The following is a 57,671-nucleotide window of genomic DNA, read 5'->3' as shown; positions in this document are numbered from 1 at the left end:
TGGGACGAGGTTGGAGAGATCAACTCCAGTCGCGAAACGGACCTGTGGCGGCAGGTGCAGACGTACCTGGGATATCGCAGGGAGAGTCATCGTCGCCGCTTGGACTTCTACATCGATGGCGACGAGAACCATCCGTGGGTGCTGGCTGCCCGATCGGCATCCGACCTGCGGTTCTGGCTGGCGATCGACGTGTTCGGAGACGGGAAACGGTTCCTGGTCGCGCGCCGGCAGGCGAAGCTGGCCACGTTGGTGCGGCGGACACCGGAGGCCCATCCGGGGTTGCTGACGCGGCCAGTGTTCTTGGGGGTTCGCCTGACGGCAGGGGATGATGCCCTCTTCGACGACGTAAGCCGTACAGATGCCGACCCGTCCGCCGGCCATCGAACCAGGGCCTGACTACCCGGGCTTTGACGCGGGCACCACTCACATGGAGAACGCCCGTTCCGGCTCTCCAAATCGGCAGGCGAGCTTGGCTGAACGTCCTGTGACGACGGTCGGTCGAGCCCTGTCTCACCTGAGTGGGCGGCACCTAGAGTGGTGCGGTGCTGACCCTCGGCGTTGACCTTGCAGCGGCCGACAAGCGTACGGCGATGGCCGCGGTCGAATGGCTGCCCGGCCGCGCGGTCGTGCGGGACCTGGTCCTCGACGTCAGCGACGCCCGCATCGTCGAGGCCGGCGAGCACGTGGACAAGGTGGGGTTGGATTGTCCCCTCGGCTGGCCGGAGCCTTTCGTCGCGCTCGTGCAGGCCCACCGCCTCGGTCACGTCGCCGTCGCTGATGGCGATGGCGCCCAGTGGCGACGTGGCCTTGCGTATCGGCTGACGGACGCGGTGGTCCGCGAGGAGACTGGCATCATCCCGCTTAGTGTGTCTGCGGACCGCATCGCGCATGCCGCCTTCCGCTGCGCCGGGTTGTTGGCGATGCTCGCCATCGCCGGACACGACGTGGACCGTGGTGGCGGCGGGATAGTCGTGGAGGTGTATCCGGCGGCGGCCCTGTACCGCTGGGGATTGGCACATCGCGGTTACAAGGGCCGGGGTCAGCACGTGCAGCATGCTGATTTGGTTACTGCGCTTCGCGAGGCCGCGCCCTGGTTGGAGTTGGGTGCTTTTGAGGGGCTGTGTCGGCGCAGCCATGACGCGTTCGACTCGGTGATCGCGGCCTTGAACGCGCGCGCCGCGGCGATCGGCAAGGCAGTCCAGCCGAGTGACGAGCAGCGGACGGTCGCGCGTGTCGAGGGCTGGATCGCTCTGCCCACCGGTCCGCTCAGCGACTTGATCGATGGTGCAGAAGGATGAGCGGAGGGTATTGATGGCCTCGGGATTGAGCTGGCTGGACAGTTCCCGCGACGACCAGAACCGGATGCGTGAGCTGCTCAAGCTGTTCAGCGACGCGGAGAGCCGGGATGAGTTGGGTGTCGGCCAGGTCCGCGACGCGTTCAGTGACCTGCTGTTTTCCGGGACCTCGGTGCTGCAGACTCGGGCGCGGTACCTGCTGATCGTGCCGTGGTGTTATCAGGAGGCGCAGCGTCGTCGACTGCGCGGTGAGCGCCTCGCCGCGCAGGTTGACGGCAACGAGCGGAAGGTGATCGCTGCGCTGCTACGCGGGGACGACACCGAGGGTGTGATCGGCCGACGGGCCGGCGTCGGTGTGCGAACCCTGCCATCGACCATCTACGCGGCGGCGCTGCTGCGGTACGGCATCCGCACGGGTGACGACGACATCCCGGGCCGACGGGTGGCGTCCGGATCGTCCGAGGCCGATGAGCTGGCCGACCAGTCGAGCGGTGCCTGGCAGCCGACGCTGCCGGGAGCACCGGCGGACTTCCCGAATGAGGTCGACGGCGGACTGACTCTGTATCCGCAGGAGGCCCGCTGGCTGCGTGAGAGGCTTCTTGCCGCGGCGCCGGACACGCTGTTGGCGTACCTGCTCCAACCTGAGCATCGGCCGGTTACCGACGGCCAAGTGCCGTGGGAGCCGGCGGCGCTCGCCGCGCCCGAGCCGGTCGGTTCGCTGGTCCGGGACGCGCAGCGGTTCTCGCTGGCGATGCATGGCGCAGCGTTGCTGTACAACCTGCTCGTGGCCGAGCGGTACGAACAAGCCGGCCTGACCGAGCACGAGAATCCGACGGCCGTGTATCGCGACGCTCTGCGGGAGTGGAGTGATCGAGTGTCGGCCTTGCCCGGCCTCAAGGGCTGGGAGCGGTCGGGGATGTGGAGCCGGTTGATCCAGCAGAATTCGCGGATCGCCACGAACGCAGCGGCGCACCGGTTTATCGAGCGGTGGCTCGACGCGGTGACCAGCGGAGCCGCCGGTGATGCGGCCACCGACCCAGGCCTGCGGGCTCTCGTGGCCGAGCGGGAACGGTCGGTGAAGAAGGGCCAGTCGCGGCTGGTCAACGACAAGCTGCTCCGCACGTGGAGTGGCGCGTCGGGCAGCCGGCAACTGGTGTTCCGGTGGCCGCAGGTACGCCGGATCCTCGCCGACATCCACGACGGCTGCGCCGCCGACCTGCCGGAGGCTGCCGGTGCTCGCGCCTGACTCCCGTGCCCTGCTGCTGGACGCGCTGCGCCCACCAGCGGGCGCGCGGCTGTCACGAGCCGTGGCGTTGACGTTCACCCTGGACCTGGAGAGTCTGCTGGTCGCCCCGTTGGCGTTCGCCGCTGAGGGCCTGCGGGAGTCGACGGACCCGATCACGGTGATGGAGGGCGTGCGGCACTGCGCCGACCGCATCGACGTGTTCTGCCAAGCGGGGCAGATCACCGTGCCCCCGACGCAGTCCGCGCTGCTGGCGTTCGTCGAGCCCATGGTGCACCAGGTACGCCGGCCCAAGCCCGGGCACCTGTTCCACCCGAAGGTGTGGGCGCTGCGCTTCCACGACGAGACAACCGGCGAGACGTCCCTGCGGCTGCTGGTGCTCAGCCGGAACCTGACCAAGGATCGCAGCTGGGACGTGTGCCTGCGCCTGGACGGTGTTATCGGCGCGCGGCCGAAGGCGGACAACCGGCCACTGTCTGATCTTGTGCGGCATGCGGTGCGGCTGGCGGTCGCGCCAATACCGCCGGACCGGCAGGCGGCGATCGACGCGCTGGCCGAGGACCTGCGCCGGGCCCAGTGGGACCCCCCTGACGGAGCCCGGGAGATGAGCTTCCACGCGCTGGGCGTGCCCGGCGCTCGCCTGCCTCATTTCGAGGGCACGCGTCACCTCATCATCTCGCCGTTCTGCACTCCGGGCGGGCTGGACCGGTGCGCGCCGGGCGGTCAGTTGGCCCTGGTGAGCCGGCAGGAGACCCTCGACTGCCTACCTGAGGAGGCGGTGGCCGGGTCGGAGGCGTTCGTGGTCAGCGCCCTGGCCGGCCTGCCCGCCGAGGGGGCGCCGTCGGGCCAGGAAGTGCTGCACGGGCTGCACGCGAAGGTATACGTGGTGGAGAAGGGCCAACAGGCGCGGGTCCTGCTCGGCTCCGCGAACGCCACCGACGCGGCGTTCGGCGGGAACGTCGAACTGTTGGTGGAGCTGGTCGGCAGCCGCGCCCAGTGGGGCATCAACGCCGTCCTCGGTCCGGAAGCGGGCTTCCGCGGGATCCTTGAACCCTACGACCGCCACGATGCCACCGAGTCGGAGCCGGAAGCGACCGCGCTACTGGACCTGATCCGCGACATCGCGGCCATCCCACTGTCGGCCACCGTCACCACTGAAGCCGACAGCTACGGCTTCCGGCTCACCTCCCAGGAGGACCTGCCCGATCTGCCGGGGGTGCGGATCACCGCGCAGGTGCACACCCGGCGCGGTGAGGCGGTGCCGCTGGTGGCGGGGCAGCCGGTGGCTGCCGTGTTCACCAAGCTTGCGCTGGCCGACATCACCCCTTTCATCGTCATCACCGCCGAGGACACCACCGGCCGAGAGCAGACCGTCGTCCTGGCCACCCTGATCGGCGACCCCGCGCACCGGCTCGATCACGTCCTCGCCCAGCAGATCGACACCCCGGAGAAGTTCCTGCGGTTTCTGCTGCTGATCCTCGGCCTGGGCACCGAGGCTGCCGCCGCCCTAGGCGGCGACACCGGCGGATCGGGTGCCTGGCGCGCCGGCGAGACCGGGATCCTCGAGCTGCTGCTCAACGCTCTCGTCGACCGGCCGGAGCAGCTCGGCGACCTGGCCCGGTTGGTGACCCGCATCGAAGCCAGCGGTGACGGCGACCGGCTGCTGCCTGCGGGCTTTCCCGAGCTGTGGCGGGTCATCACGGCGGCACGCGAGACGATGACAGAGGCGGTGCGCGCGTGAACAGGTACGACGCCGGGCCGGTCATGGCCGGTTTGAAAGACTTTCAACGCGCCACCGTCGCGCATGTCGTCGACCGGTACTTCGGCACCGATCCGACCCGCCGGTTCCTCGTCGCCGACGAGACTGGGCTCGGCAAGAGCGTCGTCGCCCGAGGCGTCATCGCCCAGACCCTGCAGCGGCTGCAGGACGACGACAGCGTGGACCGGGTCGATGTCGTCTACGTCTGCTCCAACCAGGACGTCGCCCGGCAGAACATCGCCCGGCTCCGGGTCACCCCCGACGAAACCGTCACGCTGTCCAGCCGGCTCACCCTGCTCGCCAAGCACGCCGACCAGCTCAACGCCGCGACCACCACCGCGGGCAAGCCGATCAACCTGGTCGCGTTCACCCCGGGCACCTCGTTCGACCAGGGATGGCGCACCGGTACGGCCGAGGAGCGAGCACTGCTGTTCCTGATCCTCGAACAGGCGAGCTCGTGGAACGGTTGGCGGACCCGAGCCGCGCTGCGGGCACTACAGGCGACCATCGGCAAGCCCGAACGGTTCAAGTGGCACTGCGACCGGCTACGGGAGCAGCTCAAAGGGAAAGTAGACCGCACCATCACCCGCAGCTTCCTGCGCCGTGCCCGTCGACAAGGCCTGCTTGACGAGTTCGACGTGCTGCTCGACGACATCGGCCGCCGCCCCGCCCTACCCGACGCACTACGAGAGACGGCCCGCACACTCACCGGTGCCCTACGGACCACGCTGGCCACCGCCGGCGTCGAGGTCCTCGAACCCGACCTGATCATCCTCGACGAGTTCCAGCGATTCCGGGAGTTACTCGACCCCGACGGCGGTGCGGGCGCCGAACTCGCCCGGCACCTGTTCGAATACCGGACCGCCCGGGTGCTGTTGCTATCGGCCACTCCGTACAAGCCGTTCACCTTCGCCGAGGAGGCCACCACCGGCGAGGACCACTACCGCGACTTCCGGCAGGTGCTGAGGTTCCTCAGCGACGACGAGTCCTGGCACGCCGATGTGACGAAGGCATTCGAGGCGTACCGGGACGCGCTGGTGCGCGGCGAGCGCTGCGGTGACCTGCGCGAATGGCTGCGCGGCCTGCTGCTGCGGGTCATGTGTCGTACGGAACGGCCCACGCTGGTGCAGGACGGCATGCTGCGGGAGCACCTCACCGTGGCCGGTGACCTCGACGTGCGTGATGTCCGCAGCTATGTGGCGATGCGCAAGATCGCGGGTGTCGTCGGCGCTCCGATGACGGTGGAGTACTGGAAGTCCACCCCGTACTTCCTCAACTTCCTCGACGGCTACCAGCTCGGTGACAAGGTCCGTGCCGCGCTCGACGGCCAGCCGCACCCCGAGGTGTCCGCGCTGCTGGCCTCCACCCAGCTGCTCGATGCCGAGGCGATCAACCGACGGGAACCGGTCGATCTCGGCAACGCCCGGCTCCGGCAGCTCGCCGCCGACACTGTCGACCAGGGCTGGTGGCGACTGCTGTGGCTGCCCCCATCCATGCCCTACCACGCGCTCGGCGAGCCGTTCACCCCCGCAGCGCGGGACGGCATCACCAAGCGGCTGCTGTTCTCGTCCTGGAACGCCACACCCACCGCCGTGGCAGGGCTACTCAGCTACGAAGCCGAGCGCCGGCTCGATGCCGCCGGGGAAGGGCACCGGCATCTCGACTACCGACTGGAGCACGGGCGACCAGCGGCGATGAGTGTCCTGGCGCTGTTCTGGCCCCATCCCGGCCTGGCCGATCTTTGCGACCCGCTGACCCTAGCCCGGCAACGGCCGGACGAGACCGCACCGCTCGACGTGTTCGAACGCGAGGTGCGGGAGCGACTGCTTGCTCGCGCTTCGGGCGATGCGGAGGCCACCGAAGCGAGCCCGGCCGAGCCGTGGGAACTGGTCTTCCGGTGGCCCGGCGCCGGCCCCGGCCCGGACGACGCCGCTGCCGCCCTGGGCACCTCCGCCGAAGAGGAAGGAACGGCCACCGGCCTGGACCGGCACGTGGAGCGAGCCCGCGAGCTGGCCAGCGATGCCCGCTACCCGGCAACAGACCATCTCGACGGTCTGCTCGGCAGCGTCGCCGAGATCGGCCTGCACGGGCCCGGCAACATCGCCTGGCGGGCACTGTCCCGGCTGATCCACCCCGGCGATGCGGTCACACCCGCAGGGCACTGGCGCGCCGCGGCGGTCCTGGCGAACGGGCTGCGGTCCCTGTTCAACCGGCCTGAATCCGCGCAGCTGCTCGACAGCCTGTCGATGGGCCCGGTCTACTGGCGAGCGGTGCTGCGGTACTGCGCCGCCGGCGATCTGCAAGCCGTCCTCGACGAGCACCTGCACACCCTGCGCAGCGGTGCCGCCGACACCCGCCTCGACGACGAGGAACTCTGCCGGCTCGCCGACGAGGCGCGGCAGGCGATCGCCAGCCGACCGTCGACGTACGAAGCCTTCAACCCGCACCACCCCGACGAGCGGATCAAACTGCCCGGCCGGTTCGCGCTGCGCTACGGCGGCCGCGGCGAAGAACAATCCCAGGTCAACCGCAAGGAGGCCGTCCGTCGGGCCTTCAATAGCCCGTTCTGGCCGTTCGTTGTCGCCACCACCAGCGCCGGTCAGGAAGGCATCGACTTCCACCAGTGGTGCTCGGCCGTCGTGCACTGGAACACCCCCGCCAACCCCGTCGACTTCGAGCAGCGTGAGGGCCGGGTCCACCGGTTCGGCGGACACGCCGTACGCCGCAACGTCGCCGCCGCACACCGCGCCGAGGCCTTGCGCTCCCCCGAGCCGGACGTGTGGAAGGCCCTGTACGACGCGGCGCGAGCGGTATCTGGAGAGCTGGGCGACTTCGCGCCGTACTGGGTGTTCCCCGGGCCGGCGAAGATCGAGCGGCACGTCCTGCCGTACCCGCTCAGCCGCGATCAGGCGAAACTCGACCGGCTCAAGTCGGACCTGGTGATGTACCGGCTGGCGTTCGGCCAGCCCAGGCAGGAGGACCTGCTGAACCTGCTCCGACGACGGGAAACCGGCACAGCAGGCGTACCCGACATCCTGGATCTGCGACCGTCCCCTGAATGGAGGTGGCAGTGACAGATCAGCCGGCCTGGCAGCTCATCCTCACCGCAGCACGCCAGCTCACCAAAGACAAGATCGACTTCAGCCGAGCGGAGCTGATCGACGAGGTCCAACGGCTCCACCCGACGCGGCACCCACAGTCGCTCGGCCCGGTCATCCAGGGAATGACCCGAGATACCACCGGCGGCCCGCCCAGCCCATGCGGGACGCCGCTCATCCGGGTCGGGCGCGGCCGGTACACGCTCGCCGACAGCGGACCGTCCCACACCCCCGCACCTCAGCCAGTGATCCCCGCCCAGCGCCCGAGCGGACAATCAAGGCCGGCCGAGCCTGGCGAGATCCCGGCCGACATCGCGCTGATCGGCTGCGTCAAGACGAAACTCGACCACCCGGTGTCGGCCCGCGACCTGTACGTCTCGCCGCTGTTCATCCGCCGCCGCGCCTACGGCGAACGGCACGCCCGCCGCTACTACATCCTGAGCGCCGAGCACGGCTTGGTGCTGCCCGAAACGGTGCTCGCACCGTACGACACCGCCCTCGCCGACCAGAGCAAGGACTACCGGCGCGCCTGGGGCCAATGGGTTGCGGCCAAGCTGATGCGCGCAGAGAGCCAGGTGCGCGACCGCGTGGTCGAAATCCACGCCGGCGACGAGTACGCGCAAGCAATCGCGCCGCTGCTCACCCAGGCCGGAGCGACGGTTCGGCGACCGCTGGCCGGGCTACCGCTCGGCGAACAGCTCGCCTGGTACGACCGGCAGCCCCAACCACCGGCGTCAGAACAACCCGTAGCCCTCGCCAAGCAGTCCCGGGAGACCATCCGGCGGCTCGCACCCACCGGCATACCCGTTCCCGTTCAGCCAGGGGCGCGTGCCATCGTCGCTGCCCTGCTGAAGTACGGGCGGGAACATCAGGCCGAACGGGCCGGCACCTCACCCCGATTCACACCGCACCCCGAAGCCAACACGCTGATCCTGACCGACCCGTTCGCGTTCCTGCTGGCTGTCATCTTCGACCAGGGCATACCCGCCGAGCGGGCCTGGAAGGCACCGTACGACCTGCATCAGCGCCTCGGACACCTCGACGCAGCACGAATGGCGTCCGAACCAGAGCAGGTACGCGCTGCCGTCGCCCAGCCGCGAACACTGCATCGGTTCGTCAACAACATGCCCGGATGGCTGGTCGCCGCCGCCATCATCGTCGTGAACGAATACGGCGGCGACGCCGGCCGGATCTGGGCAGACAAACCCCGCGCGACCGACCTGGCCACCCGGCTGCGGAGGTTCCCCGGCATCGCACAGAAGAAGTCGGCGATGGCAGTAGAGATCCTGGCCCGCGACCTAGCGGTGCCGATCCGGGAACTGTCTGGGACGGACATCGCCTACGACGTACATGTACGGCGAGTATTCCTCCGTACGCGACTCGCCGAGCGCGACGACCTCGACCACATGGTGGAGGTAGCGCGATGGCTACACCCCGAGCGGCCCGGAGAGCTGGACTTCCCCGCCTGGCTGATCGGACGACGCTGGTGCGGACCAGGCACGCCCAACTGCGGCGCCTGCCCTCTGCGCTCCATCTGCCCAAAGGACATCGCCCAAGCGGCGGCGGTATGAGGAGACACCCCTGTCCGGTCTGCCCAATCGGCCAAGGCAGCCACCGAGCGGCAGGCGAGTCTTCGTGACCCACGTGCTCTCTCGACCAGCGGACTCTGCGCATGCACCCCTCAGGAAGCCCACCTGGACCAGCAGCTCCGACGCACTGCGGTCCGCACAGGATCCCCAGGTCGGCCCCACTCCCACACGTCCCAACCAGTCCAGGCAGTCCCGCAGATTAAGAGCCCCGTCGATGCCGTGCTCATCCGTCCCGCGCGGCGCTGGTAGTCCCGTATCCCCTACCAGCCCACTCCTGTGGGCCGCCGTGTACTACCGGATGCCCGTCGGTCCACGGCGCGCGAGCACCCGGCGAGCACCCGCATACCGCGTCTCGGACGACCGTAAGCCAGCTGAGCGGAACCGGTGCCTGGCCAGCCACGCTACTCGAAGCGGTGTCCTTGTGCGTCGCAAGTGTCAGTCGTACGGTGCAGGAGTCGGGACGCCGGTCTCTCCGTCTCCCTTGCTTGCCGCTTCCTCTCGCGGAGCCCACATCGCGGCGTGAACGCCGAGGGCTGAAGACCGCTTGCGGCTCTGCCCATCTGGTTTCTCAGGACCTTTATCTGCTTGGGATAGGCCGCCGATCTCGCGCGTTTCCTGCCAATCGGGTCCCACGCTGCCGCACCCGTGGTCAGCGCGATCCCATCGTGAGAGGACTACCACCATGATCACTCGGTCCCATGGCGTATCGCGGGATCCCGTCGGCGCGTTGCTGGCCGAGGTGTTTCCATACCAGCATGTTCTGCGCGCCGACATCGCGGCTGATCTTCGTTGCTGTCGTGTTCTGCTGATCGACCCGCCGGACAAGTCGTTCTTCGGCAATGTCGTGGAACTCGCCATCGGCTTGGCCTTGTGTGACCAGAGCCCGTACCTTGACCTGCTTCGCTGCCTCGACCATGCTCTCGCGAAGCGTGTGCTCACCATTGCGGCCTACCGACCCATTATTGACCCCGTCACGCCCTACGATGCCTGGCACCGTATCGACTCAGCACCACATCCGGCGCGCATCTTCACCGCTGCCAGTCGACTCGCTTACGTCCGCAACTTGGTCAATGATCTCGACCGTCGCCGTTTCGATGCCGGTGATGTGGCGCGTGATCTCTTGGAGAGGCATCCGCGGCTCCTCATCGGTCGCCCCACCGAGATCTACCACACGAGACGTGCTTTCCGCACCGTCTGGGACAGCTACTCCAGCGGCTTCCACAGCGCTCTCCGCTCCTACGGAACCGCCACTGGGCAGCTGTCCCTGCTCGACGGACACCGTCATGCCGACTTCCTCCTCGGCACCACCCTGCTGGAAGTGAAGAGTGGCCGGCTCGACGAAGATACCTACCTTGACGAGCTGATCCGTCAGATCCTGACGTACGCCCTGCTCGCCCGCCACGATGGTCACCACGTCACGCATGTCGCGGTCTACGCCGTTCGATATCAGCGGCTGCTGCGGTATCGCATCGATGAGCTGACCAATCAGCTCGCCGGCGCACCCATCGATCTGGCGTTCACCGGCGCTGACCTGGCCGCCCTCATTAGGGACCGGTCACGTCAAGAGCCAACTGCCTGACTGAGAGAAGCATTCCGGGTTCAGCGCAGTCCGCCGCTCGCGCCACTGGACTGACGAGAATCGCTGTGCCGCGGAGAGTCCGACTATGGACGAGACCCCGGCACCGCAGCCAGCCCTGGCTCAGCACACCGGATCCCAGATACAGCTAGAAGGTTGGTTATCGACCATCGGTTGATCCATGTCCTTGTGCGCGATCGGCACCTAGAGTGGTGCAGTGCTGACCCTCGGCGTCGACCTAGCAGCAGCCGACAAGCGTACGGCGATGGCCTTGGTCGAATGGGTGCCGGACGGCGCGGTCGTGCGGGACCTGGTCCTCGACGCCAGCGACGCCCGCATCGTCGCGGTCAGCGAGCGGTCGCCAACGGGGAGATCGTCGCCTTGAAGGGCGAGTGGGAGGCCTTCGTTCTCATGGCCGCAGAGCCCCATGCACACGTAGGCGCCGCCACGGCGTCTACTGCGCAGCACGTCGTTTGTCTACTACGTCTTCGATCTGTTGCGCTTGGACGGCAATCCGATGCTCGAGTTGCCCTACGCGCAACGTCGGGATGGGTCGGCGGTACGCCAATTGCGCAAGGCGTAGGTGAGTTTGAGTCATTCAGCCCGGAACGCGCTGGGTTCGCGTCGCGCGGCGTAGCGATCGAGCAGGATCGGCACTCCCGTGTGCACCCACCATGGAACGTGGACGGCGCCGGCAGACATGCCGTGGCCCGGGTCGAACTCGGGGACGTATATCGCTCCGGCGTGGTCGTGCCACGGTGCCGATTCGCGGCTGGTGAGATGTTCGCCGACAACTTGCTCGATGGTGTCCATGATGAGCGTCCGTAAGTCGCACCAATCGTCTGGCAGCGGTGTGTCTGCGAACCGCGCGCAAAGTTCTCGCCACAGGTAGAAGTCGCCGCGCAACGAGTACTGGATCGGCTCGCGCTCGAACAAGGAGCCGACGCTGTCTGTGTCTACGGGCGGCGGACACCGAACCCAGACGGCCGCGCGGGTTCGCTTGTGCATAGCTTCGTCGAGTGCGACGAGCCGCACCTCGTCGACGCCCGTCTCGGCGGCCGCGATGGTCTCGATCGCCGCCTCGATGGCATCGGCGTGTGGCCAGCCGCGGACGCCGGTGCTGATCAGCGGGAACGCGACACTGCGCGCGCCCAGTTCGTCGGCGACCTCCAGCGCGCGCCGGTAACACGACTCCAGCAGGGAGCGGTCGCGCTGCCCGGCGTGGTAATTGGGGCCGACGGTGTGGATCACCCACCGGGCGGGCAGGTCGCCTGCCGTGGTCCATCCGGCGTCGCCGGTGGCGAGGCCCTCAGGAAACCGGGCGATGCAGTCACGCAGAATCGCCGGGCCTCCGCCGCGATGGATCGCGCCATCCACACCACCACCTCCGCGCATCGCCTTGTTCGCCGCGTTGACAACGGCGTCCACATCCTGCGTCGTGATGTCCCCGAGAACGGCGGTGACGACTGGCATGGCATCAGTCTGCCCGGGGGCACCGACAGAGCCGGGACCGCCCCGGCACACGGCTCCACAGCTCCTGCCGCTTGCGTTGCAGTCGGACCGCTGACCACGTTCGTGGCGGCACGGCAGGGCGTTTGATCATCTAATGATCTTGAGCATTGGGTGGGGTCCCTGCTGACGTCGAACGATGCGGACGTGTGCCGGGGCAGCACGATCTACCGCCCACACTGATTGCCGAGCAAAGGGTCAACGTCGTTACACCGCGGCCCTCATCTCGCCGGTACGACGCGTACACCGGAGGCGATTACCGCTCGACTCGTTGAGCTGCGAGGCCGCTGGTGGCTGAGGACGTACGGCGAGTCTGCTCCCGCGAGGTCTGAGGGCTCTACTGCCCACAGGAGGTTCAGTCTCTCTTGGGGGACGTAGCCGTCCAGAGGCAACTATCTCGCGGACTCTTCACCATCTCGCGGAGATTGGATACCGTCGGCGCACGACAACAGAGGGGAAGAGGCAGTGGCGAGTCCCCGAGTTCTAACGATCACGTTCCAGCTGCGGGTACCGGAGGGGCTGCGCGCCAACATTCGCGGCAAGCGCCTGGACACCGCGGTCTCGCGGATCGTCGGCGCAGTGCAGGGCGTCGTGCCGGCGGTCTTCCCCTGGGCTGACCGGATCACCGTTCGGTCCAGCTGGGACTACCAGTGGTGGGAGGACCAGGAGGAAATCACGCTGCCGGCCACCGAGGACAACACCGTGACCATCCCGACCACCCCCGCGGAGGAAGCCGCGCTCACCGACGGCGTCGACGCTCAGGAATAGCGCCCGCTGCCGCGAGCCCGCGCCAATGCGGCTCGCGGCAGCGCCTTGCGCGTCGAACAACCTCGCCACGGCGGGTCGAAGGGACTGCAGCAGGCGGCCCGCACGCAGTCGCCGACCCCCCGTGGCCACGCTCTCATAATCATCTGCGTCGCCAGCGGGGCGGTCGCGCTGGAAGCGCCACCGCTGGAAAGCTTGTTCGACACCAGCGGGGCGGGCCGTCAAGTGGGCGAGCGGCGACAGGTCGTTTCCGCCACTGCACGACCGAGTGGGTAGGTCCGCGAAGGCCGAACTCTCGCCACATCAGCGCGCTGTGTTCCAGCATCAGGCAGCGGAATTGGCGAGTACCGACAAGCGGGAGTCGTGGCGTGACCGTTACGGCTCTTCGACGACCTGCCGCTTTCCGCGTTCAGTGTCCAGCCATGGGTGCCGGGCCGCCCCGCGCAGCTCGGTCAGCACGGTGCGCGCCTGCACGCCGATCACCAGGTCCGTGTAGCGGGCGGCGAACGTCGGCGTGTGGCTCTGAGCGGCGGCGCAGCGCAGCAGCACCATGTGCTTTACCCAACTCGCCCAGCGTCCGGGCGGCCAAATCGACGACGAAGTGCGGATCCGCGTTAGCGCCGGACTGGTCGACCAGCCACGCCGACACCTGGTTGGCGACTTCAGATCTGCACAAAGCGGGTCCGTTCCTGGAGCAGGGTTGCGGCGCCCTTGATGTCGGCGAGCCGGGTGGCGAGGGTCGCCATCGCCAGCCGTGGCGGCAACGCGGCGCTGAACTTGAGCCCCTCGACCGCCCTTTCGTTGACCTCGGGCAGGCAGATGCGCTGCTCGGCGTCTGCGGTCAGCTCTCGCCAGGCGGCCGGAGTGAGGTCCTCCCGCAGGCGGATCTGGCAGTCGTCGAACCGTTGGATTGGGTCGACCACCTCGCTGATGGTTGCCGTCAGGGTGGCGTTGGCGCGGAATCCGGCCCAGGTCCACCAGCGGAGGTCACCGTGTTCGTCCCGGCTGATGACATTGCCACCGGGGTGGACCAGGGACGATCGCTCGTCGCGCTCGGTGGCAAGCCGGTCGGTCGCGCGTTTGGTCAGCCGGACGGGTGGGTCGCTGCCCAGCAGCACATCCCGCATGGCTTGGGTCAGCTCGAAGCCAAGGCCTGCCCAGCCGCGGTTCGTCCAGCGGGCCTTGCCGCCGCCGTCTGCGGGTTCCACGTAGCAGCGCCGGCGGCGCCAGTCGACGTACACCACTCGCCAGCTCCGGCCGCCGAGGAGCACGCGGCGGTCACCATGCACCTCCTCGGTCAGCAGGCTCGGATCGATCCGGCCGAGGTCGGTGCGGCCGTACAGGACGGTGAATTCCGGTGGACTGGTGAAGACGGTCGTCATCTCCATGAAGTGCCGGTGGCCGAACCTCTTCTCCGCCTCGGGACCGATGAACAGCATGCTGCCGTCGACACTCAGGAAGCCGTGCTCCACCAGGAACCGCACCGTCGGCTCGGCGCTGCGGTCAAACGGGGACACCCCGTTCCACCACTGCTGCCACACGCGGTCGCCGACTCGGCCCTGTTGAAGGCAGAGCGCGAGGATCTGCTGGGCGACGATGTGGCGCGGCTCAGGGGGTGCTGTCACCGGCTCCACCCAGCCGCGCCCCCATAGCAGGAGCACCGCAGCGGCGACCACCAGTGAATCGCCGTCGCGGGCGAGCACGAGACAGTTGCGGACACTGCCGGATCGACGCCCGGTGCGGCCGAGCCGCTGAAGGAAGGACGCGACTGTCGACGGGGCGTCGATCTGGATGACGCGGTCCAGGTCGCCAACGTCGATGCCGAGTTCGAGGGTGCTGGTGGAGACGATGACGCAGTCGCGCGCCTCGGCGAACGCCTGCTCGGATCGGCGTCGCTCGTCGGCGGACAGGGAGGCATGCGACAGGAAGGTAGTGACCCCCCTGGCTCGTAGGAGTTGGCCCAGTTCCTCGACCGTCTGCCGGGACTCGCAAAAGACCAGGCGCTTCTCCCCCGCGTGCAGGGACGCGATGACGGTGGCGGCGTTGGGGAGCGAGCCAACGTAGTCCAGCTCGATGTCTCCTGGCGGTGTTCCGGCCGCAGCGTTCGAGTGGATGCCGGGCTCCTTCGGCGCGATGACCCGCGCCGGGCGGGCGCCGTTCCCGGAGCCCTGCAGCCAGCCCAGCAGGTCCTCCGGGTTGCCCACGGTGGCGGAGAGCCCGATTCGTTGCACCGGCGTGCCGATGACACGGGTCAGCCGCTCCAGGACGGCCAGCAGGTGCCAACCGCGGTCGTCGCCGGCGAACGCATGTACCTCGTCGATCACGACGGCGCGCAGGCCGGAGAAAAACGATCTATGTTCCACGTTGCGACTGACCAGCATGGATTCCAGCGACTCCGGGGTGGTCAGGAGGACGTCCGGCCGGCTGGCCAGGATCGCCCGGCGTCGAGGGGCGGTCACATCCCCGTGCCAAAGCGCCGCTCGCCGGCCCAGCCACTCGGTGTACCGCTCGAGTCGGGGCAGAAGATTATTCAGCAACGCCTTGAGCGGGCACAGGTACACCACGGAGGTGCCGGACCAGCCCTCGCTGGCCATCCGGGATAGCAGGGGGAAGACAGCCGCCTCGGTCTTGCCGCCGGCCGTGGGTGCGAGCAGTAGTGCGTCGTCGCCAGCGAGCAGCGGGGCGACGGCCGCCTGCTGCATCGGCCGCAGATCGGGCCAGCTGAGGGAGTTGACGATATGGTGGACGACGGCCGGGTGGAGTTGGTCGGCGGTCACGGCAGGTCCAGCGACACATCGTCGGCGCTGGCTGCGTTTCGCTCCACCTCGGTCAGCTCGGTGGTGGACAGGGTCAGCGCGTAGTCGGATCTGGGGTCGAAGTCGGGGAACTGGTCAACGCGGTCGAGCACGTCGCCGATCAGTTTCTTGAGGAACAACCGGGGCGCCACGCCGACCTTGCCGCCGAGTCGGCCGGTCAACGCAGCGGCAAGGTCGGCCACGTATGTGTCGTCGACGAGTCGGGCGATCCGGTCCGTTTCGGCGGCGTCGGCGGCGAAGATGTCCCGTACCCGCACGCCCAGCTCGCGCAGCGTTTCGGGGGTGAAGCCGGGCAACCGCAGCTGCACGGCGCGTGGGTTGTCGAAGCGAGCATCGGCGGTGAAGTCGGTGGCCAGCCGTTGCGCCAGCGGTGCTAGCCGCTGCACTCCCTGCGGACCTTCGAAGAAGGCGGGAGTTCCGGTGATCACCAGATACAGCCCGGGGAAACGGCCAGAGTCGACCTCGTCGATCAGCTGGCGCAACGCGTTCAGGGCCTTGTCGCGCACATCGGATCGGGCCCGCTGAAGGGTCTCCACCTCGTCCAGCACCACCAACAGCCCCGGGTGTCCGCTGTCGCGCAGCACGGTGAGCAGGCCCTGGAGGAAGCCGAACGCGCCGAAGTGGTCGAGCTCTCCGCGTATGCCAGCGGCCCGGCGGACAGCTGCCGCAACCTGTGGTTGGCCGCCCAGCCAGGCGACGAGCCCCTCGGCCGTCGCCGGCTCATCGCGGTGCAGCGCCGCGCGGTAGCCGCGCAGGGCGGCGGCAAAGGCGGGCGTGGTGCGGGAGACCTTGGCCAGCCGGCGCTCCAGCACGGCCTCGGCCGCATCGCCGGCTTCCTGGTCGAGCAGGAACAGCCAGGCGTCCAGCACCGCCCGCAGCGCCGAGGCGGGGAACTCGGAGGTTTGCAGCGATTCGCAGATCCGCCGGTAGACGGTTTCCAGCCGATGTAGCGGCGTTTCGGTCTCAGAGATCTGCACCTCGGCCACGGCCATACCCTCGCGCTTGGCCCGCTCGGCGAGCCAGCGGGCAAAGAAGGTCTTGCCGGAGCCGTACTCCCCCCGGACGGCCTTGAAACCGCCACCGCCAGCGGCCACCGCCGCCAGCTCGGCGTCCACGGCCGCCGTGAACCGGTCGAGCCCGACCGCGAGCACGTCCAGTCCATTTTGCGGCACCGTGCCGCGACGCAAGGCGTTGATCACCTCCTGGCGCCGCCGCGTGCTGAGTTGCATGGTCACAGCGTGACCCCGAACTGGTCCCGAAGGAGCGTGGTGTCGAGTACGACGGTGCTGCCGTCGGCGTCGCGGCTGAGTACCGGGTACTGCTCAACGTTGAGCAGCCGCTGAGCTTGGGACAGTGCCCCGGTGAGCTGGACCGTGGCTACGCCGAGCGCCGCCGCGGCGGACTCGGGGTCGAGCCGGTTCGTCGAGGTGGCGAGCAGGGCGGACAGCAGCCGGGCCACCTGGTCGTCCGTGATCGCTGCCCGGGCGGCGCGCTTACGCTGGTCGCGATAGGTGGGCGAGGCGAGGACGGCCGCGGCCACATTTGGCTGGCTCGGCTCGTCGAAAAGGGTCGGTGCCTGCGAGGTACGTGGGGCACGCGTGCCAGTCTTCGTCGGCGCAGCCGGAGCCGCGGCGGGCGTCGTGCCGCCGTTCACTGGGCCGCGCCACCAGGACGGGGATTGCGGTGGCGCGAGCCGCCATCCGTCCGGTGCCTCACCGGGGGCCAAGACGCTGATCGGCACCACGGCCTCGGCCGGGGCCGCGCCGCCGTGGTAACCGGCCTTCAGCGGCCCGTAGCGCAACCGTTCGGAGACCGCGAGGACGGCATGGCCGCCGTGCAGCAGCATTCGGCGGCCGCGTACCCGGGTCTCACCCTCGCCCGCTGGTTTGGCCGGGTCGAACGGCCGGGACCGGTTGCTGGATGCGCCCGTGGCCGCCCGAATGTGCCCCTGCCGCCGCTCGATGACGTGGCCGTGGTCGGAGGTGAGCACCACCAGCCGGCCCGCGGTGCGGGCGCGTTCCAGCAGCGGGCGCAGATGCTTGACGGTGTCCGCGGTCCACGCGGTGCCGCCAGGGTCGGACCGGTCTAGCGCGTCGTCGATCGTGTTGAGGACGCAGGCCACCAGGGCTGTGCCCGCAGTGTCGTCGATCGTGGCGGCCACGTCGTGGGCGAGGGCGTAACCGGCGGCGCTGGAGTCCAGGGACACCTTGTGGAACAGGCGCGCGGTCAGACCGTGCGCCTTCGCCAGCGCACCCAGGCCGGAGATCTCGGCCGCCTGCTCGCCCGTGGTGAGCGTTCCGCTGAACAGGCTCGTCCGGCACACAGTGGTGAGTGAGGGCAGCGGGGCGATGGCCGCGATACGCCGGTCCCGGTCACCGGGCAGGCACTCCAGCCAACTGTCGTAGCGGCGGATGACGTCGTCGATGACTTCAATGGCGACGGCTTGGCTCATTCCATCGGCCACCACCAGCAGGACCGGCCGCTGCCGCACCAGCGGCAGCACGACCGTGGGCAGGAGATCTTCCAGGTGGACCAGCCCGGCCGGGGCCGGGGCATCCTGCTCGACGTGTGTCGCCAGCGCACGACCGAACGCCTCGTCGTGGGCGTCCCGCCGCAACCGGGCCGCTTCGAGCACAGCGCGAAGCCCCTGCGCGAGCGTTTCGTCGTCCACCCCGGTCCACGCCTCGGCAGCGGCTCGGTCGGCCCAGGCGTCCTCGTCTCGCTGCCGAGCCGCCAACTCGCCGAGGTCGCCAGCGGTCGGTACCGGCCGGCTCAGCCAGCGCGCCAGGCGGACGCTGGCCATCGCTCGTGGCACCCGTACCTCGTCGCGATGCTGAGCAAGTGCGTGGCCCTCTACCTGGCTGCGGTCCTCCTCAACAGCGGGCAGCACGGCCGGGTCTACCAGGGGACCGTCCGGGCCACCGGCGGCTGCCCGGACCGCGGCCCGTTCGGCACAGCGCCGTAGCGATTCCCCGAGCACTGCGAGGCGGGCGGTGAGGCCACGCCGGATGATCGCCGACTCGCCGGCGAAGGAGCCAGCTTCGACCCGGTCGAGGAGGGTCTCCGCGCGCGCCAGCACCCGCGCGGCGGCGTCCGGCTCGGTCAAGATCACCTCCCGGGTCACCAGCTCCGCCTGCTCCGCCCACACCCCAAGGACGTGCTCTGAGAGCTGGCCGCCCACCTCCCGGCCGAGTAGGGCGCGCGGCCCGGAGCCGGCTGGCACCGCGAGTACCACCCGAGCCACCAGACCCATTGGGACCGTGTCGGCGGCACGGCCGTCCCGAAGAAGCGGCAGTACGACAGGGGCGCAGGTAGCGCACCGGTCGGCGGCCCAGGCGAGTAGCGCATCGACGAGCGCATCCCCGGCGATAACCCGCAGGTCGGCAACAGCGGTGGTGGCGTCGGCGCGGGTGCTCCAGCGCAGCACCACTGGTAGGTCAACCGGCTCGCCCACCTGTCCGAGGCCCAGCCGCAGCGCGGCCACGGCCCCGAAGGCGTGGTCGGCGGTGAGTAGACCGACCCGGGCCGGTGGCCAGCCCTCCGGTGGAGCCGCAGCCAACAGCCCGGTGGCGATCAGTTGGGCGGACGCGGCGGTGACCAGGCCGTGGTCGACACGGGTGGCCGCGAACTTGTCCTGCACGGCGGCCCACGGATCCGGCCGGCGCAGCCTCTGCCAGGCTAGGTGGGCGGTGATCCCGAGGCCTAGCTCGATCTCGTCCCGGTCGGTGAGCACGACCAGCCATCGGTCGGCGCCGCGGTCGAGCAGCGCCTCCCGCACCGCCAGCGCGGACTGGCAGCGCACGACGCGGACCGGTACACCGTTGTGGTCGAACTCGTCCGGGCCGACCCACTCCGGCTTGGCCTGCACGCCGAGCACGCCCCCGGCGTAGCGCTTGCGGGCGGCTTCGTCAAGCAGGGCGGTGATGACCGGCAGGGTCGCTGCGGCGAGGGTCACTCCTCGGCCCGCCATTCCACCGTGAACGGGCGCCCGGCCCGCTCGGCCGCGAATGCCTTCAGCTGTGTCACCGTCTCGTTCAGGTCCTCCTGGCTGGCCACGGTACGGGCTCCGCGGGCCGACCGCCGCTTGCCGTCGTCCCCACCGCCAGGGCGCGGCTTGTCGCCGCCGCTCGTCGCCCCTAGCGCCCACCGGAACGACTCGTCCTCGGCGCGCTTCAGCGCGACCAGCAGGGACTGCGCCAGCTCGTCCGTGGCAACCGCGTCGCGCAGCCGGTCGACGATGCCGAGTGCGGCGATGCCGCGCTCGCCCGTGTCACTGGCAGCGGCCTCCTGTATGGGTCGTAGCCGCTCCCACGGGAAGCTGGCAAGCCCCGAAACAAGAGTCTGCGCAGATGCCATCGACTTCGCGGTGGCTTGCGCCGTACCGGCAAGCTCGTGGCGGGCAAGGGCCTCCACCAGCGCCACCCGGTCTCGGGCTCCCGTCAGCGCGGCCACGAGTCCATGCGCCGACCTGGCCGTGGCCAGCCGGCCGGCCGTCGCACCGGCGTCGATTCCAAACCGCTGGTAGACCCGCTCTAGATCGGTGACGAGCTGCGCGGCAGCCGCCTTGGCGGCCGCCGCCCGCTCACTAACCGCCTGGGTCAGCTCGGTCACCGCCTGGCCGGTCAGGTACGGGTTGGCGACCGTGCCAAACAACACCCCCGCACGCGCCACGGCAGCTTCCCAGTCACCGGCAGCCGGCAGTGGCTCGGGACGTAGCTCCATGTCCGGCGCGAGCGACCCTGGCGCCGGGGCCGGCACCACCGGCGCGTTGTACCGGTACCAGGCGCGGGTGTGCAGCACCGCCCATGCACAGATGATCAAATCGGTGACCTCGGGACGCAGGCCCGCAGGCGGCGAGACCGCGTTGATCCAGTCGCGCAGCCGCCGGACTGCGACCGGGTCTGCGGGCGACATGCCGTCGCGGCCCATCGCAGTGGACAGCAGCATGTCCCAGCGGAACCGGTCGGAGCCGAAGAGGAAGTGTGTCTCACCCATGTGGCCGACACCGAGCGGGTTGGCGACCCGGCGTACCGCCTCACGCTTACCCGGCTCGATGAAGGCCCGGCCGTCGGGATCCTGCCCCGCGGCCTCAACGGCAGCCAGCACAGCGGCCAGGTCGGCCCGGGTCACCTCCCGCTCCTCCGGCTCGAACCGCGGATGCCCCGGGAAGGTCGCGGCGAACGACTGCTCTACAAGGTTGGCAAATGCGGCGGCCAGGTCATGTCCGACCGGGGCCGCCGGGTCGAACTCCCGGTGCAAGCTGAACAGCACCCGGTCGTGGCCATCCAGCCGCTCCAGCGTGCCGGGCGTGGCCGTGGCCGCCCCGTACGCCTCCTGAACCGCACGGCGCAGCCGCTGCCGCAGTGAGTCCCGCTGCGTCTCCAGGATGATCCCGGCCTGCACCCGGTCCGCCTCGGCGAGGTGGTCCGAGTGGGCGGTCCAACGCTCCCCCGAGCCGCCCAGCAGCCAGTCCAGGATGACCAGCCGGCCCAACTCGCGCCGCCGCTCGGTACTGAGGAAGTGCGGAACCCACACGACGGTACGGGTGGGCTTGGCCGCGGCCCTCAAAGTCTCAACCCGGTTCAGGTCCTCCAAAGAGCTGCGGCCGTCCTCGTCGAACGGGTAGTCGATGACGAACCGCCACGTGTCCGGGCCAGCCTCGAACGCCCCGTCGGTGAGCCAGTTCTGGTCCCGAACGTTGCCGAACACGACCTCGATCTCGCGCCGCGACCCCCGCCAGATCCGCGTCTGCCGGGAAACGCCGAACGCGTCGCCGTCGATGTCCTTCAGCTCCAGCTCATCCCAGATGAGCCGCTTAAGCGTCTCCCGCCGCCGGCCGTCGTTGTCCTCGCCCTTGGCCCGCTCGACGACGCTCTCATAGTCAACTTCGGCGATGCGCACCCGAACGACGGGGTTACGCGTGTCTCCCGTGATCTGGATCTCGGGCACGGCCGACTGCCAGCGGCGCAGCTTCGTCAGGGCTAGCTCACCCTCCCGTCCACGGAACGCCGGGGCGGTGATCGACCCGTGGTTGAGTGCGGCCAGCCGGGACGGTGTCAGCTCCTTCAGCGCCGGCACCTCCGGCGCGACAGCGGACAACACGAGCGTCTTAACCAGCCGATCGTCGGCCCAGAAGGGATGCTCACGGGGTAGGCCGGCAAGGTCGGTTGCCCCCAGCTTGTGCTCGCGCAGCAGCTCGGGGCGCAGCTTGTCTTGGTAGAGAGTACGGGCGTTCTTAAACCGGCCGGCCATCTCCGGAGTCAGCGCCTGATTGCCATCAACCACCAGCTCGAAGACGTCGCCGACTGGCACCACATCATCGATGGTCAGGTAGTCCCGCTGGTTCACCAGCAGCTGCTGCATCACCTTCAGCGCGGTGCGGTCACGCTGCATAGCCGAGGCGAGCGTACGCAACGTCGAGACCAGGGCCGGAGAGAACGGATAGGTACGCCGGAACGCCAGCTGGTCAGAGCCACGGTGACTGTCATCCGTGTTGAGTCCGTCCAGCAGCACATCCCACACCTCTGGCCGGCGGTCGAGCTGCTGGAACGCCTCGTCGAGGGTCGACCTCGCGGCATCGTCCTTCGGCTGCAGCAGCCGCTTCTCGGCCACATACGGCAGGTTGTCGTCACCGAGCACGATGGGCAGGAATCGCCCCTCCTGGTGCCGGAACGCCTTGTCCAACGCGTCCTGCTCGGCGCCGGCACCGCCGCCCATGTCAACGAAGTAGCGGCGCAGGTCAAGCTGCCGCGCCACAAAAGACGCGATCGGGATAGCTCGTTCGCCCAGTCCTGACTCAACCAGCTTGGTAATCTTCTGGGCTTCCCGGCCGAAAAACTCCCGGTCGCGCACGGCAAACGACAGCCACAACACCAGTTCATCGAGGAACATGACGATGGCGTCGTAGCCCAGCCCCTTGGCATGCCGGGACATCGCCGCCAGGCCCTCGTCCAGGGTGACAAACTCACCGGTCTGTGTGAACGAGGTGAAGTAGGTGCGGACCAGCGCCGAGACCAGCCTCTGCCGGGCCTCGCTGCCCGAAGCCGCCGCCCGCGCGGCGTCGTAGGACTCCGCCGTCCATGGCTCGTCCCCCTCCAGCACACCGGACCACTCGTCCGCCGCCGTCACGTGCTCGTTAAGCCCAGCGAGGAACGCATCGTCCCCGAGGCGCTTGCGCATCCGCTCACCATCGGCCAGCACCGCATCGCTGCGATGCACCGCCGGCAGGTCGCATCCCGGATGCAGCGCCAGGATCTGGGCCACGTACCCGCCGAGGATCGTCTCCTCGATGCTGCGCGCCTCCAAAAAGTGGAACGCCAGTCGCAGGACCTTCCTGTTTGCCAGCACCGAATCATGCCGCGCGACTGCGGGCTGCAGCTCCGGGATCGCCCTGGCGGCCGGCTCCCCGCCGAGCAACGCGTACAGGACAGCCATGAAATGGCTCTTGCCGGAACCGAACGAGCCGGAGAGGAACGCCGCCCGGCTCTGGTCGTCCTGGATCGCAGACGCGACCAGCCCGAGCGCGGAGTCGAATGCCTCGGCCAACGCGTCGGTGACCACGTACTCCTTGACGGTCCGAGCCAGCCGGCCCGCGCCGACTCCCTCGGTCAGCCGCAGCACGTAATCGTCGGCACCGGCAGTCTCCGGGATGCGAATAATGTCTCGCAGCAGGATGCTCATGCCGTCTTCGCCTTTCGTCCACGACCACGGTGGAGCGGGGCCGGGCGCCAGGCGGCCAGCTGCTCGCGCGTGCGCTCCACTTGTCGGCTACGCAGGTCGAGCTGCTCGTGGAAGAACTCCGCCGCCGATACCCCGCCATAGAACGCGTCCGCTTCAGTGTGCCACTGTTCCACCCAAGGCAGCAGCTCCGCGAGGCCGGCCACCAGCGGGATCAGCTTCTCGTCCGGCGCGCCCTCGGCCTCCCGCCACCTCAGCAACTGGTCAAGCGCGAACGCTTGCTGGGAGTGGTCCCAACCGGCCCAGCCGAGCACCGGGGTGGGATCGTTGTCCCGACCCGCGTCGGGATAGAGGATAAATCGCTCCTTTGGCACGTCGAGCTTGCCTCGATGCGCCCAGAACTCCTTGCGAGAAAAGTCGGCCGAGGCGTACTTCGGCGGCACTGGGTTTGGCGGGTCATCCGGGCCGCTGCCGAACTTTTCGCCATTGTCTTCTCGGCGCTGCAACGCCCAGGTGTGCTCCCACGCTTCCCGCTTGCGCAGGCCGCTCTCCGCGTACCGATAGGCGGCCAGGTAGGGCACCGCCTCCTCGGCCAACAACCGCTGCAGGCTCGCCGCCACCTGCACATCGGGGCGGCCCTCCCACAACGTCAGCACCGACACAAGCTCGGCGTCACGCGACACGTTGTCGGCGAGCTGAGCGATGCTGCGCGGGATGGGGGCACCAGCCCGGTCGAACCAGAAACGTCGGTCTTCGAGTCGGTCCAATAGCCACCGGCGCAGGGCACGCTCCTCCTGCTTCTCCCACGGATCGGCCGCCCATCGCCGCTTATTTTCCGGGCGCTCCAACAGCTTCAGGTATGGGTGTGACTCGATGAGACCGATCCGCCGATGCACAAGGTCGCGGTACGCCACCGGCCAGTTCTCGGGAGTCGTGGTGATCGGGGTGGAGCGATGTCGCTCGAACCAGGCCGTCTGCTCCTCACCCTTGCCTACGCGGCGAGCCAGCCCAATCTCAAAGGCCCGCTCGCCGAGCACCAGGCCGGGCAGGTCGTTACCAGGGTAGGTGAGATCCTCGTCGACAAGGCCGTAGAGCCAATAGACTCCCCAGTCGAGTTCCTCCTGATGCGCGACCATTTCAGCCCGCACGACTTCGGAATCGCGTCGCGCTTTGTCGAGCAAGTCGCGAGTTGGAGTTCGCGCATCCACCGTCGCCTCCGGCGTCAACTCCCTGAGCCGCCGGGCGAGCCGTTCAAGCGCCCGCCCTCTTTGGATAGGCAAGCTGGGAGGCAGCGGATACTCTTCCACGTTCGACCCATTGAACTGGTACGTCCTTTGCCAAGCTTGGTCAGCGGCGCCACCTTTTGGCTTAGTCCTATCGCGGAGCCAGCAACAGGCAGTTGAGGAGTTAAGAATCGCCACAAGACCTAGATGGTCGTCTTCCGACGCCCCCTCGGGCAGCTTTATGACGGGTGCAGTACGGTTGAATACCCTCCCACCAAAATCAAGCGCGAAATGGTTGTGGGTTGCCACCTCCGCAAATGTAATCGACATTGGTCGCAGGTAACGCGAGGCTACCCAGCGATACCAGTTCCACCATGGTTCTCCGGCTTTGGCCTTGGTGACCCCACCGAAGCCCGTTACTGAACCTAGTGTGGTCCTATATGGCCACTGCCGACGAAGCCATGGCTGCCCCGCGATGGGAACGAGTTCGGCCTTCTCGTCGTAAGGAGCGAGCGCCCAATCACCCTCCGTCACCGACCAGTCCCGGACTACGTCTCCGGTTATGGCCTGTCGAGCTAACTCATCTGGCACTTGATCCCTGCGCAGAGAGTGCCTTGGCGCAAGGAAGGCATCATCAGCACCCGGAAAGCTTGCGAAACCTACTTGGCCCGCGATCACATCTGCCAACCGCAGAGAACAAGCGCCCTCGATGGCACTCTGAAGCTCGATGGCACCGCCACCGGAAAGGGACCAGGGATGACTTGCGAGCAGCTTGCGGTCGAGGTCTGCGATGCTCACCCATTCGTTTTCGAACCCGCCTTCATCCAGATGCTCGGCAATTGAGGTCCAATATGGCCCCTTCCCCGCGTCGCCATATGAACGCGTTTCTCGAAGCCCTTTGCTCAAAACGGCCCGCACAACTCCCGTTACTGGGCGTCGATTTACGCCGATCAGAATAACCGTCGGAGTCCCATCCGTGTTGTGACCCGGAATCCACGCGCCCTCGGAGTCGATGACAAATCGTAGGTCCTTCGTCGGGATGAACTCCTCAATCAGCGGGCCACCGAACTCACGTTTCATGAAGGAGTTGCTGGTGATCTGGCCGACCCAGCCCGGCCGCTCTCCGGCCTTGGCAAGATCAAAGAACCGCTCCATGAACGGCACCGTCAACGCATACTTGCCTTTGCAGTACCGATATCGCCGGCGGTACTCCCTGTTCAGCGCCTTGTCCTTAACGGTGATGTACGGCGGGTTGCCGACCACCACGTCATATCGGCCGTTTCCCAGGATCTTTTGCAGAGCCGCCAGGTTCTCGGTCGGGTAGGCGTACGTGGCCGCGGTGCGGTCGGCGCTGTACTCCGCGCCGTACTCGATCTCAAGCTGGTCAAGGCCGTGCAGCAGCGAGTCGCCGACAGCCAGGTGGTAGTTGAACGCCGGCGCGTTCTCCAGCATTTCGTCGCCCGACGCCTGCATCGCGGCGATGGTGAGTCGGAAGCGGGCGATCGCCACCGCGAATGGATTCAGGTCCACGCCGTGGATGGCGTCGAGCGCCTTTTGCACACGGGCCCGCCGCTCCATCCCCGGAGCATTCCGCTCCCAGCGCTCACGCAGCCGGGCGAACGCCCCGAGCAGGAAGTGCCCGGACCCGCAGGTCGGATCGATCAACTTCAAACCGTCCAGCGGACGTTCGTTCAGGGCCGGCTCCAGGGTGCGGTCAAGGATGAACTTCTCGACGAACACTGGCGTCTGCTTGAGGGCATACTTCTCTTGCGCCTCAGCAGACAGGTTCTGGTACAGGTCGCCGAGGAAGCGGGTGTTCAGCGACTCGTCGGACAGGTCGCGCATCAGCTCGCCGTCCTCGTCGCGCTCCCGCCAGAAGGCCAGCAGGCGGGCTGCCGCGTCGCCGGACGGGGTGACCAGCCACAGGGCCGATATCTCGTCCACCAGTTCCCGGGTGGCCGGCATCCCCGCCAAGTACTTGATGGCATGCAGCAGCCACTCCCGGTCGGTGACGTCCGGGTTGGTCCGCGCCTCGTTGCGCAGGAACTCGGCCTGGGCAGTCAGCGCCTCCTGCCGGCGCTCCTTCGGTCCGGAGATCCACACCTGCTTGACGAGCTTGTTGTCCTCGGCGAACCGGATGAACACGGTGGTTAGGATCCAGGCGACGGCCGCCTGGGTGACACGATCATCGGACCACTCCTGCCAGGACGCCGCGGTGCGCCCGCATTGCAGGGCCTCCTGGTGTTGGTCACGCCATGCCCGATCCACCGTCGGCTGAATAGCGACCCGGCGGCGCAGGTCGTCCTCCACCGCCTTCAACTCGGCGCGTAGCTCGCCGGTCAGGCGCTCCTCAGCCGTCATGCCTTCTCCTTTTCCACCGTCGGTGCGCGCAGCCAATCGTCGTCGAGTCGCAGGAACTGCCCGCCATGGCCCAGCCGCAGCGGCATGCCGTCCAACGCCGCACCGGTCCCAGGGATCTCGGGCAGCAGCAGCCATACCGCCTGCCGGCGGCGCGTCGTCGGATCGGCCAACCGGGTTAGCACCTCGGCGTGCCCATACCGGGCCAGCGGCGCGGCGTCGGTGACCAGTACTGGTCGGGTGGCCTCGGCCACGTCGTCGGCGGCCTCGGCGATCGCGACCTCGACTTCGGGGATCACGCTACGGACCAGAGCCGCGAGGCCCTGTGCCGGCCGGCTGCCCGCCTCGGCAGCATCGGCCGCGCGTACCGCGTCCCAGGAGACGCCGCGGCGGCCGGCCTCTTCGCGCAGGGCGGCGAGCAGGATCGACGTCACGTTGACCACCCGCGCGTGGTGCCGCTCGGCCAGAGTTCGGGCGGCGGCATCGAGCCGCTGTGGGGCGACGCCGAGGGCCAGGAACGCGCGGCTGCGTACGCTGTCGACGAGCCTCGCGTCCTCCTCGGTGGCGGCGTTTCTGGCGGCGGTGGCGACTTCGATGGCCACCACCGATGCGCGGCTGGCCAGCGTGGTGTCGCTGCGGCGGGACGGCACGGCGTAGTGCTCGCCGTCCCAGCGCAGCGGCAGCCCAGCGTCGCTGACCACCCGGTCCAGCCGCGGTCTGGCGGGCAGCGCCGGCAGGTCGGGGAAGCGGGCGCGGACCCGATCGGCCAGGTCCTGCACTGTCAGCTGCTCCGAGGGGGCCAGTCCGCCGAGGGCGATCCGGACGGCGGCGGCTGGGTCGAGGCCGCGATCATGTAGCTCACCCCGGCGCGACGCGGCAGCCCGAGTGGACAGCCGCGCCGCAATCCGAACCAGCCGGACGTCGTCCGGTGCGGCCGATCCGGAGGGCCAAGCCGAACGCAACCGTGCCGCCGCCCGACCCACCGGCACGATGTCTTCGCCGGAGTCCACGGCCCGAGTGACTAGGTCGTTCGCGCGCCCGCCTAGCGCGTCGGCGATGTCGAGCAGAGCCGGCTCGGTGGCCACAAGATGCCCTCGGCCGCCCCCGCGCCGGCGTCGCACGATCGGCGGCGCATCACCGCCGCCCCGCTCCACGATCTCGGCGCGGTCGAGGGCCAGGCGCAGCAGCCCGGCGACAATCCGGACCGACCGCCGTTCCCCCGGCTCTGTTGCCAGTGCTGCGGCGACTTCATCGGCGAGTGCGAGGCCGCCGAGGCCTGCGAGGACTTCGTAGGCCCGGCCCAGGATTGCATCCAGCCGGCTCCGGGCGGCGGCGTCGGCGGCCCAGGTCTCCTGCAGGTCGGCCAGCACCCGCGACACCTGCGGCTGCCCGCCGAGGCCGAGAACGGGGGCGAGGTCGGTCACTGATGCGAACGCGTCGGTGGCGGACGCGTCGTCGTCCAGGCCCAGCAGCCGCCCCACGTACCGCTGACGGGTGGGGGTACGGGCCACCCGCAGCAGCAGGTCTGCTGCGCTGGATGGGTCGGCGATCGGGTCTGCGGCGGCTCGGTCCGGCATCGGCACGCGACCAGTGGTCGGGCCAAACCGCTCCCGCCACTGCTTGGCTCGGCTGCGGACCTCCCGGCGTGTGGGGTCGGCCACGCCACGCAGGCGCGACAACAGCCCGGGGTCGACGGCGGCGAGGTCGCCGACGGTGTTCAGCCGCAGTGGCTCCAGCGCCGACAGGGCCCGAGCCGACAGGCCGGACACCGCCAGCGGGGTCGAGGGCCGGGCCGCCGCCGCGACATCGTCGGCGTCCTTGGGAACTGTTGTGGCCGGGTGGGTGAAGACGGAACGCCACGCGCCCAGCATTTCCGTCGCGGTGTGAAAGCGTTCGCGGGCGTCCCGTCGCAGTGCGCGGCGAAAGAAGTCGACCAGCGCGCTGGCCACGCTCGGGTCGAACAGGCCGGGATCGATCGTGGCCTCGTCGGGGATCACGGCCGGGTTGGAGCGGCCGTCGCCATAGCGGGGTGCTTGGCCGGTGGCCATCTCGAAGAGGGTGACTGCGGCCCCGTACCGTTCGGCGGCTGAGTCCCAGGTGGGCCGGGCTGCCGTGCCGAGGAACGGGTCGAGGTACGGCGGGGTGCCGGCCTCGATTGCCGAGGCGCCGGCCCGCGACAGCGAAAAGTCGAACAGCACAAGGTGCTTGGCCCGGTCGCTTCGTTGCTCGCGTACCCCCAGGTTGGCCGGTTTGATGTCGCGGTGGTCGACGCCGGCCTTGTCGAGCGCCACCACCGCTTCCAGCACGTCGGTGCCGTAACGCTCCAGCAGGTCCAGCGACAGTCGAGGCCGCTCCCGCAGGACCCCCGCGAGCGTGGTTTCACCCGCGCTCTCTAGCAACAAGGCGGTGCGGTTGCCCACCCGCAGCGGCTCCGGCTCCACCAGGCGGATCAGCCGCGCATGGTTGACCTTCGCCAGCGCCGTCAGCACCTCGGCTTCGCCCTGCAGACGGGCCGCCGCGGTGTCGTCGAGCGCTACCTTGAGCACGCGGCGCTCGCCACCGGCCGCCCGGTCAGCCACCAGCATCCCGACTGCGGTCGAGCCCGAGCCCAGCCGGCCCACCAGCTCGAACCGCTGGCCAAGCAGCATGCCAGGGGCAGCCTCCAGCGGGTCTGTCACCACCCCGGCGGCGCTCGCCTGGGTTTCCCGGTCTACCTGATCGAGCTGGGCGAGGAATGCCTGCACATCGCTGAGCCGCTCTCCGACCACCGGCCGGGTTGCATTCAGCACGAGCTGCCGCAGGCTCGCAGGCACTTCGGGCACATCGGCCACTAGGTCCAGACCGCCGTCGCGGGTCAGCCGGTCCCGCAAGTCGAGGGCGCTACCGGCCGGCGGACGCCCGGCCACGATGTGATAAGCCATCGCGCCGAGGGCGAACACATCCAGCCGGACCCGGTCAGCGTCGCGGTTCCAGCGCCCCTCTGGGGCAAGGTAGGCGTGCGCCCGCTGCTGTTCGGGGTCCGCAGCCGCACGCCCCTCGAGTGCCGCGAATAGGCGGGTGGCCACTTCCCCCGAGACGGGGCTGCCGCCCGGGGTGCGGCTGGCCCCGGCTTTGTCGGCCCCGGCGACCTGCCAGTCACCCAGCCGTACCTCAATCTCGTCACCGCTGCGGTGCACCAGAACCGCAGCCGGAGTCAGGCCGCGGTGTACCACGTGGTGGCGGTGGGCGTAGGCCAGCGCCTCTGAGAGCTGTCGGATCATGAGCACCCGGTTGACCAGCGTCAGTGAGTCGCCGTGGTCGTCGAGCCACAGGTCCAGCCTGCGAAAATCGTCGTCACGGGGATAAACCAGCCCCACCCCCAGCTCGTCCTCGACCAGGTCACGCGGGCACAGCACCCAGTCGTGGTGCAGCCGACTGGTTAGCGCGTACTCGCGCTCGGCGAGCTGGTGGATGCCCCGCCGTTCGGCCTCGGAGGCACCCGGCCGGCTGACGAAAAAGCGCACTCTGGCCTGATCGCGGCGGGCCAGCCGATGCTCCACCGGCCAGTCCTGCCAGCCGTCCCCCTCGGCCAGAGGCGGGCCGACCAGCCGCCAAGAACCCACCTCCCGCTCCCGGCGCAGGGCGAAGCCGATCCGCTCGAACAGGGCCACCAGCAAATCGTCCTGGTCGATCAATCCGGCCCGCCCGCCGGGCAGCGGCGGCTCCAGCAGCCGCTGGGCGATGCTGGGCAGCCCACTACGCGCCTGCTGGTCATCCCGGCCGAACAGGTCGGTGGCCTCGCTGGGCGGCAGCGCGCACCGCCCGTCGGGTGCGTGCAGGAACACGCTGTGCTGGATGTAGGGGATGTGCCGGGAGTCCAAGTTCGGCTGCAGCTGGCGCAGCGCGTCGGTGATCACGCCTTTGAGTCGCTGGGCCTTGCGACGCGCGAGCAGCAGCGGCGAATCCTCGCTCCGCCCGCCGCGCTGCCAACGGTACGCATTGCCGGTGATCGTGCCTTGGTAGTGCTTCAGCTCGACGAGGTGCAGCCGGCGTTCTCCGAGCACTAGGGCGTCGACTTCGTACCATTTGCCGTCTCGGTCACGAAACTCGAAGTTCGTCCAGGCATGGAACGGGCTGCGGTCGGGTAGCAGCTCGCGCAGGTGCGCCAGCCCTTCCCGCTCGTGCAGGAACTCGGACGGGGTGACCTCGTGCCACAACCGGCTGTCCTCCCGCACGCCTATCCCCCATCGCACACGCTTCATCATCGACGCTGGCAGGCAGCGCTGACCCATCCTGCCAGAGGAGGCTGAGGTGCCACATCGCCGGCACAGGCATGGTTGACCATGAGGCCGCCCCATTGAAGCGGAAGTTTCATCAGCTACGACCGGTTTCACCTGAGACAGAGCAGGACGGCCTATTGCCGCAGTGCCCGACGTAACGTAGTCGGTCAATTAAACGACAGTTAGGCCGGACGTATAGCGCCACGTCGACGCGGAACGACCGACGCGGATGCTTCGGCGGCGGCGTGGGAGAGTTCGGGGAGAACGGCGCCGTAGAATTTGGCGGTGAAGTGTGGGCTGGAGTGGCGGAGCCGGTTGGAGATGACTTTCATCTGAACACCGGCGGCGAGGCCCATGGTGGCGGCACCGTGTCGAAGGTCGTGAAGCCGGATGGGTGGCAGCCCGGCTTGCCTGGCGAGGTGGTGGAAGTGGTCGGTGACGTCGGCAGGGTGGAGCCGCCCACCGGTACGCGTGGTGAACACGAGCCCGGTGGTGGTCCAGGCGGCACCGGCGGCGAGGCGTTCGCGGTGTTGCCGGGCGAGTTGAGCGCGTAGGACGGCGACGGTCTCGGTGTCGAGAGCAACCGCAGCCTCGCTGTCGGTGGTTTTGGGGGTGTCGATGGCGGTGGCCCAGCCGTGCTGGACGAGTTGCCAGCTGACGGTGAGGGTGGCGGCGTCGAGGTCGAGGTCGTCCCAGTGCAGGCCGCAAGCTTCGCCTCGGCGCAGGCCCGTGAAGGTGATGAGGTGGTAGAGGGCGTAGAGCCGGTCGCCGGCGTCGTGGGTGTGGTCGAGGAATCTGCCGGTGTGCTCGGGAGTCCAGATCATGACGGGGCTGGGGGTCTTGCCGGTGTCGCGCCAACTGCGGATGCGTTGGTCGGTCCAGATGGTGGGCTTGGGTGGTCGGGCTGTGGGTAGTTCGACCATGAGGGCGGGGTTGGTGTCGATGTAGCGGTGGCGGCGCATCGCGTCGTTGAGGGCCTTGCGCAGGGTGGCGTGGATGACGTGCAGGGTCCGGTTGCCGACGATCCGCTGGTTCTTGACCTGGTCGCGGCTGGCGGGGTCGCGGCTAGCGCGCAGGGTGGCGATGGTGGTGTTGCGTTCGGCGATGGCGTCGTACATGGCGTCGATGTGGCCGGGACGGAGCCGGTCGATGCGCAGGTGGCCGAGGTACGGGACCAGGTACAGCCGAATGTGCCCTTCGTAGGAGCGCAGGGTCCCTGCCTTGATGTTCTTGCGTCCGGCGAGCCAGTCGGTCAGGTAGGCCTGCATCGTGGGCAGTTCGGTGGGAGTGATGTCCAGGTGCAGCGCCCGCCGGACCTGATCCGGGTTGGGGACGGGCGCGCCGGTCTTGACGGCGGTTTCGATGAGGTCACCGGTCTTGACGGTGGTGTGCGGGTCGGTGGGGTCGGGGACGGCAAGCACGGCGCGGATGCGGTCGAGGACGGCGTCGGCGTCGGCCTGGGTGGCGTAGGGGCCGTGGCGCAGTGGGCGGCGGGTGCCGTCGGCGCGGGCGGGCATTTCGATCTGCCAGTGCCAGTGGCCGTGGGTGCGGGACCAGCCGCCGCCGGGCCGGCGAAGCTGGGGGCAGGAGCGTCCCAGTCGCCGGCCCGTGACGCTGTCGCGGCAGCCGCAGCGTTTGAAGGTGGATCCCTTCACTCATCGTCTCCTGGATGCTTCGTATGGTGCCGCCAGCGGTGTCGGGTGGAATCCGCTGGCGGCGGGGTCATCGCATCCACGCTCACCTTCGCGTCGGCTTCAAGTCGCCCGCCGCCGCCGGCTGCGGCGGGGTCGGGTTGGAGGAGGTGGAGCAGCGCGGCGACCGGCACGATGATGCGGCTGCCGGCCCGGATCAGCGGTATAGGGAACTGGTTGGTGGCGGCGAGCCGGTACGCCTGGGATCGGCTGATCCCGAGCACCGAGGCGGTGGTGGCGAGGGTGGTGGTCACGCCGAGGGCACGGATGCGGTCGATCGTCCACACCTGCCCGACGCTGGGCGCGGTGGTTCTGTCGGTCGTCGTGCGGGTTGTCTGGTCAGCGGGGTTCGTTGGGCTGTTCATGATCAGGCTTCTCCTGGTTATGAGATGGGATGGCTGTGCGGTAGGGGCGGGGTAGCCCTGTCGGGGTCGACCGGCGCAGGGGTGGCTGCTCCGCCACCATCGCGCCGCTCCGGTGCCAGAGGCGGTGACGTCGGGTTGGTCGGCATGACCGGGCTCACGATCAGTCCGGGTGGTGCCGACGACTCGACCTTGAGGGTCTTGAGGAGTTCGGATATTCGGGTGTTGGACACGGTGTGACCGGCTGTGCGGAGGGCTTCGGCGAGCGCTGCCCGGGTGAGTGCCTGGCCGTCTGCGGAGAGCCGGTCCCGGACCTTTCGCGCCGCTGGCAGCAGCTCGGTCACCGCGCGGGACGGTCCCCGGTCCGTTCGCTGCCGCCGTTCCCGTCCGCCCCCGTGACGACGAGCATCCGATGAGCGGACGGTCCGGTTGCTGGACCGCTCCCCCGCCGTGACGGCGGACCGCACGTTCTCGTCAGGTCCGCTGTCCGGACGGGTCGATCCGGCCTCATCCGGTCGGCTGTCCACAACCGCCAGGGCAGGGGCGGGCGTGGCGGTGCTGGTCCGGCCGAGGGCGATCTTGACCATGACGAGGAAACCGAGCGCGGGTACGGCGGCGGTGATCCAGCCGATGACCGAGGGTTCGGCCTCGACGACCTGCGCCGCTAGAGACAGGGTGACCGCACACGCCAGCACGGTGGCCGGGAACACGGTGGAGGTGTGAGCGCGTTTGCGGCGGCGTAGTTCCAGGCCGGAGGCGATGGACATCAGCTCCAGGACGATCGCGTCGGCCCAGGCCAGCCAGCCGGGTTGGCCGTGCGCGGCGGCTACGTTGTGCACGTGGGTGAAGCTGGCCGCTCCGGCTGCGCCGCCAATGGCCAGCATGATGACGACCTGGACGACGCCCTCGACGCGGCTACCCCGCAGCCCCGCGTTCGGGTCAATGGCCGGTGCCGTCGTGGCCCATCACCTCCTCGACCCAGACCGGAATAATGACCCGTCCGCCTGTCACAAGAGGCCGGATCGGATGGCGGACCGACCCGGCGTCAGGCAACCATCGAGACGGGGACCGCACGCTCACCGCGGACCGCCCGCCGCAGACGCGGGACCGGGATGCGGTCCCGCGGCTGTGGGAGCGGACGTTTGGTGCTTTCACAGATCTGTCAGCATCGGCCGAACTGCTCACGACAGATCCGTGACAGACGCCGGCCGTTGCTGTCCGATCCGCAGTGGAGGTACTGTCCGCCGCCGTCGTGCCGTCGCCAATCACGCGGCCTCACCCGCCCGGCTGGAGACGTCAACGACGTAACCGGCCAGATCAGCCAGCCGCAGCCGCTGCCCTTCCCCGCCGGCCACGGCCCACACCGCCTCCGCTGGGCCCAGGCCGGCCGTCACGGCGTGGTCACGGGCCCCGGTAGCAATCGGCACCGGCAGCGGCACGTCGGCCAGCACGCGGCGTAGGTTGCGCTCCCGGGCGGCCGAGTGCAGCCAGAACAGCACCGGCCACATCCGCCCGAGCGTCCCGAACAGCTCCTGATAGCCGTCCACCTTGCCGGCCAGGATCGACAACTGCTCGGCGCCGGTGTCGTACTCGACGAAGAACGGCACCTCGACACCGTTCTCGACCCACCGCCCGTAGCCGTCTGGGCGCACCCGCGGCTGATACGCCCGCACCAGCCCCGGATCCTGCCGGCTGGTGAACGTTCCGGCGCGCTGGCATGCCGCCTCCGGCAACCACTCCACCAAGCCGGTGCCCGGATGGGTCCGGGAGTGCCCGGCCAGGTCGGTGAAGAAGCCATTCACCCCAAGGCGGTGGCCGAGGCTGCGGGTCGAGGTCCAGCGTCGCCGCTCCACCCGGGCGTGGTCGCGCCGGGGTGGGCGTTCGTCCCGGCTGGCCGCGACGACCTCAGCGCCGAGCTGATCTATCACGTAGTGGTACGGGTACGAGCCGCCGTCGGCGCGCTGTGGCCGGAACCGGGCCACCAGCCGCAATCGGTACAGGGTCCGCAGCCGCCGCTGACAGAAATCGAGGGACGGGAACAGGGCGGTCGCAATCTGGAACGACGTCAACACGCCGTGGTCGTACAACCAGCCCAGCAGCACACGGTCACGGCCGGTCAGCTGGGACTGGACCCGAAGGACCGGATCATCCACCGGCTACCACCTCCTCTCCGGGTAGCGGATGCCAGCCCCAGGGGGAGAGACCCGAGACCAGGCAGGGTCTGTCGCAGGACAAGCCGACGGCGCTGACAGACGGACTGACCTGCGGTGTGAGAGGAAACAGGGGGTCCGTTCGGGGGTCCGGCTGAAGACTGACGTCAACGCTGACGCCAAGCCCGACCCCCGAACGGGGACCAAGCCGGAACTCGTCACTGCCAATGCCTACGGCAGTAGGTAAAGGTGTCGGCGGAAGCACGAGAACTCCTTGATTGAGGGTGTGAATTGTGGTGTTGCTGGCGTCGTCGGGTCTCCGGGCCGCCGGAGCGAAAAGGATCCGGTGAGATGCACCCGGCACCGCCCCTGCCGTGGTCGCCGTCGGAGGCGCACGCCTGCCGGCACGGAGCAGCAGCGAGACGAATGGCCTTGGGAAGGCGGTGCGGGCGTCTGCTTCTCGCCGAGCGCGGAGGTAGCCGTTGGCGGGGTGAGGGCTAGCCTCTGGGGTCATGTCCGACCCTGCGTCGCGTCCATTGCTGTTCCTTGACGTGGACGGCACCCTCATCCCGTTCGGCACACCCAGGGCGGCTCAGCCGGGCAGGCCGCATGGCCACACCCAGGGAGCGGTCCTACCGGCCGACGCCCATCCCCTGCTGCACAAGGTCGATCCAGAGCACGGCCGCCGGCTGAAGGCCCTGCCATGTGATCTGGTGTGGGCGACGACCTGGACGAGCGACGCGAACGACGTGCTCGCGCCCCTGCTCGGGCTACCGACCCTGCCGGTCGTGGACTGGCCCGACTCTGACGAGGTTGGCGTCCTGCACTGGAAGACCCGTGGGCTGGTCGAGTGGGCGCACGGACGCCCCTTCGTCTGGGTCGACGACGAGATCTCTCACGCCGATCAGCAGTGGGTATTGACTCATCACCACGCCCCGGCCCTGCTGCATCGGGTCGACCCACGTCGCGGGCTGACCGAGCACGACTTCACAGTCATCGAGAGCTGGCTCAGCCGGGCGCGGTAGGGCGAGCTCCATACCGTCGCAGTCGACGGGCTGTCTGGCCACTCGAAACTGATGTTGGCGAACGGTGCGCCGCAACGGCGACACCGGTAGCCGGCTGAGCTGCTCTACGGGGACAGAACGTCCGGGAGCAGGTCGTCGTCGCGTCCGGTCTGGGGTAGCCCAGCGACGGCAGCGATGGTCTTGACGGCCTCGTTCAGTCCGGTGGTCTCGGGTAGGACGAGTTCGTCGGGCCAGTCCAGGACGTCATGGGCGGCGTACCAGCCGCTCATGCCCGCTGTCCTGCTGGGCGATCGACTTGGCGCAAGCCTGCGCGACTGCGCTGCTCATCAGGCGGAGGGATCTCGGGTCGGGCAGGTAGCAGTAGGTGCAGTCGAGGTTGCAGAAGATCGTCGGCTGCACGACCAGGGTGTGGAAGCTGCCGGCGACCGCCGGCTGGCCGGTAGCGTTGATGAGGCCGATGCCGTTCACGAGGAGGCCTCTTCGAAGCTGGCGGCCGTGGTGGTACTGGCGCGCTAGGCGTGGGTGCGGCGGGCGGGCCAGCCGAGGAACCGGTCGAACATGTCGGCGGCGCTGCCCGTGACGCTCGGGTTGAGCCGATGCAGGTCGTCGATCGCATCGTGCAGGCAGCCGGCCAGGTAGAGGAACAGGCTCACCGGCTCTTCCCGGTACTCGGCGAGGAGCGCGAGCTTCGCCGCGCCGCAGGGCCATGGCTGCCCGCACCGGCGGCACAGCCACAGCGGGCGCATCGGCAGATGTTCCACCTCGGCTGGCGCGAGCCGGTTCGCCGCGAGACGGCGCTGCTGCCCGGTCACCGGCGACCGCCCTCGCGGGCCTGCTGCTCGAACAGCCGACGCCACACGAAGGTGAGCAGCGGAGGATCAGCGCGCCGCACCTGCCCCTGCGAGGACGTCCACCTGGGCTCGGGGCGCCGGGACTGGCTGGCCATCGCATTACGCGAGACGTACACCGTCATGCGTCCACCCCCACCAAGAACGATGAGCGGCGGGCTCGCCGGGGGAATGGCGAGCCCGCCGCCGCATCACGGCGGCTGGGAGCAGGCCGCCGATCACCCACCCACGCAGCCCTCATGGCGGTACGCAGGCGGGGAGAACACCGAGACAGTTCGTTCCAGGACGGGCCGAGCCAGCGGCCCAAGCCGTGGAGTGGCGCGCCGTCCATCGATCCCTCCATCTGCAGCTCCCTGTTAGTCATCCGGACACCGGCATCGACACACGCCGGTGACCTAGGGTGAACTGAACGTAGGGGCGGTCCGTACGGAGGACCGGGAAAATCCGTACCGGGTCCGGCGGGCTCCAACGGGCAGGGTGATGGTGTGCGAGGGATGACGGACGACATGACCATCGGCCAGCGCGTCGCCTTCTACCGGCGTCGACGAGGCCTCTCCCAGGAGGTGCTGGCCGGTCTGGTCGGCAAGACCCAGGAGTGGTTACGCAAGGTCGAAACGAACCGCGCCGACCTCGACCGGCTGTCGGTCATACGCGCGATCGCCAAAGCCCTCGACGTGTCCCTCGGCGACCTGATCGGTGCGCCGAGCCTGTTCGAGTGGTCGGACGACTCAGGGCGCGAGACCATCCCGGCCTTGCGGGCCGCGCTTCACGACTATCGTCACCTCGCGCCGACGCTGGCCAGCACGGGGGACGTCGAGGCCCCCGCCCTGCGCGAGATCGAGAACGACGTCGCCGAGATCTGGACCGCCTACCAGCATTCGCGATACGGCACCCTCGCCCGCCGGCTGCCCTACCTCATCCACGACTGCCTCACCGCCACCGAGGCGTACGACGGTGACGATGGCCAGCGAGCGCACGCGATGACCGCCTACGCCCACCAGCTCGCCGCGTTGTTCCTCACCAAGCTCGGCGAAGGTGACCTCGCGTGGACCGCCGCCAGCCGTGGACTGGCCGCCGCCAACGCCAGCCACGATCACGTCGTCATCGGTTCGCTCAGCCGCTCCGCCGCGCACTCGCTGGCGTCCATCGGCGAATATGCGCAGGCTCGTGGCCTCGCCGCCACGGCGGCGCAGTTCCTGGAACCACGGCTCGCCAACCCCACTCCGCAGCTGCTGTCGGTCTACGGCAGCCTGCACCTCGTCTGCGCGCTGGCCGCCGCCCGAGACGACGACCGCGCTTCCGCCGACACCCACATCGCCGAGGCCGATGCCGCCGCACAGCGGCTCGGCGCCGATGGCAACCACGTCTGGACCGCCTTCGGGCCGACCAACGTGTCGATCCACAAGACGACCGTGGCGATGGAACTCGGCGACGTGCAGCGCGCCATCGCCATCGGCGCCACACTCGACACCAGCACCGTGCCCGTCGAGCGGCAGGTTCGGCACGCCATCGAAACCGCCCGGGCCCTTGCCCGGTGGAACCGCATCGACGACGCGCTCACGGCACTCCTGGAGGCCGAGGTCATCGGCCCTGACCAGGTGCGCTACCACCAGCTCTCCCGCGACCTCGTCCGCGACATCCTCACCCGCCCCCGGCCACCCCGACTGGCCGTCGAACTCAGCGACCGGATGGGCGTCCGGTCGGGAGGACCGCGCTGGTAGCTGGGCTCAAATCAGCCGGCTCGTATAGCCAGCCGCGACCAGTCGCCCGAACGCCCTCCGCACCTCGTCCGGAATCTCCTGCGGGATCGCGAACCCGCGCTCCGCGTACACCTCGATCCGCTGCGTGTCGCCTACCAGCATGTCCACCACCCGCCGCGGGTCGCCGATGCTGCTCACGTAGTCGTCCAGTTCGAGCGGGTTCGACGCGCACACCACATCGACCTCCGGCCACATCAGCTTGCAGGTGGCGTAGGCCCGACGCTGTTGGTAGGGCCGCGACATGATCAGCACCGACTTCACCGGGATCCGGTGTTCGGTCAGGAGCTGACGCGAGTACTCCAGGTTCTGGGCGGTGTTCGTGGCACGCGGCTCCACGAGAATCGCTTCCGCGGGTACGCCCTGCTCGATGGCGTATCCGCGGTAGTGCACTGCTTCTCCACGCGGGAACCGCTCAACGGTCGTCGGGGCGTTCGCGCCGGTGAACACGATCCTTGGGAACAGTCCCTCGTGAAACAAGCGCGTCGCGATGACGGCCACGCCGAGATCGTGACTGCCCAACCCGATCCCCACGTCGCACGGGCGCAACTCGTGGCGCATGTCGTGGTAGCGCCACAGCGTCTCCACATCGGCCCGGATCGCGTCAGGGATCGCCTCGGCAGGTGCCGCTGCATGCCGGTTCATCAGCACCTACCAAGTCCGGTCCGCGCTGGTTCCCTCATGCCGCCAGCGTAGGGCTAGCAGGGCAGCACGACGCCGCTGACTCCAGCACCACGCCACTGACCTCGTCAGACCAGAGGGCTGGCGGCGGCCAAGGCATCGTTACGGGGTGCGGTCAGGATCCGACCTCGACGAGGCAACGCCTACCACTCTCGCCCGGCACCTGCCACACCTGCTCGTCCGGCCAGTGGCGAGCCAACAACTGCCGCCTGGTCGTGGCGACAGCGTTCCGCAGCGGCCCACGAAGCAGGTCGGCCTGCAGTCGTTCCTCCCGCTCGACGTCCTGCGCGATCAGCAGAACCGCCCCGACCGGCACCAGCCGATCCGCACGCCGGTAGCCGCCCAACAGTCCACCCAGCCCTGACGCCGGCCGCTCGTACTCGGCGACAACGTCTCCGGTCGGGCCACGATCGACGTGTACCAGGAACCGCAGGCACCGCCCGTCCTGCAGCCATACGCCGTAGCCATCGGCCCGCAGCTGCGCCAGGTCGTGCTGGCGCAACCACGTCGAGGTCTCCATCGTCGCCAACCACTGGAACAACTCGCACCGCCCCGGGTTGCGCCGCGACACCTCGACCAACGGCAGAAACAGCAGAGCATCCGCCACACCGGAGGACCGCTGACCCAACCGCAACGGAACCGGCCGCCCCGACGCCGTCAGGGCGCGCCGGAGCACCTCGGTCCCCTCGGCCGTGACCCCGTACCACCAGGTATGGGTCCGGTCCTCCGCCGAGCGCTCGCGGCGCACCAGTCCCGACTCGTGCAGCCACACCAGGTCTCGGTGAGCGGTCAGCCGCGACACCGCGCAGACAAGCGCCACGTCCAGCGTCGACGCGGACCCATGCTGTGCCAGGTACGACAGGATCCGCCGCCGCCGTGGAGACAACCGCCGCGCGGCAACCTGGTCACCCATCCCCCGATGATCCCAGCGAGCCCCGGCGGTCCGACATCCTGTTTCCCACAGCGGTAACAGAGAGTGGCCGATGCTCCGACCGGAAGATCGGAAACCGGGACCGCCCTGAGCGGAGGCAACGGCTGCCATGGGCCATTGGGCGAGGCGTCGGCGGGCTGTGCGAGCACCCACATACCCAAACCGTGGTTCTGGGGCCAATTCTGGAGATCACTGTTCAATGAATCAGCCGAAGAGCGGAGGACAAAAGAAGCGAAGCGGTCAAATCGGGCCACCAAAAGTTGGTATCTACAGAGTTCACCGCAGTGCGGTACCGATCGCCAGAAACACCTGACACGCGCCTTCCCGGCTCAACGATGAAGCGCCACACGCTGAGACAGTGGTTACTGAAAGTGACGAATCGAGGCGAGCCCTCCACGCCGGCATTCGGCTGGGCAGCTGCCCCTCGCCCCGGCGGGCTAGCGCCAGACCCTCTAGATGCAAGACAGCCCGTGTAGCTGAATGTGTCGAGGTAGCTGCATTAAGCAATGTGGGTGGTTCCGTTGGAACAGCTTCCGTTGTTGGAACCGAGCACCGACAAAGGTCCGAGACCGAAGCGGCGCGAGAGCTGGAAGCCGATCGTGGACACCATCCACCGAGCGGCACATCGCCAGTCAGCAGTCGCGTCGAACCTCCTCGATCCACTCGTCGAAGACGCCATGTGCCGGCTCAACAGACAGACCCGCGACCACCCGAGCGCACGATCGATCGCGTTAATTCGCGTGGCCGACATCTCGGCTCGGGGGCCGATGCGGCCGGGCGGATCGACTGGACCGTCGCGTCGACTCCACGATCAGCCGCGCCCATCAACACGCGTACGGTGCCCGTCGTAACGGCGACCGGCAGAAAGAACCACCCGGCGGGCTCCTTGCCGAGCCTGCCGATCACGCGCTCGGCCGTCCGCGGGGCGGGTGGACCACCAAGACTCATCTTGTATGTAAACGGGGCCGCAAGGTCCTGGCCACCGTCGTTACGGCCGGGCACTGCGGTGACAGCCCGCAGACCATTAGCATCATGCCTGCAGAGGCCCTCGCGGCGGATCACCAAACCACTACTGCGTTACACGCGGGTTCCGATCGAAACTGCTCCGGAGGCGCCGCTCAGCTCATGGCTGCATCAGTGAAGGAAAGACCAGATCGCGCAAGGATTGCATGGTCGACGCGCCTCGTTCGTACTGCTCGATGTGCACATCGATCGAACCCATCGTGGCTGCGATTTCCCGCTGCACTACAGCTGGTGGCAGCGGAATGACCAGTTCTCGCAATGTGGCCGCGCTGATGTGCGGGATGGCGGTGGAGTAGCGCGATTTGGACGTGATCCACCTGTGCACTTCGGGACTGTTCAGGTAATGCACGAGGTACTCGGGAACAACTTCGCCACCGGGTCGCAGGCGCATGCAGCTGGGTCCCAAAAGCCATCCGCCTTCGGCCTCCCGCACGAGTCCGTGTCGGCCGAGCGTTCCTGATCGCGCGCAGACGATGTCACCTGGCCGGAGCATGTATTTTGCGAGTTTCGCGGAGGTCTCGGGCTTGACCGTGTCAAGCTCCTCGTGGCTAACGTGGCCGCGTTTGATGTTGCGGGGCAGCACGAGCGGTGTCCAACCCTGCACAGCCAGGCCGCGCTCGCGATCCACTGTGCCTGGCCCTGCGTGAACGTCGCAGATTTCGCCGAGAGACACTTCGCGCCGACTCCTGGTGGTCGAGCCGTGTAGTGCCTCGAGACGGGTATCGAAATCGCGGCGAGTCCGCTTTGCCCGCTCGTCCAACCCGTCGAGCTCCCGTTGCAACGACTCAAGCCTCGCTGACGGCGTGTCTGCCTGCAAGCTACTGGAATGGATCTCTTCGCGCACGTACCGCCGTGGTTGGAGATCGTAATCGTTCTGCCGGATCTCCTCGATGCCCACTGGTCGAGCGAGAGCGGCTGAATGGTCGAAGTTTCCCGAACGGCCGAAATCGTGCCAGTCGCGATACTCCTTAACGATCTTCGCCACCTCGTCGTCACAGAGAACCCGTTGAGCACGCTCGTTCGTCGCGCCCATGCTCGTGGCGTCGACGAAGAGGATCTCCGAAGGTGCGGGCGCGCCAGGCTTCGGTCGCCTAATAAGCCAGAGGGACACCGGGATTCCGGTGGCTGCGAAAAGCCCTGGGGGGAATGCGATGATCCCCTCGACCACTCCTGCTTCAATCATCTTGCGCCGGATTTCCGCGTTCACTCCACCGGTGAACAGTGTTCCATTCGGCATGAGAACCCCGGCGCGTCCGCCCGGCCTCAACTGGTGCACTGCGAGCTGAAGCCATGCGAAGTTCGCGGCGCGCTTGGTCGGCGCGCCAAACCGCCACGCGTCCTGTTCAATGTCGTCAGGAAGCGTGACATTGAAGGGTGGATTGGACAGAACGACATCGAACTGTTCAGCGGCGAATGCCCCGCGCATGATTTCGGGGCCGCCCATCCGCAGCTTCGCCTCACGGCCGTGCATTGACAGGTGGAGCAGCGTCATCCGGAGCGAGCGTCCGTTCATCGCCTGGCCGGATAGCGCCTCCACACCACGCTGTGCCGCTGCCACGAGCAGTTCGCCAGACCCGCACGACGGGTCGTAGACGGTGTTCGTGCTTCCTGGATCGAGGACCTCAAGCATGCACCTCACCACCGAGGGCGGTGTGAAGTGACCGCCGTGCCGGCCGAGATCGCGATTGACCTTTTCCAGCAAGGCGTCGAACATCGAGGCTGACCCCACGCTGTCGGAGTCGATCTGGTCGAAGAGCCGGATCGCTTCCATCAACTGCTGCTCGCCGGAGAGATTCGAGGCGACGGCGGGGAACAGCGGCACCTCGTGCTCCCACGAGGGCACATCCCGCAGCATCCAGTTAACGGCTCCCCAAGAGCGCTGTTCCGTTACCGCCCGCCAAAGCTCTGGATCGGTTGTCCGGAGGTAAAGCATGGCCATGATGAGGTCGACGGCAGACACGAGCTCGAGGTCGCCGCGTAGCAGATCCATGATCCGCCATAGTTTGTTCGTCCAGTCGGAACGGACCTCTGCCGGGACGTGCGACGGCTCCGCCTGAAGGCGCGGTGCGGGTGCACCACCATTGCGGATGAACCTGTCGCCGTATGTCGTGCCCGGCGCCTCGTCAGCCTGCAGGCCGTTGCGGGCGATCTTGCGCTGACTGAGCCAACGTGCGACCTCGTCGGAAGCGAACAGCTCCTGCCCGGACACCACGGTGGGTCGGGGGAAGTCGGTGTGACGCTTGTGCCAGTTACTGGCCGCACTGACGCCGACCTCCGCCAGCTTCGCGATGTCGGTGAGTGTCAGCTTCCGGCCGCCTTCGGTCATGAACGGATCCTCACCGGTCAACGGACCGCAGCGCGTGCGGGACTTGGTCGACCAACCGCACGGACGCGGCCAGGTCGGACGACATGTGGCCGAACAGCCGATAAATTTTTGCGTGATCAGCCTTCAAGTCACGCCGATGGATCGGCTCGTGGTGCATCACGCGGTTGCGCAGCCGCAGCACTTCCTTGAGCTCGGCATGCAAGGCGTCGCGGCGCCCGCGGTAGTGCGGGAACGCTCGGTACAGAGCGGGCACCCACAACGTGCGGTCGTAGGTCTGACTGACTAGTGACACCCAGAAGCCGAAGGTCAGCTTCGCCACCAGGTCGTCCGCGTTCTGCGGCGAACGACGCCCAAACAGTTTTTCCCGCGCCTGCTTTACCAGTTGCTGCCCATGCTCGTTAATCGGCGCCACCGACCACCAGTCCACACATCCGAACCGCGCACTCAGCTCGCGGTGCAGCGCGTTGCGCAGGGTGATCTCAACGAAGTGCAGCAGTGGATAGAACGCTGCGGATACGCCGATGCTCCACGTGTACAGGCGCCACCCTGTGGCAATGTCGCCGCCGCACTCCTCAAGGTATGGGGCGAACCTCGCATCGGAGAGCGCCTCGCTGATCCAATCGTCGTTATCGCCGGTGGAAGTCATCTTGAGCCCCCTCGGATCGCGACACCACGGCAGCATGATGCTGTGGTACAGTGCCTGGGTACGCCCCAGGTTCGCCTCTGCTTCGGCATGCCGCCTGGGGCATCGTCTTTGGCGCGCCCGATCCGGGACCGCCGAGTCTTCTTCCGACCACGTTCACCGGAACGGTATCCCGACGATCAGTCTGGGGTCAAGTACTCCGGCGTACTAGAATTTGTGAACTCGTCCTGTACCTGGTGGTACACAGCTTGGCGAGTCTCAAGCTACGAATGTCCCCGTAGACGTTTTGCAGGTCGCTGTCGCGACTTGGTCCAACTCTGGGTGCCGCGCGCACAGCTACTATGCCGTTCGCTGACGTCCTTGCCGCTGAACGGGACAACCCACCACCGTCCGCGCGTTAACCGGCCTCATGCTCGTCGGCGGAAAGCGCATCAACGGCAACTTGGTTCGTACGGGCCGGCGGATCAGGCCGGCCTGCAACTCCCGCTCACGCTCGCTGCGGTCGGCAAGGAACAGCACGGCCGCCGCCACCGACGGATCGGCGTTGCCGGCATCCACCCATAACGGGAGTCCGGCCCGTGTGCTCGCTTGTCGTTCCATGACCAGCCACAGACCAACGCAGATCTCGGGCAAGACGAGGCATCGGGCTGCCGGCAGTCGATCACGTCCGCAGTCCCGGGTCGGCTTCCACCATCCCGAGGGGCCCCGGGCAGTCCAACCGCTCCCGAGCACCCCATGAGCACCCAGCCACCGCCAGAGAAGCAGAGAAGGCCCCTGACCGGCGTGAAACGCCAGGCCAGGGGCCTTTCCGAGGGTGCGCCGCCAGGGACTCGAACCCCGAACCCGCGGATTAAGAGTCCGCTGCTCTGCCAGTTGAGCTAGCGGCGCTCGTTCGGCAACGGAGAAAACATTAGCACCCCCGGAAGTCGGGCTCCAATCCGGTTACCGGGCTCCCCCCTTCGGTCGAGCTTTGCGGGCAAAAACCACCAAACCGGCCAGCTCGCTCAACTCGGGGGCGTGGGTTGCGGCGGTGATGCGGCACGATGTCCGCCAGGTACGCGAGAACAGAGGTGGGGATGACACGGTTCACGCGAGCCGGGGCGGTGGTGGGCGCTCTGACTCTGGCGGCGTCGCTGGCACTGACCGGGTGCGGCGACAAGCAGAAGGAGCCGACATTCGTCGGCGGGACGCCGGCGGCAGACGCGGGCGCCGCACCGGGCTCGTCCGCGCCCTCGACAGCGGCCACGCCGAGCGCGCCGAGCGGGCCGACGCTCGCGCTGAGCCCAGCCGACGGCGCGAACAACCGGCCGGTGAGCACGGAGATCAGCGCCAAACTCCCGGACGGCGGCAAGGTTTCCGCGGTCACCCTGACCGCGGCCGGCGGGGGCGCGGTGGAGGGCAAGCTGCGCAGCGACGGTTCCGCCTGGGTGCCGTCCGCCCCGCTGAAGTTCGGCACCCGATACACCGCAACGGTGACGGCGAGCGCGGCCGACGGCACGAGCAGCCAGGGCACCAGCAACTTCACCACGATGGCCAAGCCGAAGTCGACGATCGGGTCCGGCCTGTACCTCTTCGACGACAAGAGCTACGGCGTCGCCATGCCGGTGGTCACCGAGTTCCACCCGGGCATCCCGAAGAAGGACCGGGCGGCGGTGCAGAAGCGGATGTTCGTCCGTACCGACCCGCCGCAGCCGGGGGCCTGGCACTGGGTCGACAACGGTACGCAGGCGTACTACCGGGCACCCGAGTACTGGAAGCCCGGCACGACCATCTCGGTGCGGATCGCGCTGGCCGGGGTGCCACTGAGCAACGGCAAGTACGGCGACATGGACCGCAAGGCCACCGCCAAGATCGGTCGGTCGTTGGTGATGAAGGTCGACAACGCCAACAAGAAGATGACGGTGTACGAGGACGGGGCGCTGGTGCGCACCATTCCGGTGAGCCTGGGCAAGAAGAGCACACCGTCGTCCAGCGGCACGATGGTCGTGATGGAGAAGAAGGAAGCCACGGTCTTCGACACCCGCGACGACCCGGACCCGGCCAACCGCTACGTCACCGACATCCAGTACGCCCAGCGGATCACCTGGGGTGGCGAGTACATCCACGCCGCACCCTGGTCGGAGCACGTGCAGGGGCGCCAGAACGTCTCGCACGGCTGCGTGAACGTGTCGACGGCCAACGCCCGGTGGCTGTTCGAGAAGACGCGGATCGGTGACCCGATCACGGTTAAGGGCACCGAGCGCAAGATCAGCGCCGGCAACGGCTGGACGGCGTGGAGTGTGAGCTGGTCGGAGTTCATCAAGGGCAGCGCGCTGCCCGTGCCCAGTGGCGGTGCCGGCCCGGCGCTCTGAGCCCTGTCGGCCCTCTCGCGCCGGCCCTGCCGATGGCCGGGCCGGCGCGTATCCTTGCACTCCGGCGAGGCGACGATGCCGCGGCGACCCCAGCGCCCCCGCACGGAGACGAGCCACACTCACGAAACGCCGGATAGTAGCAAGAATCCGGCAGGAAAATCGGCGTGTTTCGGTTCACCCTCGGCAACCGGGGCCGGCTCTGGCGCGTCAGTAGGAGACGATGGGGCAGCGACCACGACTGTGAGGGAATCATGCGAGCTAGCCAGGATCAGCTGATCAGGCGCCGTGGGCGACGTCGCGTGTTCGCGGCGGGTTTCCTCGCCGTGGCGCTGGCCTTCACCGCCGCCTGCACCGACGGCGACGGCGGCAAGCCGTCCTCGTGGCACGGCGGCAGCGAGAGCCCGGCACCGAAGGCCGCGGCCACGATCAGCGAGCCGGCGGCCGACGCCAAGGACGTGCCGGCCTCGACCGGCATCACCTTCACCGCGAAGGACGCCGTGAAGACCGCCGTCGAGCTCAAGGACGCGGCCGGCAAGGCGGTCGAGGGCGCGCTCGCCGCGGATGGCAAGACGTGGCTGCCGACCGGCACGCTGGAGTACGGCACGAGCTACACGGCGACCGTGACCGCCACCGGCGACGATGATCGTCCGGCCACCGCGACCAGCACCTTCACCACCATGGCCAAGCCGGACAACCAGGTCCGGGTGAGCAGCTTCCTCGGCGACAACCAGGTGGTCGGGGTCGGCATGCCGCTGATCGTGAAGTTCAGCCGGGACATCCCGGAGGACTACCGCGACGACGTGCAGCGCCGGATGACGGTGACCTCGACGCCGGCCCAGGAGGGCATCTGGCACTGGGTCAGCCCCACCGAGATCCGCTACCGGCCGAAGGTGTTCTGGAAGACCGGGAGCAAGGTCTCCTACCGGGTGCGGGCCGGCGGCCTGCCGATGGGTGAGGGTTGGTACGGCAGTGCCGACCTCTCCGTGGACATCAAGATCGGCCCTTCGGTGATCATGACGGTGGACAACAAGACCAAGCGGATGACGGTGACCCGCAACGGCGCGGTGATCAAGACCATCCCGGTCAGCCTGGGCAAGAAGAGCACCCCGTCGTCCAGCGGCACCATGGTCGTGATCGAGAAGCTGCGCAAGACGGTCTTCGACACGTTCGAGGAGCTGGGCCCGGAGGAGGGCTACCGCACCAAGATTGACTTCGCGCAGCGTCTCACCTGGGGCGGCGAGTTCATCCACGCGGCACCCTGGTCCGAGGGCCAGCAGGGCAGCGTGAACGTCTCGCACGGTTGCGTGAACGTGTCGATGGCCAACGGCAACTGGCTGTTCAACAACACGCAGGTCGGCGATCCGATCACGGTCAAGGGCACCGAAACCAAGCTGAAGAACGGCAACGGCTGGACCGACTGGAACATGAGCTGGGACGAGTACGTCAAGGGCAGCGCCCTCCCGTACGAGCCGCCCGCCGATCCGGACACCGCCCCGACCCCGGACGGCGCCGGCACCCCGTCCCCCACGCCGACCGCCTGAGCCCCACGAGGAAGCCCTCTCCGATGGAGGGGGCTTCCTCGTTGAGCCCCTTAAAACGACTCAGGCCCCCTCCGAAGAGGGGGCCTGAGCAGCACAACCAACTGGGTGACTGATGGGAATTGAACCCACGACAACCGGGACCACAACCCGGTGCTCTGCCAACTGAGCTACAGCCACCATGCCGCCGTCGCCCGGTCGATCGCCCCGGGCGGGGTGCGGACCAATAATAGCCACACCGCCGCGCACCACGTCTAGCGGGTTCCCTGCGCGCCCCGAAGACGGCCGCCCACCCTCAGAGGTCGGCGGCGATCGCCTTGGCGGTCTCCACGTCCGGGCCGGGCAGCGGGACGAAGACGGTGCGCCGGTAGTACTCCAACTCCCGGATGCTCTCCCGGATGTCGGCGAGGGCGCGGTGCGCGAGGCCCTTCTGCGGCTGGCCGAAGTACACCCGGGGGTACCAGCGACGGCAGAGTTCCTTGATCGACGAGACGTCGATCATGCGGTAGTGCAGGTGCGCGTCGAGGCGCGGCATGTCCCGGGCGATGAAGCCCCGGTCGGTGGCGATCGAGTTGCCGCACAGTGGCGCCGTCCGCGGGTCCTTGACGAAGGTGCGGACGTACTCCAGGACCAGGTCCTCCGCCTCGGCGAGGGTGACCGGCGAACGACGGACCTCGTCGGTGAGGCCGGACTTGGCGTGCATCGTCCGCACGACCTCCGGCATCCCCTCCAGCGCCGTCTCGTCGGCGTGGATCACCACGTCGACCCCGTCACCCAGCACGTTGAGGTCTGGATCGGTGACCAGTGCCGCAACCTCGATCAGTTTGTCCCTGCCGAGGTCCAACCCGGTCATCTCACAGTCGATCCAGACGAGGAGATCAGCCACCGGGACAGCCTACGCGCAGCCCATGGGACGTGGCTGCGCGCTCTCGGCGGGCCAGCCCGCTAGGGTTTCGGGGTGCCAGCAGAACCCGTCGCACCGCCCGCCGTCACCGACGACGATCCCGGCGGCCGTACGGTCCGTCGCCTGGTCGCGGTGGTGGCCGTCATCGCCGTGCTGCCGGCGCTCTACCTGCGGGGTCTGAACCACAAGTTCCTCGACCTCAAGATCTACATGTCGGCGGTGGACTGGTGGCGCGCGGGCCACCCGCTCTACGACTACGTCCAGCCCGACCGGGTGCAGGGCGAGTTGTACTTCACCTACCCGCCGTTCAGCGCGCTGCTGCTGTGGCCGTTCGGCCTGTTGCGGCTCGGTGCCACCGTGACGATCTTCACGGTGCTCACCGTGCTGGCCGTGGTGCTGACCACCCGCTGGCTGGTGCTGCCGGTCATCGCCCGCCACGACCTGCCGCGGACGTTCACCCTGACCCTCGCCGTCCTGCTGGTGCTGGCCGTGGAGAGCACCCGCGAGACGATCACCTTCGGGCAGATCAACATGCTGCTGGTGGTGCTGATCCTGGCCGACCTCCTGTTCGCCGTACCGCAGGCGCGGCGCTGGGCCGGGATCGGCGTGGGGCTGGCGACGGCGCTCAAGCTCTTCCCCGGCATCTTCATCGTGTACCTGCTGGCCACCAGGCGGTGGCGGGCCGCCGCGGTGGCGAGCGCGACCGCGGCGGCGGCGACCCTACTCGCGGCGGCGATCGCCCCGAGCGACTCGTGGCGGTTCTGGACGCACGAGCTGTGGACCACCGACCGGGTCGGGCGCACCGACATCGTCGGCAACCAGTCGCTGTTCGGCCTGCTCAGCCGGTTCACCGCACCGGAGAAGCCGGACCGGCTGCTCTGGCTGCTGGTGGTCGCCGCGGTGGCCGGCTACGGGCTGTGGCGGGCCGCCCGCGCGGCGCGGGCCGGTGACCTGCTGACGGGCCTGACGTTGACCGGGCTGGTCGGTTCCCTGGCCAGCCCGATCACCTGGACCCACCACATCTACTGGTTCGTGCCGGCGGTGGTGCTGCTCGCCGACGCGGCGTTGAGCGCCGACCGCCCGGACGAGGTACGCCGGCGTCGGTGGCTGGCCGGGCTGGCGCTGGGCATCACCCCCGTGATCGTCTACGGCGTGGTGACCTTCCAGGACTGGGGCTCGGCAGCGGTCCGCACCAGGGACCCGGTGGACTTCGTGGTGCAGAACACGTACGTGCTGATCAGCCTGCTGCTGCTGGCGACGCTGCCGGTGCGGTCGGGCCGTCGCCGGCCCGTCGAGCATCCGCACCCTGCGGAAAAATCGCGCCAAATGGACGGATCTCCCCAATAGCCGCCACTAGCGCTAATCTGGTCTCATACCTCAAGCGTCGCTCGGGTAGCACCGATCCCCCGGTGAGGGTGGCCCTCCGCGTCGGCAGCGCGGAGGGCCACCCGCCGTTTCGTCGACCGCCACCGGCCGGGCCGCCCCACCGGTCGGCGGCCAGGCGAGACTCAGCGTCGCCGCCGGTGGTCGAGGTGCTTGGACCGGCTCCTCCCGGTCGTCGAGGGTGGCCGACCGGGCCGCGCCGGTCGGCGACCGACGCCGCTCCCCCGCACCCGAGCCGACCATGGTGAGCTGCCGTACGGCCGGAAACGGCGAGGTTGCCCGGGCGTCCTCGGGCCCCAGGCCACTCAGCGAGGTGACCCCGAGCCGACCGGCGAGCATCGGCACCTGATCCGGCTCGACCACGAAGATCACCTCGCGCGGCCGTAGCGGTCGCAGCAGGAGCAGCAGAGCGCACACCACCAGCAGGACGCCGGCGGCCAGCAGACTCCCGGTGGCCGGGCCGGTCCACCCCGCCCGCAACTCGGCCCGCAGCTCCAGGGACAGGTCGGCGCGGCCGTCGGGGCGCATCAGCACCAGGCTCATGGGCTCACCAGCGAGGTCGTCCGCACTCCACTGGAGCGAACCGATGCCCTCGCGTACCCAGGACGGCCGACCCGGCGAGTCGACCGGCACCACGGCGGGCGGATCGAGCGGGCCGCCCGCAACGGCACCGGCCGGGTCCAGCCGGACCGGCAGCGGGCCCTGGGCCAGCGCCACCCGGCGGACCACGCCGTGCGGCACCGACTCCAGCCAGGTCCGCACCTCGGCGGCGGGCGCGAGCCCCACGAAGGCCGGGCCATCCGAGGTGCGGGCGTCCAGACGCAGTCGGGTCTGCCCGGTACGCGCGAACGGCACCTCCTGGCGCAGCAGGTGGTCGAGGTCGGTGACCACCACCGCGTGACCGGGCGTGCGGACCGTCTCGAAGCGGGCGGCGAAGGCCCCATCGGGTTCGACGTGTCGGGTCACCAACCACAACGCGCCACCGGCGATCAGCGCCGGAATCCCCACGACCAACAGCAGCACACCGACGATCGCCCGCACGACACGCATTCGCGACGTCTCCCTCCGTAGCCAGATACTCGGCCGACCTTACCGACGTAGGCGCCGTGATCAGGGGATATCCACGGCACGGCCAGGTCCGACTGCGGAAGGCGCGCTGGCCCGCCGGATGCTCTCCGGCGGGCCAGCGGGCGGGACGGGTCAGGACTTGACGACCGGCTCCCGACGGGTCCGGGAGAACGCCAGACCGCCCAGCACCAGACCAGCCAGACCGGCGACGAGACCGGCCACACCGAGGCCGACCGCGAGCCCGTTGCCCTCGTCGTCATCGTCGTCGTCGGGCGACGCCACGACTGCGGCGCTCGGCGTGGCCGCACTCGCCGGAGCACCGGCGGCGGTCAGGGCGAGCACCGGTGCCGGGTGCTCCGGCTCCTCGCCGCCCGCCGCCGGCGGGTCGATCCAGCGCGAGATCTCGCCGTCCGAGTACGTCTGCAGGACCTTGAAGACCATCGAGTCGACCTTCGGCAGCGGCCCCATCGAGACTCCGAACTCCTGGAACTGGCCGGGCTTCACGGCCGCGTCGCCGGTGGCCGTCCAAGTGATCTTGGAAATCGCCTCGGTGAGCTGGCTGCCGTGCACCTCGATCGGCGGGTCCACCTTGCGCTTCTCGGTCGCCACCGTCCAGCCGGGCACCGGCATGGTCGACACCGAGCCGACCGGGGCGTTCTCCGGAAGCGTCACCTCCAGCTTGGTGGTCGAGGCGCTGTCGCTCTCGTTGGGCACCCGGAACGCCACCCGGGCGTACCCGCCCTGGGCCGCTTCCTTCGGGTTGACCGTGACGTGCGCGGACGCCGGCCCGGCGAAGCCGAGCACAGCGGTGGCGGCGGCGGTGAACGCCAGGGCGGCAGCGGCGCCTGCGGTACGCCGGAATCGGATCATGGGTTTTGCGAACCTCTCTAACGAATGGGCACGGTGGCGGTCACCGTGTCCTGGTCGATGTCTGTCGTTCGAGCGGTGATCTTGATTTGCCAGTCGCCGGCGGCCGGCAGGCTGATGTCGCCGTAGGCGTGGCTGTCCGTCAACGGCAGCAACGGGACGTCGATCGGTTCGATCCCGGCCGAGGGCAGCGCGGCGGTCGCCTTCCACTCCACCACCGGCAGCGGCTGGTCGTCCTTGCCGTAGGCGTACAGGTGCACCGAGTTGTTGCCCCGCTCGGCCGGGCTCACCTCGACCTGCATGGAGAAGAGCGGGCTGGACAGCCTGGTGCTGAAGAGGCCGGCCTCGGTGCTGGACGGCCCGGCCACCGCGGTGCGGGCGGGCGTGGTCTGCACGAGCGTGGCGGACAGGCCCAGCACCACCACGGTGACGGCCAACTCCACCCAGACCGCCCGGCGAACCGGCGCCGGGCGCTGCGCGGCGATGCGCCGACGCACCAACTGCCGGGAGTACGCGGCCACGGCGATCACCAGCGCGAACAGCGCGATCTTGGCCAGCAGCAACCGCCCGTACGTGGTGTCGAACAGTGCCTTCGGCGTGGCCACCTCGATCAGCGCCTGGACGGTGCCGGCCAGCAGCAGCGCCGAGACGGCGAGCGCGGCCCAGCGCGACCAGATGGGCAGGATCGCGCCCAACTCCCGTTCGTCGGCCTGGCGCAGCAGGAACCCGGCGAGCATCAGCAGACCACCCAGCCAGACCGCCATGCTGCCCAGGTGGACCGCGTCGACCACCACGGAGACCGCCGGTGCCGGCGAGGCCGCCGGGTGCCCGGCCAGCGGCCAGGTCAGCAGGGCGACGCCACCGAGCACGGCCAGGATGATCGCGTCGGCCCGACCGGCCGGCCGGGCCAACAGCGGCCGGAGCAGGAAGGCGGAGGCCGCCAACAGGCCGAGTCGGACCAGGTGGGCGGCACCGAAGGCGCTGCCGAACACGCTGCCGAACCCCTCGCCGGTCACCTCGAAGAGACCGCCGCCGGCCGTGTAGGGCACCTGCAACCACAGGTCGGCGAGGGTGGCGACGGCCACCAGGCCGAGGCCGATCCAGGCCAGCCGGGCCGGGCCCCGGCGCGGGAGCCGTCGCGGCCACAGCGCGGCGAGCACCAGCGCGGGCCCGACCAGCAGCACCAGGCCGGCGTAGCCGAGGAAGCGAGCCACCTTCACCGCCGTGCCCACCACCGGGTTGGCGCGGCTGTCCGTGCCGGAGTCGACGGGTGGCGTCGAGGGCGCGCCGACCGAGTAGGTGAACGCCCCGGACACCGGGTGGCTGTCGGCGGAGATCACCCGGAAGCTGACCAGGTAGGTGCCGCGCCCACCGGCCGGGTCCACCGGGATGCTCACGGCCCCGCCGTCGAAGGACGGCTCACCCCGGTCGGCGCGGGAGCCGTCCGGCGCGATGACCCTGATCTTGCCGGGAACCTTGCGGACCGACTCACTGAACCGGAGGGTCACCTCGGACGGCGCGCTCGACACCACGGCGGCGGCGGCCGGACTGCTGCTCTCCAGCACCGCGTGGGCGCTGGCCGGGGTGGCTGGCGCGATCAACAGGGCGACGACGGTGACCAGAAGGCCGGCGGCGGCAGCCAGCCGGGCGATCCAGCGGCGGGGGGCGACAATCATGCCAGCCATGGTCGCCGACAGGTGTGGAGATCGGCGACCCGAGTCGGGCGAAGGGCTCAACTCTGCTCAGCCGCCCGTGCCGCGCGGGAGGGATCGCGTGTCATGCGAAGGTAGTCGGCTCCGGTGGCGAAAAAGTTCCCGGCGTGGCGCAGACCATCAAGGGCCGAAGGACCCTGACGCTGCGTCGGCTGCCGCGTAATCTGGTTTGTCGTGATCCCCGTCCCGCGAGACACCGGTGCCGCCGGTCCGGCAGAGCCGGCCGGTGACGTCGCCCGGGACCCGGCAACCGAGTGGGCGCTGAGCGCGCGCGACGGTGATCCGCGGGCCCAGGCGGCGTTCGTCCGGCTGACCCAGATCGAGGTCTGGCGGTTCGCCGCCGCCCTGGTCGACCCGGACAGCGCCGACGACCTGACCCAGGAGACGTACCTGCGGGCGTTTCGGGCCCTGCCCGCGTTCGAGGGTCGCTCCAGCGCCCGCACCTGGCTGCTCGGCATCGCCCGGCGGGCCTGCGCCGACCACCTGCGCACGGTGATCCGCCGCCGCCGGCTCGACGAGCGGCTGGCCGCGAACGCGTACACCGACCACCCGCACCCGGACCCGGCCGGCCAGTTCGGCGCCGCGGACCTGGTCCGCCGGCTCAGCGCCGAGCGGCGCGCCGCGTTCGTGCTCACCCAACTGCTCGGCCTGTCGTACGCCGAGGCGGCCGCCGTGGAAGGGGTGCCGGTGGGCACCATCCGTTCCCGGGTCGCTCGGGCCCGCGACGAGCTGGTCGAGGCGGTCGGCGACGCCCTGGCCGGCTGAGCGGGGAACTTCCGGTGGAGACGGGACGACAAATGAGCGTGACTGCACCTCCCCACAGGGTCGGCCGTTGGCCTGTCGTCCGACCCTGGCTCGGCACGGCGGCACGGCTCGGCCTCGCCGCCGTCTGGCTCGTCGCCGGCGCGTCGAAGGTCGGCGATCTCGCCGCCTCCGGGCGAGCCGTCAACGCGTACCAGGTGCTGCCGTACGACGTGGCGACGGTGCTCGGCGCGGCCCTGCCCTTCGTCGAGTTGGCGCTGGGCGTGCTGTTGCTGCTCGGGCTGGCCACCCGGCTCGTCGCCGGGGTGTCGGCCGCGCTGCTGGTGGTCTTCGTCGCGGGGATCGCCTCGGCCTGGGCACGCGGGCTGGCCATCGACTGCGGCTGCTTCGGCAGCGGCGGGCAGCTGGCCGAGGGGCAGGCACCCAGTTACCTCCCGGAGATCCTCCGGGACCTGGGATTCTTGGTAATGGCCGGATTTCTGCTGGTCTGGCCACGTACGCCGGTATCGGTGGACGGGTGGTTGTCCGGCGAACCCGCTGTGGAGGACGAGGATGAGTAGTCGCAAGGGGCAGCGGGACGCCGCCCGGGTGGTCCGCGAGCAGCTCGCCCGCGAGCGGCGGCGTCGCCGCACGATCTGGGTCTCCGCCGCGGCGGTCGTCGTCCTGGTCATCGCCGGTGTCGTCGGCTGGGTCGTCTGGTCCAACCAGCGCTCCGACACGTTCACCACCCCGCCCGGCGCCAACGCGGCCGGCACCGGCATCGTCACCGGCGGCGGGCCGGTCACCGTCGACGTCTACGAGGACTTCATCTGCCCGGCCTGCCACCAGTTCGAGCAGACCAGCGGGGCGACCCTGGAGCAGTTGGTGGCCGACAACAAGGCGAAGGTGGTCTACCACCCGGTCGCGTACCTCAACCGCTTCTCCACCACCGACTACTCCACCCGCTCGTCGGCCGCCTCCGGCTGCGCCGCCGCCGGCGGCAAGTTCCGGGAGTACGCCAAGGCGCTGTTCGCGAAGCAGCCACCGGAGGGCAGCGCCGGGCTCAGCAACGACGAGCTGATCGACATCGGCGCCGGCGTGGGGCTCGACCGGGGTTCGTTCGGCGGCTGCGTCAAGGACGGCACGTACCGCACGTGGACCGATCACGTCACCGACGCGGCCAGCCGGAGCAAGGTCACCGGCACGCCGACCATCATGGTCAACGGCCAGCCCCTGGAGAACCCCACCCCGGACGCCCTCAACGCGGCCGTGGCGGCGGCCGGCAAGTGATCCGTACCCTGCTGGCTCGGGCCGGCCTGGTCGCCACCGCGGCCTTCGCGGCGACAGTGCTCACCGCGGCGCCCGCCGCCGCCCACGGCGCGGACGCCCCGGACGGCACCGACTACCGCACCCGGGCCACCGGGGTCACACCGCAGCGGCCAGGGCTGGAGGTACGCGTCGTCGAGGCGGGCGCCCGACTGGAGCTGACCAACGACACCGGCCGCGCCATCGAGGTCATCGGCTACTCCGGCGAGCCGTACCTGCGGGTCGGCCCGGACGGGGTCTTCGAGAACAGCCGCTCCCCGGCCACGTACCTGAACCGCACCATCGCCGGGGACACCGCGCTCCCGGCCGAGGCCGACCCGGCGGCCCCGCCGACCTGGCGGCGGATCGCCGACGGGAGCACCGCGCGCTGGCACGACCAGCGCGCGCTGTGGCAGGAGTCGGCACCACCCGCGCAGGTACGCGCCGCACCGGACCGGGAGCACCGGGTCCGGGACTGGACGATCCCCCTGCGGGACGGCGCCGACCCGGTGACGATCGGCGGGACACTGGACTGGGTGCCGCCGCCGGACGCGTACACCTGGTGGGCGGTGACCATCGTGGGGCTGCTCGCGGTGGGCGCGCTCGGCCTGGTCGCCGCGGCCGCCCCGGCCGGCGCCCGCGCGTTGTCCGCGCTGGGTGCCCTGCTGGTCGTCGGCGGCGCGCTGGCCGTCGGATACCCGGTGGGGCGGGAGTTGGACGCGGGTGCCCACGGAGTGGGCGGGGTGCTGGTCGGGCTGCTGTCCGGGCAGATCTGGTCGCTGCTCACCGGCCTGGGTGCGATCGCCGCCGGCTGGTACGCACTGGCACGTCGCCCGGCCGCCGACTTCGTGGTGACGCTGGCCGGGGCCTGCGTGGCACTGTTCGCCGGGGTGGGCAACGCGGCCGTGTTCGCCCGTTCCATCGCCCCGGTCCCCTGGCCACCCGAGCTGGCCCGGGTGATGGTCGCGCTGGTGCTGATCACCGGCACCGGAGCAACAGCAGCAGGAGTCCTCCGCCTACACGCCGCCCCCAAAACCCCAGCCCCAACCGGCCCCCACCCCACCGGCCCCCGTTGATCATGAGGTTATTGCCCCCGACACGCCGGTGGTTTCTAGGCTTCAGTGCAACTGATCTTGGTTGTGGTGGAGGTGCTGGTGGCGAGGCCGGGTGTGGTGACGTTCGGGCATCGGCAGGTGTT

38 protein-coding genes, 2 tRNA genes and 5 pseudogenes (1 of these 45 running past the window's edge) are annotated in these 57,671 nt (G+C 69.2%); 19 read left to right on the top strand and 26 right to left on the bottom strand.

Annotated features, from left to right (window positions below; translation table 11 throughout):
• From AB0B57_RS19350 to AB0B57_RS19315, 8 genes are all read left to right on the top strand, one after another.
• On the top strand, nucleotides 1-396 hold the 3' portion of the coding sequence (locus AB0B57_RS19350; protein ID WP_357071181.1) for a hypothetical protein. The gene continues 72 nt to the left of window position 1, outside the view; the window shows 396 of its 468 coding nt (coding positions 73-468); its start codon lies beyond the left edge, outside the window; its stop codon occupies nucleotides 394-396.
• A 146-nt stretch (nucleotides 397-542) separates the two neighbouring features.
• A complete protein-coding gene (locus AB0B57_RS19345; RefSeq protein ID WP_357071178.1) occupies nucleotides 543-1,298 on the top strand; it encodes a DUF429 domain-containing protein in 756 nt (251 codons plus the stop codon).
• Between the two features lie 13 nt (nucleotides 1,299-1,311).
• Nucleotides 1,312-2,541 (top strand): DUF6361 family protein, encoded by a 1,230-nt coding sequence (locus tag AB0B57_RS19340; protein WP_357071175.1) that lies wholly within the window; start codon nucleotides 1,312-1,314, stop codon nucleotides 2,539-2,541.
• The gene (locus tag AB0B57_RS19335; protein WP_357071172.1) at nucleotides 2,528-4,279 is read left to right on the top strand and encodes a phospholipase D family protein; all 1,752 of its coding nucleotides are present in this window, start codon (nucleotides 2,528-2,530) and stop codon (nucleotides 4,277-4,279) included. The genes AB0B57_RS19340 and AB0B57_RS19335 overlap by 14 nt, the downstream gene beginning before the upstream one ends.
• The gene (locus AB0B57_RS19330) at nucleotides 4,276-7,371 is read left to right on the top strand and encodes a helicase-related protein (protein WP_357071169.1); all 3,096 of its coding nucleotides are present in this window, start codon (nucleotides 4,276-4,278) and stop codon (nucleotides 7,369-7,371) included. Before AB0B57_RS19335 ends, AB0B57_RS19330 begins: the two co-directional genes overlap by 4 nt.
• Nucleotides 7,368-8,966 carry a DUF6884 domain-containing protein gene (locus tag AB0B57_RS19325; protein WP_357071166.1) on the top strand — a complete coding sequence of 533 codons (1,599 nt, stop codon included), beginning with the start codon at nucleotides 7,368-7,370 and terminating at the stop codon, nucleotides 8,964-8,966. The genes AB0B57_RS19330 and AB0B57_RS19325 overlap by 4 nt, the downstream gene beginning before the upstream one ends.
• A gap of 700 nt (nucleotides 8,967-9,666) precedes the next feature.
• Nucleotides 9,667-10,563, top strand: coding sequence for a hypothetical protein (locus tag AB0B57_RS19320; protein WP_357071162.1), 897 nt, complete (start codon nucleotides 9,667-9,669; stop codon nucleotides 10,561-10,563).
• Between the two features lie 214 nt (nucleotides 10,564-10,777).
• Complete coding sequence (locus AB0B57_RS19315) at nucleotides 10,778-10,945, top strand: hypothetical protein (protein WP_357071159.1); 168 nt, start codon at nucleotides 10,778-10,780, stop codon at nucleotides 10,943-10,945.
• 209 nt (nucleotides 10,946-11,154) lie between these two features.
• Here the strand turns inward: AB0B57_RS19315 and AB0B57_RS19310 are convergent, their stop codons facing one another.
• Entirely contained in the window at nucleotides 11,155-12,033 is an 879-nt protein-coding gene (locus tag AB0B57_RS19310) for an O-acetyl-ADP-ribose deacetylase (RefSeq protein ID WP_357071156.1), read from the bottom strand.
• Nucleotides 12,034-12,534: 501 nt separating this feature from the next.
• Between AB0B57_RS19310 and AB0B57_RS19305 the strand changes: the two genes are divergently transcribed.
• Nucleotides 12,535-12,837 (top strand): hypothetical protein, encoded by a 303-nt coding sequence (locus AB0B57_RS19305; RefSeq protein ID WP_357071153.1) that lies wholly within the window; start codon nucleotides 12,535-12,537, stop codon nucleotides 12,835-12,837.
• Between the two features lie 372 nt (nucleotides 12,838-13,209).
• Here the strand turns inward: AB0B57_RS19305 and AB0B57_RS19300 are convergent, their stop codons facing one another.
• The 11 genes and pseudogenes from AB0B57_RS19300 to AB0B57_RS19250 form a co-directional block, all read right to left on the bottom strand.
• Nucleotides 13,210-13,386 (bottom strand): hypothetical protein, encoded by a 177-nt coding sequence (locus AB0B57_RS19300; RefSeq protein WP_357071150.1) that lies wholly within the window; start codon nucleotides 13,384-13,386, stop codon nucleotides 13,210-13,212.
• Nucleotides 13,387-13,496: 110 nt separating this feature from the next.
• Entirely contained in the window at nucleotides 13,497-15,611 is a 2,115-nt protein-coding gene (locus tag AB0B57_RS19295) for a DEAD/DEAH box helicase (RefSeq protein WP_357071147.1), read from the bottom strand.
• Complete coding sequence (gene brxD, locus AB0B57_RS19290; RefSeq protein ID WP_357071144.1) at nucleotides 15,608-16,879, bottom strand: BREX system ATP-binding protein BrxD; 1,272 nt, start codon at nucleotides 16,877-16,879, stop codon at nucleotides 15,608-15,610. Before brxD ends, AB0B57_RS19295 begins: the two co-directional genes overlap by 4 nt.
• 2 nt (nucleotides 16,880-16,881) lie before the next feature.
• Nucleotides 16,882-19,620: a BREX-2 system phosphatase PglZ gene (pglZ, locus tag AB0B57_RS19285; protein WP_357071141.1), complete on the bottom strand. Its 2,739-nt coding sequence runs from the start codon at nucleotides 19,618-19,620 to the stop codon at nucleotides 16,882-16,884.
• Entirely contained in the window at nucleotides 19,602-23,330 is a 3,729-nt protein-coding gene (locus AB0B57_RS19280; protein ID WP_357071138.1) for a DUF6079 family protein, read from the bottom strand. The genes pglZ and AB0B57_RS19280 overlap by 19 nt, the downstream gene beginning before the upstream one ends.
• Nucleotides 23,327-26,911 carry a BREX-2 system adenine-specific DNA-methyltransferase PglX gene (gene pglX / locus AB0B57_RS19275; RefSeq protein ID WP_357071135.1) on the bottom strand — a complete coding sequence of 1,195 codons (3,585 nt, stop codon included), beginning with the start codon at nucleotides 26,909-26,911 and terminating at the stop codon, nucleotides 23,327-23,329. The genes AB0B57_RS19280 and pglX overlap by 4 nt, the downstream gene beginning before the upstream one ends.
• A complete protein-coding gene (gene pglW, locus AB0B57_RS19270; RefSeq protein WP_357071131.1) occupies nucleotides 26,908-31,281 on the bottom strand; it encodes a BREX system serine/threonine kinase PglW in 4,374 nt (1,457 codons plus the stop codon). The genes pglX and pglW overlap by 4 nt, the downstream gene beginning before the upstream one ends.
• Nucleotides 31,282-31,349: 68 nt before the next feature.
• Nucleotides 31,350-32,822 carry a tyrosine-type recombinase/integrase gene (locus AB0B57_RS19265; protein ID WP_357071128.1) on the bottom strand — a complete coding sequence of 491 codons (1,473 nt, stop codon included), beginning with the start codon at nucleotides 32,820-32,822 and terminating at the stop codon, nucleotides 31,350-31,352.
• Nucleotides 32,819-33,223: a hypothetical protein gene (locus AB0B57_RS19260; RefSeq protein WP_357071125.1), complete on the bottom strand. Its 405-nt coding sequence runs from the start codon at nucleotides 33,221-33,223 to the stop codon at nucleotides 32,819-32,821. Before AB0B57_RS19260 ends, AB0B57_RS19265 begins: the two co-directional genes overlap by 4 nt.
• Nucleotides 33,198-34,104, bottom strand: a pseudogene (locus tag AB0B57_RS19255) (DUF2637 domain-containing protein). The gene AB0B57_RS19260 and the pseudogene AB0B57_RS19255 overlap by 26 nt, the downstream one beginning before the upstream one ends.
• Nucleotides 34,105-34,485: 381 nt before the next feature.
• Nucleotides 34,486-35,373, bottom strand: a complete 888-nt coding sequence (locus tag AB0B57_RS19250; RefSeq protein ID WP_357071122.1) for a replication-relaxation family protein — start codon at nucleotides 35,371-35,373, stop codon at nucleotides 34,486-34,488.
• 509 nt (nucleotides 35,374-35,882) lie between these two features.
• Here AB0B57_RS19250 and AB0B57_RS19245 point away from each other — a divergent pair.
• A complete protein-coding gene (locus tag AB0B57_RS19245; protein ID WP_357071118.1) occupies nucleotides 35,883-36,395 on the top strand; it encodes an HAD domain-containing protein in 513 nt (170 codons plus the stop codon).
• A gap of 104 nt (nucleotides 36,396-36,499) precedes the next feature.
• Here AB0B57_RS19245 and AB0B57_RS19240 read toward each other — a convergent pair.
• From AB0B57_RS19240 to amcA, 4 genes and pseudogenes are all read right to left on the bottom strand, one after another.
• Nucleotides 36,500-36,664 (bottom strand): annotated as a pseudogene (locus AB0B57_RS19240) (kinase); the annotation flags it as partial.
• Nucleotides 36,663-36,863: pseudogene (locus tag AB0B57_RS19235) on the bottom strand (radical SAM protein); the annotation flags it as partial. The pseudogenes AB0B57_RS19240 and AB0B57_RS19235, both read right to left, overlap by 2 nt.
• A gap of 44 nt (nucleotides 36,864-36,907) precedes the next feature.
• On the bottom strand, nucleotides 36,908-37,207 hold the full coding sequence (locus AB0B57_RS19230; protein WP_357071115.1) for a hypothetical protein: 300 nt from the start codon (nucleotides 37,205-37,207) through the stop codon (nucleotides 36,908-36,910).
• Nucleotides 37,204-37,368, bottom strand: coding sequence for a multiple cyclophane-containing RiPP AmcA (gene amcA, locus AB0B57_RS19225; RefSeq protein WP_327031735.1), 165 nt, complete (start codon nucleotides 37,366-37,368; stop codon nucleotides 37,204-37,206). The genes AB0B57_RS19230 and amcA overlap by 4 nt, the downstream gene beginning before the upstream one ends.
• Nucleotides 37,369-37,737: 369 nt before the next feature.
• Between amcA and AB0B57_RS19220 the strand changes: the two genes are divergently transcribed.
• Nucleotides 37,738-38,964: a helix-turn-helix transcriptional regulator gene (locus AB0B57_RS19220; protein ID WP_357071112.1), complete on the top strand. Its 1,227-nt coding sequence runs from the start codon at nucleotides 37,738-37,740 to the stop codon at nucleotides 38,962-38,964.
• Nucleotides 38,965-38,970: 6 nt separating this feature from the next.
• Here the strand turns inward: AB0B57_RS19220 and AB0B57_RS19215 are convergent, their stop codons facing one another.
• Both AB0B57_RS19215 and AB0B57_RS19210 read right to left on the bottom strand, forming a co-directional pair.
• Complete coding sequence (locus AB0B57_RS19215) at nucleotides 38,971-39,651, bottom strand: YdcF family protein (protein ID WP_357071109.1); 681 nt, start codon at nucleotides 39,649-39,651, stop codon at nucleotides 38,971-38,973.
• 145 nt (nucleotides 39,652-39,796) lie between these two features.
• Complete coding sequence (locus AB0B57_RS19210; RefSeq protein ID WP_357071106.1) at nucleotides 39,797-40,594, bottom strand: DeoR family transcriptional regulator; 798 nt, start codon at nucleotides 40,592-40,594, stop codon at nucleotides 39,797-39,799.
• Nucleotides 40,595-41,375: 781 nt separating this feature from the next.
• Here AB0B57_RS19210 and AB0B57_RS19205 point away from each other — a divergent pair.
• Nucleotides 41,376-41,614 (top strand): annotated as a pseudogene (locus AB0B57_RS19205) (IS5/IS1182 family transposase); the annotation flags it as partial.
• Nucleotides 41,615-41,735: 121 nt separating this feature from the next.
• On the opposite strand, the gene AB0B57_RS19200 reads toward AB0B57_RS19205, so the two are convergent.
• The 3 genes from AB0B57_RS19200 to AB0B57_RS19190 form a co-directional block, all read right to left on the bottom strand.
• Complete coding sequence (locus AB0B57_RS19200) at nucleotides 41,736-43,961, bottom strand: N-6 DNA methylase (protein ID WP_357071103.1); 2,226 nt, start codon at nucleotides 43,959-43,961, stop codon at nucleotides 41,736-41,738.
• 10 nt (nucleotides 43,962-43,971) lie between these two features.
• Complete coding sequence (locus AB0B57_RS19195; protein ID WP_357071100.1) at nucleotides 43,972-44,607, bottom strand: hypothetical protein; 636 nt, start codon at nucleotides 44,605-44,607, stop codon at nucleotides 43,972-43,974.
• Between the two features lie 812 nt (nucleotides 44,608-45,419).
• Nucleotides 45,420-45,492 (bottom strand) — tRNA-Lys (locus tag AB0B57_RS19190).
• A 188-nt stretch (nucleotides 45,493-45,680) separates the two neighbouring features.
• Between AB0B57_RS19190 and AB0B57_RS19185 the strand changes: the two genes are divergently transcribed.
• Nucleotides 45,681-46,955 (top strand): Ig-like domain-containing protein, encoded by a 1,275-nt coding sequence (locus AB0B57_RS19185; RefSeq protein WP_357071097.1) that lies wholly within the window; start codon nucleotides 45,681-45,683, stop codon nucleotides 46,953-46,955.
• 251 nt (nucleotides 46,956-47,206) lie between these two features.
• Nucleotides 47,207-48,496: an Ig-like domain-containing protein gene (locus AB0B57_RS19180; RefSeq protein WP_357071094.1), complete on the top strand. Its 1,290-nt coding sequence runs from the start codon at nucleotides 47,207-47,209 to the stop codon at nucleotides 48,494-48,496.
• A 104-nt stretch (nucleotides 48,497-48,600) separates the two neighbouring features.
• Here AB0B57_RS19180 and AB0B57_RS19175 read toward each other — a convergent pair.
• Nucleotides 48,601-48,673, bottom strand: a tRNA-His gene (locus tag AB0B57_RS19175).
• Nucleotides 48,674-48,788: 115 nt separating this feature from the next.
• A complete protein-coding gene (orn, locus tag AB0B57_RS19170) occupies nucleotides 48,789-49,379 on the bottom strand; it encodes an oligoribonuclease (protein WP_357071091.1) in 591 nt (196 codons plus the stop codon).
• Nucleotides 49,380-49,451: 72 nt separating this feature from the next.
• Here orn and AB0B57_RS19165 point away from each other — a divergent pair, with 72 nt between their 5' ends.
• Nucleotides 49,452-50,744, top strand: a complete 1,293-nt coding sequence (locus tag AB0B57_RS19165; protein ID WP_357071088.1) for a glycosyltransferase family 87 protein — start codon at nucleotides 49,452-49,454, stop codon at nucleotides 50,742-50,744.
• A gap of 330 nt (nucleotides 50,745-51,074) precedes the next feature.
• Here the strand turns inward: AB0B57_RS19165 and AB0B57_RS19160 are convergent.
• The 3 genes and pseudogenes from AB0B57_RS19160 to AB0B57_RS19150 all read right to left on the bottom strand — a co-directional run.
• Nucleotides 51,075-51,290, bottom strand: a pseudogene (locus AB0B57_RS19160) (hypothetical protein); the annotation flags it as partial.
• A gap of 690 nt (nucleotides 51,291-51,980) precedes the next feature.
• Nucleotides 51,981-52,718 carry a YcnI family protein gene (locus AB0B57_RS19155; RefSeq protein ID WP_357071085.1) on the bottom strand — a complete coding sequence of 246 codons (738 nt, stop codon included), beginning with the start codon at nucleotides 52,716-52,718 and terminating at the stop codon, nucleotides 51,981-51,983.
• Between the two features lie 17 nt (nucleotides 52,719-52,735).
• Nucleotides 52,736-54,400 carry a copper resistance protein CopC gene (locus tag AB0B57_RS19150; protein ID WP_357071082.1) on the bottom strand — a complete coding sequence of 555 codons (1,665 nt, stop codon included), beginning with the start codon at nucleotides 54,398-54,400 and terminating at the stop codon, nucleotides 52,736-52,738.
• Between the two features lie 201 nt (nucleotides 54,401-54,601).
• Here AB0B57_RS19150 and AB0B57_RS19145 point away from each other — a divergent pair, with 201 nt between their 5' ends.
• From AB0B57_RS19145 to AB0B57_RS19130, 4 genes are read left to right on the top strand one after another with little or no spacing between them, the layout of a single operon-like run.
• Nucleotides 54,602-55,192, top strand: a complete 591-nt coding sequence (locus AB0B57_RS19145; RefSeq protein ID WP_357071079.1) for a sigma-70 family RNA polymerase sigma factor — start codon at nucleotides 54,602-54,604, stop codon at nucleotides 55,190-55,192.
• Nucleotides 55,193-55,224: 32 nt separating this feature from the next.
• The gene (locus tag AB0B57_RS19140) at nucleotides 55,225-55,749 is read left to right on the top strand and encodes a MauE/DoxX family redox-associated membrane protein (protein WP_357071076.1); all 525 of its coding nucleotides are present in this window, start codon (nucleotides 55,225-55,227) and stop codon (nucleotides 55,747-55,749) included.
• Nucleotides 55,742-56,458 carry a thioredoxin domain-containing protein gene (locus AB0B57_RS19135; protein ID WP_357071073.1) on the top strand — a complete coding sequence of 239 codons (717 nt, stop codon included), beginning with the start codon at nucleotides 55,742-55,744 and terminating at the stop codon, nucleotides 56,456-56,458. The genes AB0B57_RS19140 and AB0B57_RS19135 overlap by 8 nt, the downstream gene beginning before the upstream one ends.
• Nucleotides 56,455-57,549, top strand: coding sequence for a hypothetical protein (locus AB0B57_RS19130; protein ID WP_357071070.1), 1,095 nt, complete (start codon nucleotides 56,455-56,457; stop codon nucleotides 57,547-57,549). The genes AB0B57_RS19135 and AB0B57_RS19130 overlap by 4 nt, the downstream gene beginning before the upstream one ends.
• Nucleotides 57,550-57,671 lie beyond the last annotated feature (122 nt).

The organism is Micromonospora sp. NPDC049101 (assembly GCF_040648675.1).
In the GTDB taxonomy this organism is placed as follows: domain Bacteria; phylum Actinomycetota; class Actinomycetes; order Mycobacteriales; family Micromonosporaceae; genus Micromonospora.
Note: the sequence above shows the minus strand (reverse complement) of the source record. Positions and strands in the feature narration are given on the sequence as shown.

Bases quoted from the DNA above. Each gene is read 5' to 3' on its own strand.
- AB0B57_RS19340 (WP_357071175.1), top strand. From the start codon at position 1,312: ATGGCCTCGGGATTGAGCTGGCTGGACAGTTCCCGCGACGACCAGAAC.
- AB0B57_RS19320 (WP_357071162.1), top strand. From the start codon at position 9,667: ATGATCACTCGGTCCCATGGCGTATCGCGGGATCCCGTCGGCGCGTTG.
- AB0B57_RS19310 (WP_357071156.1), bottom strand. From the start codon at position 12,033: ATGCCAGTCGTCACCGCCGTTCTCGGGGACATCACGACGCAGGATGTG.
- AB0B57_RS19300 (WP_357071150.1), bottom strand. From the start codon at position 13,386: ATGGTGCTGCTGCGCTGCGCCGCCGCTCAGAGCCACACGCCGACGTTC.
- brxD (WP_357071144.1), bottom strand. From the start codon at position 16,879: ATGCAACTCAGCACGCGGCGGCGCCAGGAGGTGATCAACGCCTTGCGT.
- pglZ (WP_357071141.1), bottom strand. From the start codon at position 19,620: ATGGCGGGCCGAGGAGTGACCCTCGCCGCAGCGACCCTGCCGGTCATC.
- AB0B57_RS19280 (WP_357071138.1), bottom strand. From the start codon at position 23,330: ATGAGCATCCTGCTGCGAGACATTATTCGCATCCCGGAGACTGCCGGT.
- pglX (WP_357071135.1), bottom strand. From the start codon at position 26,911: ATGACGGCTGAGGAGCGCCTGACCGGCGAGCTACGCGCCGAGTTGAAG.
- AB0B57_RS19260 (WP_357071125.1), bottom strand. From the start codon at position 33,223: ATGAACAGCCCAACGAACCCCGCTGACCAGACAACCCGCACGACGACC.
- AB0B57_RS19245 (WP_357071118.1), top strand. From the start codon at position 35,883: ATGTCCGACCCTGCGTCGCGTCCATTGCTGTTCCTTGACGTGGACGGC.
- amcA (WP_327031735.1), bottom strand. From the start codon at position 37,368: ATGACGGTGTACGTCTCGCGTAATGCGATGGCCAGCCAGTCCCGGCGC.
- AB0B57_RS19220 (WP_357071112.1), top strand. From the start codon at position 37,738: ATGACGGACGACATGACCATCGGCCAGCGCGTCGCCTTCTACCGGCGT.
- AB0B57_RS19210 (WP_357071106.1), bottom strand. From the start codon at position 40,594: ATGGGTGACCAGGTTGCCGCGCGGCGGTTGTCTCCACGGCGGCGGCGG.
- AB0B57_RS19200 (WP_357071103.1), bottom strand. From the start codon at position 43,961: ATGACCGAAGGCGGCCGGAAGCTGACACTCACCGACATCGCGAAGCTG.
- AB0B57_RS19195 (WP_357071100.1), bottom strand. From the start codon at position 44,607: ATGACTTCCACCGGCGATAACGACGATTGGATCAGCGAGGCGCTCTCC.
- AB0B57_RS19185 (WP_357071097.1), top strand. From the start codon at position 45,681: ATGACACGGTTCACGCGAGCCGGGGCGGTGGTGGGCGCTCTGACTCTG.
- AB0B57_RS19180 (WP_357071094.1), top strand. From the start codon at position 47,207: ATGCGAGCTAGCCAGGATCAGCTGATCAGGCGCCGTGGGCGACGTCGC.
- AB0B57_RS19155 (WP_357071085.1), bottom strand. From the start codon at position 52,718: ATGATCCGATTCCGGCGTACCGCAGGCGCCGCTGCCGCCCTGGCGTTC.
- AB0B57_RS19150 (WP_357071082.1), bottom strand. From the start codon at position 54,400: ATGGCTGGCATGATTGTCGCCCCCCGCCGCTGGATCGCCCGGCTGGCT.
- AB0B57_RS19140 (WP_357071076.1), top strand. From the start codon at position 55,225: ATGAGCGTGACTGCACCTCCCCACAGGGTCGGCCGTTGGCCTGTCGTC.
- AB0B57_RS19135 (WP_357071073.1), top strand. From the start codon at position 55,742: ATGAGTAGTCGCAAGGGGCAGCGGGACGCCGCCCGGGTGGTCCGCGAG.